This is a genomic window from Streptomyces sp. NPDC058464, assembly GCF_042721035.1.
GTDB lineage: Bacteria > Actinomycetota > Actinomycetes > Streptomycetales > Streptomycetaceae > Streptomyces.
The window spans coordinates 1-56,366 of record NZ_JBHXMA010000036.1 but is presented as its reverse complement, the minus strand read 5'-3'; the positions used below and the strand labels follow the sequence as shown (position 1 = coordinate 56,366).

Annotated in this window: 47 protein-coding genes and 1 pseudogene (1 of these 48 running past the window's edge); 23 read left to right on the top strand and 25 right to left on the bottom strand. The window is 71.7% G+C overall.

The genetic code is table 11. The features are described from left to right. The 3 genes from ACFWPQ_RS37550 to ACFWPQ_RS37540 form a co-directional block, all read right to left on the bottom strand. A protein-coding gene (locus ACFWPQ_RS37550) for an aldehyde dehydrogenase family protein (RefSeq protein ID WP_384045162.1) crosses the window boundary here: on the bottom strand, positions 1-1,217 show its 5' portion. Its footprint begins 232 nt before the window's first position; 1,217 of the gene's 1,449 nt are visible here — the first part of the coding sequence; it begins with the start codon at positions 1,215-1,217; the stop codon falls past the left edge of the window. 154 nt (positions 1,218-1,371) lie between these two features. After that, on the bottom strand, positions 1,372-2,937 hold the full coding sequence (locus ACFWPQ_RS37545; protein WP_384045159.1) for a PucR family transcriptional regulator: 1,566 nt from the start codon (positions 2,935-2,937) through the stop codon (positions 1,372-1,374). A gap of 106 nt (positions 2,938-3,043) precedes the next feature. Next, positions 3,044-5,206 (bottom strand): ATP-binding protein, encoded by a 2,163-nt coding sequence (locus ACFWPQ_RS37540; RefSeq protein ID WP_384045156.1) that lies wholly within the window; start codon positions 5,204-5,206, stop codon positions 3,044-3,046. Between the two features lie 302 nt (positions 5,207-5,508). Here ACFWPQ_RS37540 and gabT point away from each other — a divergent pair, with 302 nt between their 5' ends. Both gabT and ACFWPQ_RS37530 read left to right on the top strand, forming a co-directional pair. Continuing rightward, the gene (gabT, locus tag ACFWPQ_RS37535; RefSeq protein WP_384045153.1) at positions 5,509-6,843 is read left to right on the top strand and encodes a 4-aminobutyrate--2-oxoglutarate transaminase; all 1,335 of its coding nucleotides are present in this window, start codon (positions 5,509-5,511) and stop codon (positions 6,841-6,843) included. Between the two features lie 222 nt (positions 6,844-7,065). Beyond that, positions 7,066-7,923, top strand: coding sequence for a phosphatase PAP2 family protein (locus ACFWPQ_RS37530; RefSeq protein ID WP_384045151.1), 858 nt, complete (start codon positions 7,066-7,068; stop codon positions 7,921-7,923). On the opposite strand, the pseudogene ACFWPQ_RS37525 reads toward ACFWPQ_RS37530, so the two are convergent. The 9 genes and pseudogenes from ACFWPQ_RS37525 to ACFWPQ_RS37485 all read right to left on the bottom strand — a co-directional run. Continuing rightward, positions 7,862-8,041, bottom strand: a pseudogene (locus ACFWPQ_RS37525) (hypothetical protein); the annotation flags it as partial. The gene ACFWPQ_RS37530 and the pseudogene ACFWPQ_RS37525 overlap by 62 nt on opposite strands. Positions 8,042-8,078: 37 nt before the next feature. Further along, the gene (locus tag ACFWPQ_RS37520) at positions 8,079-9,365 is read right to left on the bottom strand and encodes an RNA-guided endonuclease InsQ/TnpB family protein (protein WP_384045149.1); all 1,287 of its coding nucleotides are present in this window, start codon (positions 9,363-9,365) and stop codon (positions 8,079-8,081) included. A gap of 79 nt (positions 9,366-9,444) precedes the next feature. Next, positions 9,445-9,888, bottom strand: coding sequence for a hypothetical protein (locus ACFWPQ_RS37515; protein WP_384045146.1), 444 nt, complete (start codon positions 9,886-9,888; stop codon positions 9,445-9,447). 156 nt (positions 9,889-10,044) lie between these two features. After that, on the bottom strand, positions 10,045-11,472 hold the full coding sequence (locus ACFWPQ_RS37510) for an NAD(P)/FAD-dependent oxidoreductase (protein WP_384045143.1): 1,428 nt from the start codon (positions 11,470-11,472) through the stop codon (positions 10,045-10,047). Between the two features lie 32 nt (positions 11,473-11,504). Next, the gene (locus ACFWPQ_RS37505; RefSeq protein ID WP_384045140.1) at positions 11,505-12,305 is read right to left on the bottom strand and encodes an ABC transporter permease; all 801 of its coding nucleotides are present in this window, start codon (positions 12,303-12,305) and stop codon (positions 11,505-11,507) included. Continuing rightward, positions 12,306-13,238 carry an ABC transporter permease gene (locus ACFWPQ_RS37500; protein ID WP_384045138.1) on the bottom strand — a complete coding sequence of 311 codons (933 nt, stop codon included), beginning with the start codon at positions 13,236-13,238 and terminating at the stop codon, positions 12,306-12,308. Continuing rightward, the gene (locus tag ACFWPQ_RS37495) at positions 13,238-14,401 is read right to left on the bottom strand and encodes an ABC transporter ATP-binding protein (RefSeq protein WP_384045135.1); all 1,164 of its coding nucleotides are present in this window, start codon (positions 14,399-14,401) and stop codon (positions 13,238-13,240) included. Before ACFWPQ_RS37495 ends, ACFWPQ_RS37500 begins: the two co-directional genes overlap by 1 nt. Before the next feature lie 7 nt (positions 14,402-14,408). Beyond that, positions 14,409-15,644, bottom strand: a complete 1,236-nt coding sequence (locus ACFWPQ_RS37490) for a PotD/PotF family extracellular solute-binding protein (protein ID WP_384045133.1) — start codon at positions 15,642-15,644, stop codon at positions 14,409-14,411. Between the two features lie 52 nt (positions 15,645-15,696). Continuing rightward, positions 15,697-17,232 carry a gamma-aminobutyraldehyde dehydrogenase gene (locus ACFWPQ_RS37485; RefSeq protein ID WP_384045130.1) on the bottom strand — a complete coding sequence of 512 codons (1,536 nt, stop codon included), beginning with the start codon at positions 17,230-17,232 and terminating at the stop codon, positions 15,697-15,699. Between the two features lie 208 nt (positions 17,233-17,440). Here ACFWPQ_RS37485 and ACFWPQ_RS37480 point away from each other — a divergent pair, with 208 nt between their 5' ends. Beyond that, complete coding sequence (locus ACFWPQ_RS37480; protein ID WP_384045127.1) at positions 17,441-18,010, top strand: NADAR family protein; 570 nt, start codon at positions 17,441-17,443, stop codon at positions 18,008-18,010. Between the two features lie 122 nt (positions 18,011-18,132). On the opposite strand, the gene ACFWPQ_RS37475 is transcribed toward ACFWPQ_RS37480, so the two are convergent. Then, a complete protein-coding gene (locus ACFWPQ_RS37475) occupies positions 18,133-18,858 on the bottom strand; it encodes a DUF4190 domain-containing protein (protein WP_384045124.1) in 726 nt (241 codons plus the stop codon). 37 nt (positions 18,859-18,895) lie between these two features. On the opposite strand from ACFWPQ_RS37475, the gene ACFWPQ_RS37470 reads away from it, so the two are divergent. Further along, entirely contained in the window at positions 18,896-20,092 is a 1,197-nt protein-coding gene (locus ACFWPQ_RS37470) for an adenosine deaminase (protein ID WP_384045122.1), read from the top strand. 55 nt (positions 20,093-20,147) lie between these two features. After that, positions 20,148-20,840 (top strand): glycerophosphodiester phosphodiesterase, encoded by a 693-nt coding sequence (locus ACFWPQ_RS37465; RefSeq protein WP_384045119.1) that lies wholly within the window; start codon positions 20,148-20,150, stop codon positions 20,838-20,840. A gap of 66 nt (positions 20,841-20,906) precedes the next feature. Here ACFWPQ_RS37465 and ACFWPQ_RS37460 read toward each other — a convergent pair whose 3' ends face one another. Together ACFWPQ_RS37460 and ACFWPQ_RS37455 are read right to left on the bottom strand one after the other, a co-directional pair. After that, positions 20,907-22,601: an RNA polymerase sigma factor gene (locus ACFWPQ_RS37460; protein WP_384045116.1), complete on the bottom strand. Its 1,695-nt coding sequence runs from the start codon at positions 22,599-22,601 to the stop codon at positions 20,907-20,909. A gap of 46 nt (positions 22,602-22,647) precedes the next feature. Further along, positions 22,648-22,830, bottom strand: coding sequence for a hypothetical protein (locus tag ACFWPQ_RS37455; protein ID WP_384045115.1), 183 nt, complete (start codon positions 22,828-22,830; stop codon positions 22,648-22,650). A gap of 319 nt (positions 22,831-23,149) precedes the next feature. Between ACFWPQ_RS37455 and ACFWPQ_RS37450 the strand changes: the two genes are divergently transcribed. The 5 genes from ACFWPQ_RS37450 to ACFWPQ_RS37430 all read left to right on the top strand — a co-directional run bounded on the left by ACFWPQ_RS37450 (position 23,150) and on the right by ACFWPQ_RS37430 (position 27,813). Then, the gene (locus ACFWPQ_RS37450; RefSeq protein WP_384045112.1) at positions 23,150-24,079 is read left to right on the top strand and encodes an ABC transporter ATP-binding protein; all 930 of its coding nucleotides are present in this window, start codon (positions 23,150-23,152) and stop codon (positions 24,077-24,079) included. Further along, positions 24,079-24,903: an ABC transporter permease gene (locus ACFWPQ_RS37445; protein ID WP_384045109.1), complete on the top strand. Its 825-nt coding sequence runs from the start codon at positions 24,079-24,081 to the stop codon at positions 24,901-24,903. The genes ACFWPQ_RS37450 and ACFWPQ_RS37445 overlap by 1 nt, the downstream gene beginning before the upstream one ends. A 49-nt stretch (positions 24,904-24,952) precedes the next feature. Beyond that, entirely contained in the window at positions 24,953-26,329 is a 1,377-nt protein-coding gene (locus ACFWPQ_RS37440; RefSeq protein WP_384045106.1) for a sensor histidine kinase, read from the top strand. Beyond that, positions 26,326-26,985, top strand: coding sequence for a response regulator (locus tag ACFWPQ_RS37435; RefSeq protein ID WP_384045104.1), 660 nt, complete (start codon positions 26,326-26,328; stop codon positions 26,983-26,985). Before ACFWPQ_RS37440 ends, ACFWPQ_RS37435 begins: the two co-directional genes overlap by 4 nt. 129 nt (positions 26,986-27,114) lie before the next feature. Next, positions 27,115-27,813, top strand: a complete 699-nt coding sequence (locus tag ACFWPQ_RS37430; RefSeq protein ID WP_384045270.1) for a LuxR C-terminal-related transcriptional regulator — start codon at positions 27,115-27,117, stop codon at positions 27,811-27,813. A 126-nt stretch (positions 27,814-27,939) separates the two neighbouring features. Here ACFWPQ_RS37430 and ACFWPQ_RS37425 read toward each other — a convergent pair whose 3' ends face one another. From ACFWPQ_RS37425 to ACFWPQ_RS37415, 3 genes are all read right to left on the bottom strand, one after another. Continuing rightward, entirely contained in the window at positions 27,940-28,356 is a 417-nt protein-coding gene (locus ACFWPQ_RS37425) for a nuclear transport factor 2 family protein (protein ID WP_384045102.1), read from the bottom strand. 100 nt (positions 28,357-28,456) lie between these two features. Continuing rightward, complete coding sequence (locus ACFWPQ_RS37420) at positions 28,457-29,158, bottom strand: SDR family NAD(P)-dependent oxidoreductase (protein ID WP_384045099.1); 702 nt, start codon at positions 29,156-29,158, stop codon at positions 28,457-28,459. 163 nt (positions 29,159-29,321) lie between these two features. Next, positions 29,322-30,422: an MBL fold metallo-hydrolase gene (locus ACFWPQ_RS37415; protein WP_384045096.1), complete on the bottom strand. Its 1,101-nt coding sequence runs from the start codon at positions 30,420-30,422 to the stop codon at positions 29,322-29,324. 291 nt (positions 30,423-30,713) lie between these two features. Here ACFWPQ_RS37415 and ACFWPQ_RS37410 point away from each other — a divergent pair, with 291 nt between their 5' ends. The 4 genes from ACFWPQ_RS37410 (at position 30,714) to ACFWPQ_RS37395 (ending at position 35,837) form a co-directional block, all read left to right on the top strand. Beyond that, positions 30,714-31,190 carry a MarR family winged helix-turn-helix transcriptional regulator gene (locus tag ACFWPQ_RS37410; protein WP_384045093.1) on the top strand — a complete coding sequence of 159 codons (477 nt, stop codon included), beginning with the start codon at positions 30,714-30,716 and terminating at the stop codon, positions 31,188-31,190. Positions 31,191-31,446: 256 nt separating this feature from the next. Then, positions 31,447-33,150 carry an NAD-dependent malic enzyme gene (locus tag ACFWPQ_RS37405; protein ID WP_384045090.1) on the top strand — a complete coding sequence of 568 codons (1,704 nt, stop codon included), beginning with the start codon at positions 31,447-31,449 and terminating at the stop codon, positions 33,148-33,150. Between the two features lie 136 nt (positions 33,151-33,286). Then, positions 33,287-34,189 carry a LysR family transcriptional regulator gene (locus ACFWPQ_RS37400; protein ID WP_384045088.1) on the top strand — a complete coding sequence of 301 codons (903 nt, stop codon included), beginning with the start codon at positions 33,287-33,289 and terminating at the stop codon, positions 34,187-34,189. Positions 34,190-34,448: 259 nt separating this feature from the next. Beyond that, the gene (locus tag ACFWPQ_RS37395) at positions 34,449-35,837 is read left to right on the top strand and encodes an MFS transporter (RefSeq protein ID WP_384045085.1); all 1,389 of its coding nucleotides are present in this window, start codon (positions 34,449-34,451) and stop codon (positions 35,835-35,837) included. Here ACFWPQ_RS37395 and ACFWPQ_RS37390 read toward each other — a convergent pair. Together ACFWPQ_RS37390 and ACFWPQ_RS37385 are read right to left on the bottom strand one after the other, a co-directional pair. After that, complete coding sequence (locus ACFWPQ_RS37390) at positions 35,832-36,380, bottom strand: DUF3291 domain-containing protein (RefSeq protein WP_384045083.1); 549 nt, start codon at positions 36,378-36,380, stop codon at positions 35,832-35,834. The two genes, ACFWPQ_RS37395 and ACFWPQ_RS37390, sit on opposite strands and share 6 nt — an antisense overlap. Positions 36,381-36,411: 31 nt before the next feature. Further along, on the bottom strand, positions 36,412-37,113 hold the full coding sequence (locus tag ACFWPQ_RS37385) for a helix-turn-helix transcriptional regulator (protein ID WP_384045081.1): 702 nt from the start codon (positions 37,111-37,113) through the stop codon (positions 36,412-36,414). A gap of 529 nt (positions 37,114-37,642) precedes the next feature. On the opposite strand from ACFWPQ_RS37385, the gene ACFWPQ_RS37380 reads away from it, so the two are divergent. Beyond that, positions 37,643-38,530 carry a sugar phosphate isomerase/epimerase family protein gene (locus ACFWPQ_RS37380; RefSeq protein WP_384045078.1) on the top strand — a complete coding sequence of 296 codons (888 nt, stop codon included), beginning with the start codon at positions 37,643-37,645 and terminating at the stop codon, positions 38,528-38,530. A gap of 206 nt (positions 38,531-38,736) precedes the next feature. Here the strand turns inward: ACFWPQ_RS37380 and ACFWPQ_RS37375 are convergent, their stop codons facing one another. From ACFWPQ_RS37375 to ACFWPQ_RS37365, 3 genes are all read right to left on the bottom strand, one after another. Continuing rightward, entirely contained in the window at positions 38,737-39,528 is a 792-nt protein-coding gene (locus tag ACFWPQ_RS37375) for an ATP-binding cassette domain-containing protein (RefSeq protein WP_384045075.1), read from the bottom strand. A gap of 2 nt (positions 39,529-39,530) precedes the next feature. Continuing rightward, complete coding sequence (locus tag ACFWPQ_RS37370; protein WP_384045072.1) at positions 39,531-40,595, bottom strand: ABC transporter permease; 1,065 nt, start codon at positions 40,593-40,595, stop codon at positions 39,531-39,533. 162 nt (positions 40,596-40,757) lie between these two features. Then, positions 40,758-41,849: a sugar ABC transporter substrate-binding protein gene (locus tag ACFWPQ_RS37365; protein ID WP_384045069.1), complete on the bottom strand. Its 1,092-nt coding sequence runs from the start codon at positions 41,847-41,849 to the stop codon at positions 40,758-40,760. An 836-nt stretch (positions 41,850-42,685) separates the two neighbouring features. Between ACFWPQ_RS37365 and ACFWPQ_RS37360 the strand changes: the two genes are divergently transcribed. The 8 genes from ACFWPQ_RS37360 to ACFWPQ_RS37325 all read left to right on the top strand — a co-directional run bounded on the left by ACFWPQ_RS37360 (position 42,686) and on the right by ACFWPQ_RS37325 (position 52,179). Beyond that, complete coding sequence (locus ACFWPQ_RS37360) at positions 42,686-43,867, top strand: Gfo/Idh/MocA family protein (protein ID WP_384045066.1); 1,182 nt, start codon at positions 42,686-42,688, stop codon at positions 43,865-43,867. 60 nt (positions 43,868-43,927) lie between these two features. Next, positions 43,928-44,941: a sugar phosphate isomerase/epimerase family protein gene (locus ACFWPQ_RS37355; protein ID WP_384045063.1), complete on the top strand. Its 1,014-nt coding sequence runs from the start codon at positions 43,928-43,930 to the stop codon at positions 44,939-44,941. Positions 44,942-45,095: 154 nt separating this feature from the next. Next, a complete protein-coding gene (locus ACFWPQ_RS37350) occupies positions 45,096-45,953 on the top strand; it encodes a sugar phosphate isomerase/epimerase family protein (RefSeq protein ID WP_384045060.1) in 858 nt (285 codons plus the stop codon). Positions 45,954-46,101: 148 nt separating this feature from the next. Next, complete coding sequence (gene iolC / locus ACFWPQ_RS37345) at positions 46,102-47,046, top strand: 5-dehydro-2-deoxygluconokinase (RefSeq protein WP_384045267.1); 945 nt, start codon at positions 46,102-46,104, stop codon at positions 47,044-47,046. Between the two features lie 4 nt (positions 47,047-47,050). Then, a complete protein-coding gene (locus ACFWPQ_RS37340; RefSeq protein ID WP_384045057.1) occupies positions 47,051-47,923 on the top strand; it encodes an aldolase in 873 nt (290 codons plus the stop codon). Then, positions 47,920-48,795 carry a 5-deoxy-glucuronate isomerase gene (gene iolB, locus ACFWPQ_RS37335; RefSeq protein ID WP_384045055.1) on the top strand — a complete coding sequence of 292 codons (876 nt, stop codon included), beginning with the start codon at positions 47,920-47,922 and terminating at the stop codon, positions 48,793-48,795. The genes ACFWPQ_RS37340 and iolB overlap by 4 nt, the downstream gene beginning before the upstream one ends. Then, positions 48,792-50,669: a 3D-(3,5/4)-trihydroxycyclohexane-1,2-dione acylhydrolase (decyclizing) gene (iolD, locus tag ACFWPQ_RS37330; protein ID WP_384045052.1), complete on the top strand. Its 1,878-nt coding sequence runs from the start codon at positions 48,792-48,794 to the stop codon at positions 50,667-50,669. Before iolB ends, iolD begins: the two co-directional genes overlap by 4 nt. Before the next feature lie 13 nt (positions 50,670-50,682). Continuing rightward, positions 50,683-52,179, top strand: a complete 1,497-nt coding sequence (locus tag ACFWPQ_RS37325) for a CoA-acylating methylmalonate-semialdehyde dehydrogenase (protein WP_384045049.1) — start codon at positions 50,683-50,685, stop codon at positions 52,177-52,179. A gap of 216 nt (positions 52,180-52,395) precedes the next feature. On the opposite strand, the gene ACFWPQ_RS37320 is transcribed toward ACFWPQ_RS37325, so the two are convergent. Together ACFWPQ_RS37320 and ACFWPQ_RS37315 are read right to left on the bottom strand one after the other, a co-directional pair. Beyond that, a complete protein-coding gene (locus ACFWPQ_RS37320; protein ID WP_384045046.1) occupies positions 52,396-55,023 on the bottom strand; it encodes a carbohydrate-binding protein in 2,628 nt (875 codons plus the stop codon). 121 nt (positions 55,024-55,144) lie between these two features. Beyond that, positions 55,145-56,218 (bottom strand): LacI family DNA-binding transcriptional regulator, encoded by a 1,074-nt coding sequence (locus ACFWPQ_RS37315; protein WP_384045043.1) that lies wholly within the window; start codon positions 56,216-56,218, stop codon positions 55,145-55,147. Positions 56,219-56,366: the final 148 nt, after the last annotated feature.

The window sequence follows — 56,366 nt, the reverse complement described above, 5'->3', positions numbered from 1 at the left end:
GAGGCGTTGACGGCGGCGAAGGCCTCGTCCTCGCCGTTCACCTTCTGCACGGTGAGGACGGGCCCGAAGACCTCCTCGCAGGAGATCGTGGCCTCGGCCGGGACGTCGGTGAGGACGGTCGGCGCGTAGCTGGCGCCGTCGCGGTCGCCGCCGGTGACCAGGGTGGCGCCGTCCTCGACGGCCTCCTTCACCCACGCCTCGACCCGCTCCGCCGCCGCCTCGCTGACCAGCGGGCCGACGTCGGTCCTGTCGTCGGCGGGATCGCCGGTGACCTGGGCCTCGACGGCGGCGACGATGCGCGGGAGCAGACGGTCGTAGACGGCGGCGTCGACGATGACCCGCTGCACGGAGATGCAGGACTGGCCGCCCTGGTAGTTGGAGAAGGTCGCGATGCGGGTCGCGGCCCAGTCCAGGTCGGCGTCGGAGGCGTAGTCGCCGAGGACGACGGCCGCGCCGTTGCCGCCGAGCTCCAGGGTGCAGTGCTTGCGGGGCACCGAGTCCATGATCGAGTAACCGACCTTCTCGGAACCGGTGAAGGAGATGACCGGGAGGCGCTCGTCCTGGACGAGGGCGGCCATCTTTTCGTTGGCGACCGGGAGGACCGACCAGGAGCCGGCCGGGAGACCGGTCGTCTCGGCGAGCAGGTCGCCGATGATCAGGCCGGAGAGCGGGGTCGCGGGCGCCGGCTTCAGGATGATCGGCACGCCGGCCGCGATCGCCGGGGCGATCTTGTGGGCGCACAGGTTGAGCGGGAAGTTGAACGGCGCGATGCCGAGGACGACGCCCTTGGGGAAGCGGCGGGTGATCGCGAGCCGGCCCTGACCGCCGAGGTCGGTGTCGAGGCGCTGGGCCTCGCCGCTGTTGAAGCGGCGGGCCTCTTCGGCGGCGAACCGGAACACGGACACGGCGCGTCCGACCTCGCCCCGGGCCCACTTGATCGGCTTGCCGTTCTCGGCGGAGATCAGCCGGGCTATCTCCTCGGTGCGCTCGGCGAGGCGGCGGCTGACGTGGTCGAGGGCGGCGGCGCGTACGTGGGCCGGGGTGGCGGCGAACTCGTCCCGTACGGCGTACGCGGCGGCGACGGCTTCCTCGACCTGGGCGTCGGTGGGCACGCTGACCTTGCCGACGAGACGGGCGTCCCACGGGTTGGTGACGTCGAAGGTGTCCTCGCCGGTGACCTGGCGGCCGGCGAGCCAGAAGGCGTGGGTGGAGGTCATGTGCGGGTCCCGGCCCTTCCGCGTTGGGGGTGGTGTGTACAGGATGTTCGCCTCCACGGTAGGTCCGAGGGGGCGGGGGTGCGTTTGTCCGGGGTGTAGTGGTGGAGGTGGGAGGTGCGCCGGTTTGGCACGGTGACGGGCGGTCGGGAAACGCTCAGTCCGTCGACGTCGCCTTCAGGGCCAGCCACAGCTCCATCCGCACGTCCGGGTCGTCCAGGGAGCGGCCCAGGATCTCTTCCACCCTACGCATCCGGTAGCGGAGGGTGTGGCGGTGGACGCCCAGGTCGGCCGCCGCCGCGTCCCACTGGCCGTGCCGGGAGAGCCACGCCCGCAGGGACGCCACCAGGTCTCCCCTGCCGGTCGCGTCGTGCTCGTACAGCGCCCGCAGCAGACCGTCGGCGAACGCCTTCACCGCGTCGTCCGCCAGCAGGGGCAGCACCGAGCCCGAGGCCAGCTGTTCGTGCTCGACCAGGATCCGGCCCCTGCGCCGGGCCACGGAGAGCGCCTGTTCGGCCTGCTTGTAGGCGGCCGCCGCCGCGATCGGGCCGGACGGGGCCGACAGCCCGATGACCGGTTCGTCCTCCTCCGCGGCCCCCTGCTCCGGCACCGCCCGCTCCGCCTCGCGCGCCGCCGCGTACTCCAGGCACGCCGCCACCGCCGCACCGCCGTCCGCGGCCAGCACCACCAGCCGCTCCCCCTCGGGCACCACCAGCACCGCCTCCCCGGAACGGGCCGCGGCCGACTCCACCGTCTCCGTGAGAGCGGCCAGCTGCTCGCCCGCCGCGTCCGCGACGATCATCCGGAACGGGGCGTCGAGCAGCCCGCCGTACAGGTCCCCGGCGACCCCGCGGGCGTGGTCCGGCTGCCCGGCGAGCAGCATGCGCAGCACCGCCGCCCCGACCCGCTGCTCGGCCGCGTGGAGGGAGCGGGAGCGTTCCGTCGTGAGGGTGAGGAGCGCGATGGCCGAGTGGACGGCGTACCGCTCCGCCGTGCCGAGCGCCGACGCCGTGCCGACCGCCAGGGCCGCGCGCGGGCGGCGGCCGGTGCCGAGCGAGTGCAGTTCCACCCGGTCCTCGTTGTCGGGGCCGCCGACCACCGAGGACGCCGGGGCCGGGCGTTCCCGGAGCCGGTCGACCTCGGCCGTCAGGCGCGCCGCCCGGCGCCCCGCCCACTCCGGTGCGGTCGCGACGACCGCGCCCGACGCGTCGTACAGCGCCGCCCAGCCGTCCACCTGCGCCGCGAGCGCGGACAGCACCCCCTCCGGGCCGGCGTTCAGCGCCTGCCTGGTCAGTTCGCGCTGGGCGGCGAAGCCCGCCGTCACCGCCCGGTACTGGTCGGCCGCGATCGCCGCCGAGACCGCCTTGCTGATGGCGAGGAAGGGGGTGCGGCGCGGCACCTCGAGCAGCGGCAGCCTCTCCCGTTCCGCCGCGTCGACGAGGGCCTTCGGGATCTCGTCGTAGTTGACCCCGACGGCGAAGCCGAGGCCCACCACACCCGCCCCCACCAGGCGTTTCACATACTTCCGCATCGCCTGGGGATCCTCCGCGTCCAGCTTCAGCGCGGTGATCAGGAGCAGCTCCCCGCCCTCCATGTACGGCACCGGGTCGGCGAGTTCGCTGACATGGGCCCAGCGCACCGGCACGTCGAGGCGGTCCTCGCCCGCGCGCACGGTCAGTTTGAGCGCGGAGTGGTGGACGAGCGAGGCAAGCGTCGGTGGCATCAGGCCGTCAGGTCTTCTCTTCAGCGAGGGAAACGGTCTTTGGCCGTCCCGTATGAACGGCCTCTCTCGATTCTGCCTCACTGTACGGTCACGCGTGCCCCCGCGTTCAGAGCCGGCCGCCGTCCCTCAGATCCACGAGGAGCGGGGGCGCGTGCTCGCTCTTGACCGTCGTGAGGGACAGGACCGCGTGCCCGGGCGGGACCCCGTGCGCCAGCTCGGACGCCGACCAGCGCTCGCGCTCCACCTGCCGGACGGTGACCGCCCGCGCGGTGGGCGCCTTGCCGGTGATCACCCGTCGCACGACGTGCAGCGCCTTGCCCGCCGGGGTCTCCGCGATGATCTGCCGGTCGGTGACGTCCCGGGCCTCGGTCCACTCCTTGCCCCAGACCTCGGCGAAGTCCTGCCCGTCCCAGGGCGTCAGTCCGGCGAAGGCCATCCGGCAGCCGGTGGCGCCGAGCAGCGGGCCGCGGAGCGGGCGGGGTACGTCGTCCAGGGTGCGCAGGGTCAGCGCCACGCCCGCGTTGGCCGAGCGCAGCCGCTGGACGGCACGGACCGCCTCCGGCGTCACCACGCCGGTCGCGTCGTCCAGGAGCAGGCAGGAGAAGAGCGAGCGGTCGTCCCGTACCGTCACGCTCGCCGTGAACTGGGCGAGCACCAGGCGGGCCAGGATGCGGGAGGCGTCCGCGTGGCCGCGCTCGGGCAGGTCGATGCGGACCCGGACCGGGTGGTCGAGGGCCTTGAGGGAGAAGGGGCGGGACTGGCCGGAGGTGTCGAAGAAGCCCGCGAAGGCCGGGCGGTCGAGGAGCGCGATGCGGTCGGCCAGGACGGCACCGACGTCTCCCGGGTGTCCCATCTGCCGTTCCCGCGCGTCGAGCTCGCGCAGCAGCGACTCGTGGCCGGTGGACGTCAGCGCATTGCGGAGCGCCGCGAGCGGACCGGGGGCGCCGTCGAGGAGCTGGCGGAGTTCGGGGACGGAGGGGAAGCGGCCGTGGACCGCCTTGAACGGGCCGAGCAGCTGGGCGAGGACGGTGGTGGAGCGGCGGCTGTCGCTGCCGGGGTGCGGGTCGGCGAGGTCGCCGACGAGGGCCTCGGCGAGTATGGCGGCGGCCTCGTCGGGGTCGGTGGTGCCGCCGTACAGGTCGAGGTCGTAGACGGACTCGGGGTGGGCGATGCGGACGACGACGTCGTAGCCGTCGGCGGGTCCCAGGCCGGCGCCGGCCGCGCCGACGACGACCACGGAGGCGCGGCCGGCGAGCGCGTGCAGGCAGAGCGACTCGGCGAGCGGGCGGACCAGGGAGCCGGTCTTGCCGGAGCCGGCCGGTCCGACGGCGAGCAGCGAGGTGCCGAGCAGTTCGGGGCCGAGGGCGAGGCCGGTGCCCCGGTACTGGTAGGGGTTGCGCGGGTCGTCGGCCGTCGTGCCGAGCCGGACCTGGCCGGTGACCAGGTCGTGGCGGGCGTGCCGGGCGGGCAGGTCGCGTTCGCCGGAGGGGTGCAGGCAGGCGGCGGCGCCGTCCTTGACCACGGCGGCGGTGAAGGTGGCCATGCTGTGCCGGCCGCTGCGGACGCCCTGCCAGGCGCGGGCGATCCGGGCGTGGTCCACGTCCCCCATCAGCCCGGTCCGCGCCTCCCCGGCAAGCCGGTCGGCGGCCGCGTCGGCGCCGGCGGCACGAAGGTGGGGCCATTGGGCGGGGTCCTCCGCCGGTGCCGGCGCCTCCTGGCGGGGCACCGCGGGCTTGAACCGAGGTGCCACGAACCTCCGCCACACCTCTCCCCACCGGCCGAGCTTGCCCACCACGAGCATGATGGTCAGGAAGACGAGGTACCCGTAGCCCTCATAGACGATCTCGACGTTCCCGCGGAGCGCGCTGTCCGAGCCCTGCCACGAGTCGGGGAGGAACAACTTGAGCGGCAGACCCCACCAGTTCCCGAGATACCCGTGCGTCAGCAGGGACCAGAGCAGCCACCCCACCAGGAAGGCGATGAGGGCGCCGCTGAGCAGTTGCCGCGCGGGCAGTTCCTCGGGTTCCTTCGCCGCCCGGGGCCGGTACCCGAACCGCCACACCCCCGGCGCCGCCTCCGGCCGGGGTGTGCGGAGCCAGCCGAGGAAGGCCGAGCCGTCCGGCAGCGGGGGTACCGTCGGTGGTGCCGTCGGCCGTGGCGGCAGTGCGGGCGCCTCGGTCGGCACCGCCTCCGCGTCCTGCGGCCCCGCCGGACGCGGCACAGGATTCGCATGCGTACGCCGCGTGTCCCACGTCCCGTCGCTGTCCATCGCTCTCGCTCCCTGACCAGCCGTTCCGTCCACCGTCAGCGGCCAATCTAATGCCCCCGCAAGGGGAGTTCACCGCTTACACGGCCGAGGGGCCGCCCGGCCGGGCACCGGCACCCCGCCCACACTATGTCCACCACGGACAACGACACCCCCCGACAACGCCCACATGGAGCATCCCCACCTCCCACACCCGGCCCTAGCCTGCGAAGAAAGAAGGAAAGCGTCCGAAAACGCACCACCGGAGCAACCGGACGGGACGCGCCCGGCACGCATCGGTTCGCACCACTCATCAGGGAGCCCTCATGACCGCACTTCCGCAGGAGCGCCGCGTCGTCACCGCCATCCCCGGCCCGAAGTCGCAGGAACTGCAGGCCCGCCGTCTCGCCGCGGTCGCGCAGGGTGTGGGCTCGGTACTGCCCGTCTTCACCGCGCGCGCGAGCGGCGGCATCATCGAGGACGTCGACGGCAACCGCCTCATCGACTTCGGTTCCGGCATCGCGGTGACCTCCGTCGGCGCCTCCGCCGAGGCCGTCGTACGGCGGGCGAGCGCCCAGCTGGCCGACTTCACCCACACCTGTTTCATGGTCACCCCGTACGAGGGCTACGTGGAGGTCGCCGAGGCCCTCGCGGAGCTCACCCCGGGTGACCACGCGAAGAAGTCCGCGCTGTTCAACTCCGGCGCCGAGGCCGTCGAGAACGCCGTGAAGATCGCGCGTGCGTACACCAAGCGCCAGGCCGTCGTCGTCTTCGACCACGGGTACCACGGCCGGACCAACCTCACCATGGCGCTCACCGCGAAGAACATGCCGTACAAGCACGGCTTCGGCCCGTTCGCCCCCGAGGTCTACCGCGTCCCGGTCGCCTACGCCTACCGCTGGCTCACCGGCCCGGAGAACGCCGGTCCGGAGGCCGCCGCGCAGGCCATCGACCAGATCAGCAAGCAGATCGGCGCCGACAACGTCGCCGCGATCATCATCGAGCCGGTGCTCGGCGAGGGCGGCTTCATCGAGCCGGCCAAGGGCTTCCTGCCGGTGATCAGCCGGTTCGCCAAGGACAACGGGATCGTCTTCGTCGCGGACGAGATCCAGTCCGGGTTCTGCCGTACGGGCCAGTGGTTCGCGTGCGAGGACGAGGGCATCGTCCCGGACCTGATCACCACCGCCAAGGGCATCGCGGGCGGTCTGCCGCTGGCCGCCGTGACCGGCCGTGCCGAGATCATGGACGCCGCGCACGCCGGTGGCCTGGGTGGCACCTACGGCGGCAACCCGGTCGCCTGCGCCGGTGCGCTCGGGGCCATCGAGACCATGAAGGAGCTCGACCTCAACGCCAGGGCGAAGAACATCGAGTCGATCATGAAGCCCCGCCTCGCCGCCATGGCCGAGAAGTTCGACGTCATCGGTGACGTCCGCGGCCGGGGCGCGATGATCGCCATCGAGCTGGTCAAGGACCGCACCACCAAGGAGCCCGACCCGGAGGCGACCGCGGCTCTCGCCAAGGCCTGCCACCAGGAGGGACTGCTGGTCCTGACCTGTGGCACCTACGGCAACGTGCTCCGTTTCCTGCCCCCGCTGGTCATCGGCGAGGACCTCCTCAACGAGGGCCTCGACATCATCGAGCAGGCCTTCGCGCGGATCTGAGCCACAGGCTTCTCCCAGCCCGCGCAAAGGGTCTCGAACCCGCGTGCCACCGCCGCCCCAACCCTCCCACCTGGCGTGATGTGGGGGGCTGGGGCGGCCCCCGTCAGGCCGTGTGAAGAAGGTGTGCGAGGTGCATGACGGGACGCGATTCCGCCTGTCGCGGCACCGGACCCTGCCGTAGGTTCTATCCAGATGAGAGATACACCCCGCCCACAGGGGACTGTGGGCGATTTCAGGCCGGGGCCTCCCCAGCTTCGACCTGGTCGTGCCCTCGCGCACACAACCGGGGCCTCCGGCTCCGGATCTCCTCACCGATCGGACGGTCGCCCGCCCCAAACCCCCCGGGGCGCGCGGCGTTCCGATCCGGACGGCCGCCCCGGAACCACCCCCCCTGTTCCGGGGCGGCCGACCTCCTTCCTTAGCTTTCCCCTCGCGGGACTCCTGGGACTTCTGGGCCTGCCGGCCCTCCTTTTCGCGCTGATCACCTGGCAGGTCGTGGCCCACGGCCCGCTGCTCCGCCTGGACAGCCGTCTGAGCAGCGCACTCGTCCACCCGGACCGGTTCTCCGAGCTCCTCTCCGACCTCGGGAACGTGCAGGTCGCGGTCCCGGTCCTGGTGCTCGTCATCGCGTACGTCGCCCGGCGCGGCCGTGCCACTGGTACAGACCGGTGGTGGCTGCCGCCCGCGGCCGCCGCCGTCCTGATGGCCCTGGTCCCGGCGGTCATCGTGCCGCTCAAGGACTGGACCGCCCGTCCGGGGACCCCGGTGGTGCCCCCGGCGGTCGGCTACTTCCCCTCCGGTCACACGGCGACGGCGGCGATCGCCTACGGCTCCGCGACCCTGCTCCTCCTCCCCTGGCTCGCGTCCGCCACCGCCCGCCGGACCGCCGTCGCCGTCTGCGCGGCGCTGGTCCTCGGCGTCTCCTACGGCCTGGTCCGCCGCGGCTACCACTGGCCGCTGGACGTGGTGGCCAGCTGGTGCCTGGCCACCGTCCTGCTGACGTCCCTGCGGCTGCTGCTCAGCCGAAGTACGCGTCGAAGTTCTTCTGGAACTCCCAGTTCGAGAACCGGTCCCAGTTGATCGACCAGGTCATCAGGCCGCGCAGGGCCGGCCAGGTGCCGTGGGTGGCGTACGACCCGCAGTTCGTCATCTTCGTCAGGCAGTCCAGGGTCTTGGTGACCTCGGACGGGGCCACGTAGCTTGCTCACCGGCTTCCCGTTGACATCCTCCTCCTCTTAAAAGAGGGGGATTCCAACCCAGGCGGGTTGAGGTTCACGGGCGCTCGAACGGCTGGTGGCCGCTGTCACCCCTCCGGCACCGGCTGTTCGCCGGGGGCGGGGGATCCCGCCCTGTCCTGCCGCGACGTTGATGCTTGCGTTCTCATCGGCGTTGCAGGTGAACCCGCAGGACACGCAGACGAAGTCGGCTTGGTTCTTGCGCGACCCCTTCTCGATCCACCCGCAGGCACTGCACCGCAGAGACGTAAAGGGCGCGGGGACGTCCTCGACCCGGCCCGGCGCCTTCTGCTCCGTGCGCCGATGCAGCAGGCCCCACCCCTGAGCGAGAATGCCCCGGTTCAGCCCGGCCTTCTGGCGGACGTTCGTGCCAGGATTCTCCGCGGTTCCCTTCGCCGAGCGCGTCATGTTCTTGATGTTCAGCTTCTCGAACCGGATCACGTCGTAAGTGCGGGCAAACATGGTGCTGGTCTTCTCGCACCAGTCCTTGCGCCGATTCGCCTCCCGTGCCTTTAACCGAGCCGCCTTCGCATGTTCGGCAGCCTTGGCCGCACTGCCCTTCGTGGCACGGGCGGCACGCCGCTGATGCTTGCGCATCTGTGCACGCTCCTTGAGCGTAAGCTGCGGGCAGTTGAGCTTCCGGCCATCGGACAGAGCTGCCGTGATGGTCACGCCCCTGTCGATGCCGATGACCCCGCCCGCAGTCGGTGCGGCGATCGGCTCAGGGACAACAGCGAATGCAATATGCCACTGCCGGTTACGGAAGGTGACCCGGAACGTCTTGGCGGCGGGCAGTTCGGCACGGGTGAGCCGGAACCGCACCCAGCCACAGCCGGGTACCTTCACCCGCGCCCACCGTCGATTCAGCCTCTGCACCACGACCGAGCGGCCCATGACCTGCTTACCCTTGGCGTTCAGCTTAGGGCTGCCACCTGGCTCGAACTCCGGGACACGATCGGTACCGATGACCCGGAAGCCTTCGTGCACGTGCTTCCTGCGCCAGGTCGGCTCACCAAAGCCGGAGGCGAACCGCGCATTCCTGGCTGCGGCGAAGTCCTTCAGCGCCTGCTGCTGCAGAACCACGTTCCCCGCGGCGAGCCACGCGTTCTCACGCCGGGCCTCGGTCAGTTGGCGGCACTGCTCCGCAAAGCCCGGGGCGGGCCTGCGACCGGGCCGCCAGTGCACGTGCTGCTCCACCGCCAGGTTCCACACGTACCGGGCGTGCGCGCAGTGCAGCAGCATCTGTTGCTCCTGCACGGGCGTCGGGTACAGCCGGAAACGTGACATGCCGCGAAACTAGCCACCCCGTTCCCCTCCTGCGCACGCCTTCGATCAACATCACCCGCGCGAGTGACCGACACGGCGCTCAGTCGTCGGCCAACCCCGCCGCCGCCTCATGCATGGCCAGCTCCAGCAACGCCGGATCCGTCAGCGTCCCCGACCCGTCCGGCACCACCAGCCACCGCACCCCCTGGGTCGACCGGCCGGGATACGGCACGACGATCCAGGTGCCGGCGCCCGCCGTGCGGATCCCGGTGCCGAGCCACCGGGCGGCCGTGCCGGGCGGCACGAAGAAGCCCACCCGGTTGTCCCCGAAGTCGACCAGGACAGGCCCCGGCTGGTCGAGGACGCGGGTGAGCACGTCGAGGGTCGGATAGCCGAGCTCGCCCGGCAGGATCAGCACGTCCCAGGCCCTGCCGGCGGGCAGCAGCGCGATCCCCAGCGGGTTGCGCTCCCATTCCCAGCGGCAGGCCTCGGGATCCGGTGCGACGGATACCAGCCATTCGACCGCCGTCTTCGCCCCAGTCATCAGAAGACCTCCCCGTCTCACTCGTCGACGCGGGCGTCGCGCCACGGGGAGAGAGGGAGGTCTTCCGGGGGCATTACGCGGGTTTCCCCGCCCCGTTGGAGTGAACTGGATCACACTCCGACGGGAGTGTGATCGGACCGGACCACTCCGCCGGGCTCAGCTGTCGAAGCCCAGCCCCAGCCGGTCCATCGCCCTGAGCCACAGGTTGCGGCGGCCGCCATGGGCGTCGGCGCGGGCCAGGGACCACTTGGTGAGGGCGATCCCCGTCCAGGCGAACGGCTCGGGCGGGAACGGCAGCGGCTTCTTGCGGACCATCTCCAGCCGGGTGCGCTCGGTCTCCTCCCCGGCCAGCAGGTCCAGCATCACGTCGGCGCCGAACCGGGAGGCACCGACACCCAGGCCGGTGTACCCGGCCGCGTACGCGACCTGCCCCTGGTGCGCGGTGCCGAAGAACGCCGAGAAGCGGGAGCAGGTGTCGATCGCGCCGCCCCACGCGTGCGTGAAACGGACGCCCTCCAGCTGCGGGAAGCAGGTGAAGAAGTGCCCCGCGAGCTTGGCGTAGGTCTCCGGACGGTCGTCGTACTCCCGGCGCACCCGGCCGCCGTAGTGGTGGATGGCGTCGTAACCGCCCCACAGGATCCGGTTGTCGGCGGACAGCCGGAAGTAGTGGAACTGGTTGGCGGAGTCGCCGAGGCCCTGCCGGTTCTTCCAGCCGATCGCGCCGAGCTGCTCGGCGGTGAGCGGCTCGGTCATCAGGGCGTAGTCGTAGACCGGCACGGTGTAGGCGCGGACCCGCTTGAGCAGGTTCGGGAAGATGTTGGTGGCGAGCGCGACCTGCCGGGCGCGGACCGCCCCGTACGGGGTGCGTACGGCCATACCGGCGCCGTAGGCCTTCAGGGCGAGGGCGGGCGTGTGCTCGTACACCCGTACCCCGAGGGCGAGGCAGGCCTGTTTGAGGCCCCAGGCGAGCTTGGCCGGGTGCAGCATGGCCACGCCGCGACGGTCGTACAGGCCCGCCTCGAAGGTGGGCGAGGCGACCTGCTCGCGGACCGCGTCGGCGTCGAGGAACTCGATGCCGTCCGCGAGGCCCCGCTGCTCCAGTTCCCTGTGCCAGTCGCGCAGTTCCCATGCCTGGTACGTCTCGGTCGCGACGTCGATCTCGCCGGTGCGCTCGAACTCGCAGTCGATGCCGTGCCGGGCGACGGCGGCCTCGATCTCGTCGAGGTTGCGCCGGCCCAGCTCCTGCAGCCGGTGGATCTCCTCGGGCCAGCGGGCGAGGCCGTTGGGCAGCCCGTGGGTGAGGGAGGCGGCGCAGAAGCCGCCGTTGCGGCCCGAGGCGGCCCAGCCCACCTCGTGGCCTTCCAGCAGGACGACCTCGCGCCCGGGGTCGCGCTCCTTGGCGTTGAGCGCGGTCCACAGTCCGCTGTAGCCGCCGCCGACGACCAGCAGGTCGCAGGTGTCGGCGCCGGTCAGCGCGGGCTCGGGGTGGGGCTTGCCGGGGTCTTCCAGCCAGTACGGGACCGGCTGTGCTTCGGAGAGAGACTTGGTCCAATCTGCCTGACGGCTCATGGCGCTTGGGGCCATGATTTTCAACTCCCTACAGAGTCAACTAAGGGTTATGCCTTTTGCCTGTTGCGGCGGTTGTTGATGAGCATGGATGCCAGGACGAACAGTACGGCGACCAGGAACATGGCCGTACCGATGACATTGATCTGGACGGGCGTGCCGCGCTGTGCCGAACCCCAGACGAACATGGGGAAGGTGACGGTGGAGCCCGCGTTGAAATTGGTGATGATGAAATCGTCGAAGGAGAGCGCGAAGGAGAGCAGCGCGCCGGCCGCGATTCCGGGGGCCGCGATGGGGAGGGTGACCCTGACGAACGTCTGCACCGGTCCGGCGTAGAGGTCGCGGGCCGCCTCCTCCAGGCGCGGGTCCATCGACATCACGCGGGCCTTGACCGCGGTGACGACGAAGCTGAGGCAGAACATGATGTGGGCGATCAGGATGGTGTAGAAGCCCAGCTGGGCGCCCATGTTGAGGAACAGGGTGAGCAGCGAGGCGGCCATGACGACCTCGGGCATCGCCATCGGCAGGAAGATCAGCGAGTTCACGGCGCCGCGGGCCCGGAACCGGTAGCGGACCAGCGCGAAGGCGATCATCGTGCCGAGGACGGTGGCGCCGATCGTCGCCAGGGCGGCGATGCGGAGGCTGATGGAGAGCGAGCCGCACATGTCGGCGACCCCGCACGGCTGCTTCCAGGCGTCCAGCGAGAACCGCTGCCATTCGTAGTTGAAGCGCCCCTTCGGTTTGTTGAAGGAGAACACCGTGACGATGACGTTCGGCAGGAGGAGATATCCGAGGGTGAGGATTCCCGCGATGACGACGAGATTCTTCTTGAGCCACTTGACGAAGGGCATTTAGACCAGATCCTCCGTCCCGGACCGGCGGATGTAGATGGTGACCATGGCGAGGATCGCGGCCATGAGGATGAAGGAGAGCGCGGCGGCCGTCGGATAGTCGAGAATCCGCAGGAACTGCGTCTGGATCACGTTTCCGATCATGCGGGTGTCGGTCGAGCCGAGGAGTTCGGCGTTGACGTAGTCACCGGCCGCCGGGATGAAGGTCAGCAGCGTGCCGGAGACAACGCCCGGCATCGACAGCGGGAAGGTGACCTTGCGGAACGTCGTCCACGGCTTGGCGTACAGGTCGCCGGCCGCCTCGTGGAGCCGTCCGTCGATCCGCTCCAGCGAGGTGTAGAGCGGCAGGATCATGAACGGCAGGAAGTTGTACGTCAGACCGCAGACCACCGCGAGCGGGGTGGCGAGGACCCGGTCCCCGGCCGTCCAGCCGAGGAAGTCGGTGAGGTCCAGGATGTGCAGCGAGTTCAGGGTGTGCACGACCACACCGTTGTCGGCGAGGATCGTCTTCCAGGCCAGGGTGCGGATCAGGAAGCTGGTGAAGAACGGCGCGATCACCAGGATCATGATCAGGTTCCGCCAGCGCCCCGCGCGGAAGGCGATGAGGTAGGCCAGCGGGTAGCCGAGCACCAGGCACAGGATCGTGGCCGCGGCGGCGTAGAACACCGACCTGAGGAACTGCGGCCAGTACTCGCTCAGCGCGTCCCAGTAGGTCGCGAAGTGCCAGGTGACCTTGTAGCCCTCTTCCAGGGAGCCCGTCTGGATCGACGTGGACCCCTGGTAGATCATCGGCAGCGCGAAGAAGACGACCAGCCACAGGATGCCGGGCAGCAGCAGCCAGTAGGGGGTCCATTTGCCGCGCCTGCGCGGGGCCTTCTTCGTCTCGGGTTCGGCGGGCGCCAGGGGCGGGGGCGCCTCGGAGAGCGTGGCCATCAGGCGGCCTCCTCCTCGGTGCCGGCGGAGCCCACTGTCCCAGCAAGCAGGGACTGGGCGGCGTCGAGGCCGAAGGTGTGGGCCGGGCTCCAGTGCAGGACGACGTCGGCGCCGGGGACGAGCCGTCCGTCGCGCTCGATGTTCTGCACGTAGACCGCGAACTCGTCGCAGACCGGGCTGTCGATGACGTACTGCGTGGAGACGCCGATGAAGCTGGCGTCGACGACCTTGCCGGTGATCCGGTTGCGGCCCTCGGGGATGGAGCCCGCGTCGTCGGCGTGGGTGAGGGAGATCTTCTCGGGCCGGATCCCGACCAGCACCTTGCCGCCGGTCGCGGTCGGCGCCGAACATCGCGCCTCGGGCAGCACCAGCTTGCCGCCGCCCGCCTTCAGGACGATGTCGTCGCCGTTCTTCGTGTCGACCTCGGCCTCGATGAGGTTCGAGGTGCCGAGGAAGTTCGCGACGAACGTGGTGTTCGGGTTCTCGTAGAGGTCGGCCGGCGAGCCGAGCTGCTCGACGCGTCCCGCGTTCATCACGGCGACCGTGTCGGCCATGGTCATGGCCTCCTCCTGGTCGTGCGTGACGTGGATGAAGGTGATGCCGACCTCGGTCTGGATCCGCTTGAGCTCCAGCTGCATCTGACGGCGCAGCTTGAGGTCGAGGGCGCCGAGCGGCTCGTCGAGGAGGAGCACCTTGGGGTGGTTGATGAGCGCACGGGCCACCGCGACGCGCTGCTGCTGGCCGCCGGAGAGCTGGTGCGGCTTCTTGCGCGCCTGCTCGCCCAGCTGGACCAGCTCCAGCATGTCCTCGACCTGCTTCTTCACGCTCTTGATGCCGCGCCGGCGCAGGCCGAAGGCGACGTTCTCGAAGATGTCGAGGTGCGGGAAGAGGGCGTACGACTGGAAGACGGTGTTCACCGGCCTCTTGTACGGCGGCAGCTGGGTGACGTCCTGGTCGCCGAGGTGCACGGTGCCGCTGGTCGGCTCCTCCAGGCCCGCGATCATGCGCAGGGTGGTGGTCTTGCCGCAGCCGGAGGCGCCGAGGAGGGCGAAGAAGGAGCCCTGCGGCACGGTCAGGTCCATCGGCTGTACGGCGGTGAAGCCGTTGTCGTAGGTCTTGCCGATGCCGGTGAGGCGGACGTCGCCGCTGTTGTCTGTCGTCATGGTGTCGTCACGCCCCTGTGAGCTTCGCGAACTTCTGCTGGTAGGCCGTCTCTTCCTTCGAACTCAGCGAGCGGAAGGCGTGGGACCTGGCCTGCATGGCCTTGTCGGGCACGATCAGCGGGTTGCTGGCCGCCGACTTGTCGATCTTGGCAAGGTACGGCTGCACGCCGGCGACCGGACTCACGTAGTTGATGTAGGCGGCGAGTTCGGCGGCCGGTTCGAGCTCGTAGTAGAAGTCCATGAGCCGCTCGGCGTTCGTCTTGTGACGCGCCTTGTTGGGGACCAGCATGTTGTCGGTCGACGTCATGTAGCCGCTGTCGGGGATGACGTAGCCGACGTCCGGGCTGTCGGCCTGGAGCTGCACGATGTCGCCGGCCCAGGCGATACAGGCGGCGAAGTCGCCCTTGCTGAGGTCGGACGTGTAGTCGTTGCCGGTGAAGCGGCGGATCTGGCCCTTGTCGACGGCCTTCTGGAGACGGGCGATGACGGCGTCGTAGTCGTCGTCGGTGAACTTCGCCGGGTCCTTGCCCATGTCGAGCATGGTCATGCCGATGCTGTCGCGCATCTCGGTCAGGAAGCCGACACGGCCCTTGAGCTTGGGGTTGTCGAGCAGGTCGGAGACCGACTTCACCTCGACGCCGTCGAGCGCCTTCTTGTTGTACGCGATGACGGTCGAGATGCCCTGCCAGGGGTACGAGTAGGCCCGGCCCGGGTCCCAGTCGGGGCTGCGGAACTGGTCCGACAGGTTGGCGAAGGCATGCGGGAGGTTCGACGCGTCCAGTTTCTGGACGTAGCCGAGCCGGATCATGCGGGCGGCCAGCCAGTCGGTGAGGACGATCAGGTCCCGGCCGGTGTCCTGGCCGGCGGCGAGCTGCGGCTGGATCTTGCCGAAGAACTCGTCGTTGTCGTTGATGTCCTCGGTGTACTTGACCGTGATCCCGGTCCGCTTGCGGAACGCGTCTAGGGTCGGATGGTTCTTCCCGCTGTCGTCGACGTCGATGTACTCGGGCCAGTTGGAGAAGTTGACGACCTTCTCCGTGGCCGAGTGGTCGTCGGCGGAGACCCCGCCCTGGGACTTGCCGGCCGCGGGGATGCCGCAGGCGCTCAGCGCCCCGGCACCGCCCACCGCGAGCGCGCCGCCCAGCAGCGACCGACGGGTCATGGCGGCCCGGCCATTACGGAGACTGCGCCGCATGGCGGTCACTTCGACCGGTGTCAGGCGGTCGGGCTCGTACTGCCTCATACGCTTGATGCCCTTTCGGGAAGATGGCCGGGGTCAGCGGCCGGAGCTGTGACTATCGGTCCCCGAAGATCGTGCGGTGCCAGTCCTTCCGCGCCACCGCCGTATTGTCGAACATAACGTGCTTGACCTGGGTGTACTCCTCGAACGAGTACGCCGACATGTCCTTGCCGAAGCCGGACGCCTTGTAGCCGCCGTGCGGCATCTCGCTGATGATCGGAATGTGGTCGTTGACCCACACGCACCCCGCCTTGATCTCGCGGGTCGCGCGGCCCGCCCGGTAGACGCTGCCGGTCCACGCGGAGGCGGCCAGACCGTACGGGGTGTCGTTGGCCAGCCGGATGCCCTCATCATCACCGTCGAACGGCAGAACGACCAGCACCGGACCGAAGATCTCGGACTGGACGATCTCGCTGTCCTGCGGCGCGTCGGCGATCAGGGTGGGCCGGTAGTACGCGCCGCTCTTGAGCTCGTCCTGCGGCGGCTCGCCGCCGGTCACCACGCGCGCGTAGCCGCGCGCCCGCTCCACGAACCCGGCGACCCGGTCCCGCTGTGCGTGCGAGATCAGCGGCCCGAGGTCGGTACCGGGAGCGAACGGGTCCCCGAGCCGCACGGTCTCCATCAGGGCGGCCGTGCGCTCGACGAAGGCCTCGTAGAGCGGCCGCTGCACGTACGCGCGCGTGGCGGCGGTGCAGTCCTGCCCGGTGTTGATGAGCGAACCGGCCACGGCCCCGTGCACGGCCGCCTCCAGATCCGCGTCGTCGAAGACCACGAAGGGCGCCTTGCCGCCGAGCTCCAGGTGCAGCCGCTTGACGGTGGCGGTGGCGACCTCGGCGACCCGCTTGCCCACGCCGGTGGACCCGGTGAAGGAGGTCATGGCCACGTCCGGATGCCCGACGAGGTGCTCGCCGGCCTCCTTGCCCGTCCCCGTGACGATGTTGACGACACCGTCGGGGATACCGGCGAGGGTCGCGGCCTCGGCGAACAGCAGTGAGGTGAGCGGGGTGAGCTCGGCCGGCTTGAGCACGATGGTGTTGCCGGCGGCGATCGCCGGAAGGATCTTCCAGGCCGCCATCTGGAGCGGATAGTTCCACGGCGCGATCGACCCGACGACACCGATGGGCTCACGGCGGATGTACGACGTGTGGTCGCCGGAGTACTCGGCGGCGGCCTGCCCCTGGAGGTGCCGGGCGGCCCCCGCGAAGAACGCGGTGTTGTCGATGGTCCCCGGCACGTCGAACTCGCGGGTGAGCTTCAGCGGCTTGCCGCACTGGAGCGACTCGGCGCGGGCGAACTCCTCGGCGCGGTCGGCGAGCACGGCGGCGAACCGGTGCAGCGCGTCCGACCGCTCGCCGGGGGTCGTCCCGGCCCACCCCGGAAAGGCGGCCCGCGCGGCGGCCACGGCCCGGTCGACGTCCTCCGTGCCGGCCAGCTCGTACGTGTACACCTCCGCGCCGGTGGCCGGGTCCACGACGGCGTGCGTACGGCCCGACGTGCCCTTGGCGAACCGTCCCGCGATGTACTGCGCGCCGTCCGCGAGCCGCTCCTGCGCGGGGAAGGTCTCCGGGGTGGCGGTGCCCGGGTTGTCCATGTCGCTTCTCCTCCGCCGTCACCCCGTCCGAGAGGCGGGTGGCGTAGCTCCAGCTCGATTTGACTGCCGATCCTGACAGAGCAGGGGGCGACCAACAAGTGATTCCGTTGTTGCCTTTTGGTTACGCGACGGAATCTGTCGACCAGGTGTCGAGTCGGCAGCGAAAAGGCGGGACGGAGTGTCAGTGGTGGCTGCCAGACTGGCGTGCATGGCGAAGATCGATTCTGTGGAGGCCCTGATCAGGGCGGTCCAGGCGGGGGCCAGGATCAGGTACCTGCACTTCTGGGGACACCGGCCACGGCCGGACGGGCAGGTCTCGGCGAGCTGCCTGAGCCAGTGGTGGCCGTCACGCTTCGTGGTCGACGGTGTGGAATACGCGACCGCCGAGCACTGGATGATGGCGGAAAAGGCCCGGCTCTTCGGGGACGCGGACGCGGAACGCGCGGTCCTGGCGGCGGGGCACCCCGCCGAGGCGAAGAAGGCGGGCCGGCTGGTGCGGGGCTTCGAAGAGGCGATATGGCAGCGGGAGCGCTTCGGCATCGTCACCGAGGGCAGCGTGCACAAGTTCGCCGCCGAGCCCGGGCTACGGGACTTCCTCCTGGGAACCGGCGACCGGGTCCTGGTGGAGGCGAGCCCGATGGACCGCGTGTGGGGGATCGGTCTGACGGCGACGGATGCGGGGGCGGAGGATCCGGGCCGGTGGAGGGGGCTGAACCTGCTGGGGTTCGCGTTGATGGAGGCGAGGGAGCGGTTGCGGGTGGCGGGGGCACAACGATGAAAGGGGCAGGGCTTCCAACCGACGGAACTGGTCCCACGTAAAGGGGCGCGGGGCCGTATCCATGTGCGGCTCCGCCGCGTGGGCGCCACCAGCCCCACCCACCCGCACCCGAACGACGACCTCTATTGGTTCGCCTGGCTCCCCGCCACCACGATCAGCGTGATGAACGCCGCGGCCAGCACCAGCCCCGCCGACCCGCAGATGATCCCGGCCAGCGCCTGCCCGCCGTTCGTCGCCACGCCCCGCTTCACCCGCCCCCGCCCGATCGACCCGAACACGATGGCCAGCACCCCCATCACCAGCGCGACCGGCGCCACGCAGAACCCGATCGCGCTGATGATCCCCGTCACCATGGCGGCCGTCCCCAGCCCGTTGTCGGGCGCCGGCTGCATCCCCGGCCAGCCGCCGTACCCTCCCGGCCCCGGCGCCGGATACGACGGCAGCGGCCCGCCGGGATAGCCGTATCCCGGCGCGGGCGGGGCGGAGGCAGGGCCGCCGGGGTAGCCGTAGGGGACCTGACCGGGCCCGTTCGGGGCGATCGGCGGTGGCGGCACCGCCGCACTCTGCGGCTGCGGCGCTGGCGGGGCGTAGGGGTTGGGTGCCGGTGCGGCGGGATCCGGCGCCGCGAAGGGGTTGGCCGGCGGAGCCGGGCGCGTGTCGGACGGCGCGGCGAAGGGGTTGGCCCAGCCCTGCGCCGGTGCGTCGGCGGAGCCGTCCGGCCCCGGTATCTCCGCGACCGTCCGCTGTTCATGGACCGACGCCGGTGTCACCGGTGCCTCCGGCCCCGCCCCGGCGTCGTCCCCCTTGTCCAGCCGTACCTTCGGAGTCTCCGGCACCTCGTCAGCCATCGTGTGATGTCCCCTCTCCTGCACGTATGCCGCCGCCATGCTACGGCCCGGCCCCCGGCCGACCTCCGGCCCGGCCTACGATGACCCCGAGTCACCGATCAGCCGATCACCGCGTCGGGCCCCACGGCCGTACCCCGCCATGGGCGGCCCGCGCCGTTCCGGGGAGGAACCCTTGTCCGACCGTCACGCCGAATCCGCCGCCCCGCGCGATGTGCACGCCTTCATCGCGGGACTGCCCAAGGCCGAACTGCACGTCCACCACGTCGGCTCCGCCTCCCCCCGCATCGTGTCGGAACTGGCCGCCCGGCACGCCGACTCCAAGGTCCCGACCGACCCCGAGGCCCTGGCCGACTACTTCACGTTCACGGACTTCGCCCACTTCATCGACGTCTACCTGTCGGTGGTCGACCTGATCCGCACGCCCGAGGACGTCCGGCTGCTCACCTACGAGGTGGCCCGTGACCTGGCCCGCCAGCAGGTGCGCTACGCCGAGCTGACGATCACCCCGTTCTCGTCCACCCGGCGCGGGATCGACGCGCGGGCCTTCATGGACGCGATCGAGGACGCGCGGAAGGCGGCGGAGGCCGAGTTCGGCACGGTGCTGCGCTGGTGCTTCGACATCCCGGGCGAGGCGGGTCTGGAGGCCGCCGAGGAGACGGCACGGCTGGCGACGGACGACCGGCTCCGCCCGGAGGGCCTGGTCTCGTTCGGTCTCGGCGGCCCCGAGGTCGGCGTGCCCCGGCCGCAGTTCAAGCCGTACTTCGACCGGGCCGTCGCGGCCGGCCTGCGCTCCGTCCCGCACGCGGGCGAGACCACCGGCCCCGAGACGGTCTGGGACGCGCTGACCCACCTGCGCGCCGAGCGCATCGGCCACGGCACCAGCTCCGCGCAGGACCCGAAGCTCCTCGCCCACCTCGCCGAGCACCGCATCGCGCTCGAGGTGTGCCCGACCTCCAACATCGCCACCCGCGCGGTCCGCACCCTCGAAGAGCACCCGATCAAGGACTTCGTGGCCGCCGGGGTCCTGGTCACGGTCAACTCCGACGACCCGCCGATGTTCGGCACCAACCTGAACAACGAGTACGCCGTCGCCGCCCGCCTCCTCGGCCTCGACGAGCGCGGCGTCGCGGACCTCGCGAAGAACGCGGTGGAGGCGTCCTTCCTGGACCTGGCGGGCAAGGCGAGGATCTCGGCCGAGATCGACGCGTACACGAAGGCGTGGCTCGCCTCCTGACGAGCCGCGGCGGAACCGCTGCGGAACCCCTGCCGAACCCTGAGACCATGGGCTCATGCAGACCGTGACCGCCGTGGCCCACCGCGGCGACCCCTACCGCTTCCGCGAGAACACGCTCGACTCCCTGCGTTCCGCGCTCCGCCGGGGCGCGGACGCGGTGGAGACGGACGTACGGCTCACCCGGGACGGCGTTCCCGTCCTCCTGCACGACGGCACGCTCAAGCGGCTGTGGGAGCACGACCGCCCGCTGGGCACCCTGTCGGCGGACGAGGTGCGCGGCCTCACCGCGGGTGGTGTCCCGACCCTCGCCGAGGCGCTGGCGGCGACGGAGGGCAGCCGGGTGATGCTCGACCTGCCCGGGGACCCGAGCGAGCGGGCGGTGGCGAGGATCGTGGCCGTGGCCCGGGAGTGCGGCGCGACGGACCGCGTCTACTACACGGGGGACGCCGTCGCGATGCTGGCGGTCCGGGCGGCCGACCCGTCCGCCGAGATCGCCCTGACCCGCAAGACCCTGGCCCCGACCCGCCCCGCGCTCCTGGCCGCGATCCGCCCCCGCTACCTGAACTACCGCTTCAGTCTGCTCGACCCCGGACTGGTCGAACACGTCCACCGCGCCGGCCACCTGGTCTCGTGCTGGACCCCGGACACCCGCCGCTCGATGCGCCGCCTGCTGGACATGAGCGTCGACTCCATCACGACGAACAGGGTCGATCTCCTCAACACCCTGCGCGAAAGTGCGCCCCTTTAGGGGCGCGGGGCCGTACCTGACATGCGGCTCCGCCGGGTGGGCGCGACAAGCCCCCACCGGCCGGCGCTAAACCCGCGACCGCTGAGCCACCGTCGCCGGATCACCCGGCACCGACCGCGTCACATACTGCGGAACCGGCGCCGCATCGGTCCCGTCGTCCCGCACCAGCCCGTACCGAGTCGCCCCCTCCGGCGGCCCGGAAAGAACGTCCTTCTCCACCGCGTCCCACGACGACGGAAACACGCTCACCCCGTAGTCGGCCCCCCGCTCGTTCACCGTGAACGTCACGCTGCCGTCGACGTAGTAGTACTCGTTCTGCCACATCTGCTGCGCCCCCGACGGGAGCACCGCGTACCCGACCGCCGAGTTCCCCATCCCCGTCGCGGACGTGTCCGTCGTACTCACCCGGTCGTCCATCCGCCGCCCGCCCCCCGACGCCACGTGGAAGATCTTCCCCTTCAGCCCGGTCCAGCTCGGCATCACCAGGCTCCCGGCCCGGTACTGCGGTGAGATCTGCCAGCGGACCAGTACATAGCCCCGTCCACTGAGGGTCACGCTGTCGCCGCGGTGATTCAGCACCGCGTGCGCCCCGCCGCTGCTGGTGATCCCACCCTCCGGCCGGTGCGGCAACGCGCCCGGCTTCGTGTCCGGGTCCGGCGCCGTGTCGACCGCGTCGACGACCGAGCCGTAGACCGCCGCGCTCGCCGAAGCCGAGGAGGACGGGGACGAGGACGGCGGGGCGGAAGAGGGCGGCGAGGGAGTGGTGGCCGGCGCCTGCGGTACCGCACGCGTGACCGCCGCCGTCGGCGACACCGCGGTCCGCGGCGCCGGGTCGTGCGGCGTCCGTACGACGACATACGCGCCGCCCGCCACGATCGTCGCCCCGGCGGTCACCGCCACCGCCGGCTTGGCCAGCGCGCCCAGCACCTTCGCCGACCAGCCGACGGACGCGGAACCGCCCGCGGCCGCGGCCGCCGTCTTGGCGCCGAGCGCCAGCGCCAGCGCGAAACCGACCGGGACCGGCACCAGGGCGATCCCGACCAGCAGCCGTTCCGCCGGTACGACGGAGTCACGGGTGTCGCCGCAGTAGCCGCAGCCCCGGATGTGCCGGGCCAGCCGCTTGCGCCAGACGGAGTCGGGCCGCCCGTCCCAGCGGGCGGTCAGCTCGCGCAGTTCGGGGCAGGCCCCGTCCAGCGCGCGCACGATGCCGCGCGAGGTCTCCAGCCGCTCCTTCATCCGCTGCACGCGGACGGCGGCGTGCTGCCGGCTGATGCCGACGGCCGACGCCAGTTCACGCCGGGTGAGTTCGCCCGACACCTCCAGCCACCACAGCGACACCAGCTGCCGGTCCTCGGCGTCCAGCCAGCGCACGGCCTCCGCGACCTCCCGCCGCTGCCCCTCCAACTGAAGCCGCAGCACGGTGAGTTCGGCGAAGTCGGCGGTACCGTCCGGAACTGCCTCGTCCAGTTTCCGGTCCTGTCTGCGGCGCGCCCGGTCCCGGATCTGCCGCATGGCGATGGCCACCAGCCAGGACCGGAAGCTGTCCGGGTCGCGCAGGGTGCCGAGGTTGTCTACGGCGCGCAGCATGGTCTCCTGGACGACGTCGTCCACGTCGGCGTGGCCGTTGAGGGCGCGGCCGACCACGTTGTAGACCAACGGCAGCCAGCCCTCGACCAGTTCGTCCAGCGCACGCCGGTCGCCCGCCTGCGCGGCCGCGACCGTCGCCCGCCACTGCCGCGACAGCTGCACGTCCGTCCTCATAACCGCACCTTCTCAGCAGGGGCGGTGGCCTTGGCAATGTCGGGGATCACAGTGTGGAGACGGAGTACGGGGTTCCGGGATAACACTTTTCTCGCCCCGGGTTCTCCCCCGCGGCGACCGTCCTGGTCCGCCGGCCCGCCGCCCGCGCCGCCGTGGGCGCGAGCAGCGCGGGGGCGGCGGTGACGCCCGCGACGACGAGCAGCGCGCGCACCCGCGCCCGCAGGGGCACCCCGCGCTCGACGCGGGCCGCTTCCCCGGTCCTCCGGTCCGCCCCTGTGAATCGGCCGCCGGGCCATGGCCATGCGAGATATGAACGATGGCCCGATCGCCGGTCGCCCGGACGCGCGGTCACCCGATCACCCGACACCCGATCACCCGCCCGCGAGGTCGCCCCTGGGGATGAGCGGCCATTGGTACCCCGGTACCAGTCCCCCGCCGAAGATTCCCCCGGGGTCCCAGGGCCCGGAGGCCGCCCGCTCCTACCTTCGACAACGGACACCGCGACGAGACCGACCGCGACCGAGTACGAGGCAGGAAGGCCCAGCTCCATGATCGAAGCGCGCGAACTGACAAAGCGCTATGGCGACAAGACCGTCGTCGACCGTCTCAGCTTCACCGTGAAGCCCGGCGAGGTGACCGGCTTCCTCGGCCCCAACGGCGCGGGCAAGTCCACGACGATGCGGATGATCGTCGGCCTGGACGCGCCCACCCACGGCTCGGTCACCGTCAACGGCCGTTCCTACGCCGGGCACTCCGCGCCCCTGCACGAGATCGGCAGCCTCCTGGAGGCCAAGTCCGTCCACCCGGGGCGCAGCGCGCTCAACCACCTCATGGCGCTCGCGTACACGCACGGCATTCCGCGCAGCCGCGTCGACGAGGTCATCGAGCTGGCCGGGCTCACCAGCGTGGCCGGCAAGCGGGTCGGCGCCTTCTCGCTCGGCATGGGCCAGCGGCTCGGCATCGCCTCGGCGCTGCTCGGCGACCCGGCGATCGTGATGCTCGACGAACCGGTCAACGGCCTCGACCCCGAGGGCGTGCTCTGGGTCCGCAACCTGCTGCGTCAACTGGCCGACGAGGGGCGGGCCGTGATGCTCTCCTCGCACCTGATGAGCGAGACCGCGCTGATCGCCGACCACCTGGTGATCATCGGCCGGGGCAGGCTGCTCGCGGACACCACGGTCGAGGACTTCACCCGGGAGGCGGGCGGCGGTGGCGTGAAGGTCGTCACCGGCGAGCCCGCGAGGCTGCGCTCGCTGCTGGCCGGACCCGACGTCACGATCACCTCCTCGTCCGCCGAGGAGCTGCTGGTCGCGGGCCGGGACGCCCGGGAGATCGGGACGATCGCCGCCCTGCACGGCGTAACGCTGTACGAGCTGACCCCGCAGGCCGTCTCTCTGGAGACGGCGTTCATGGACCTCACCCGGGACGTGGTCGAGTACCAGAGCGCTCCGGTCGGTACCGCACGAAAGGCCGCCTGATGACCGTCACCAGCATCGCCCCCGCCCGTCCGACGACCTACAAGGTGACCGGCGGCCGGGTGCTGCGCTCGGAGTGGGCCAAGTTCTGGTCGCTGCGCTCCAGTTGGATCACCCTCGCGGTCGCCGTGTTCCTGCTGGTCCTGTTCGGGACGATCGCCAGCTACACCTACAGCGCCGGCACCACGGCGGGCGGCCCGCCCGGCGGGGACACCGGCGCGAGCGACGCGGTCAGCCTGGCCCTGACCGGCGTGACCTTCGCGTCGCTGGCCGTGGGTGTGCTCGGGGTGCTGCTGTCGGCGGGCGAGTACAGCACCGGCATGATCCGCTCCACGCTCACCGCCGTCCCGCGCCGGCTCCCGGTGCTGTGGGCGAAGGCCGCCGTGCTCGGCCCGATCGCGCTGGTCCTCGCCACGCTCGGCACGCTGGCCGCGTTCGGTCTGGGCTCGCCCGGTCTGGACGGCGAGAAGATCTCCCTGTCCCTCGGCGACGACGGGGTGCTGCGCAGCCTGGCCGGGGCCGGTCTCTATCTCGGTCTGGTCGCCGTCTTCGGCGTGGCGCTGGGCGTGCTGCTGCGCAACTCCGCCGGGGCCATCGCCTCCCTGGTCGGCATCCTGCTGATCCTCCCCGGCCTGGCCTCGCTGCTGCCGGACTCCTGGTACGACACCCTCAGCCCCTACTTCCCGAGCAACGCCGGCCAGGCGGTGTACGCCCTGCACCAGTCCTCCGACGCCCTGTCGCCCGGGGCGGGCATCGCGGTCTTCGCCGGCTGGGTGGCCCTGACCCTGGCCGGGGCGGCATACCGGCTGGTCAGGACCGACGTCTGAGCCGGGTCCGACACACCCGATACCCCTGGACCCGAGGACAATGGTCGACATGAGTCCGCCGCACCGCGCGGCAGCCGCCGGGGACACCGCCCGGGGGACGGCGAGCACGCCGCCCCCCGGGTTCGACGCGGCCTGGGCGCATCCGCTGCTGGGCCGGATGCTGCGCGACCGCAGCCGCCGCCGGCAGCTGGACCGGCGGCATCCGTGGCTGCTCGACACCGCCACGGTGCTGTTCGTGCTGATGGTCAGCCTGCCCGACCTGCTGATGGTCGACCACGGATCCCCTTTCGGGGACGAGACCGCCCGGGACGCGCTGCGCCCCGCTGTCCTGTACGTCTTCGTCGCCGCGCTGGTCGTTCCGCTGTGGTGGCGCCGCCGGGCCCCGGCCACCGTGTACTTCACGATCCTCGCGGTGAACCTGGTCGAGTGGTCGGCGGGGGTCTGGCTGCGGGCGGGCACCGCCACGCTCATCGCCCTGTACACCCTGGCCCGCAACGGCTCCCTGCGTGTACTGGGCTGGGCGGTCGGGCTGAGCGTCGGCTCCCTGGCCCTGGCCGTCTACGCCCTGGCGCCGATCGAGCATCCGCTGCTCGGCTCCTTCTTCCTGCTCGGCACCATGACCGCGGCGATCGCCGTCGGCCTGACGGTCCGGATCCGGGGGCTGTACCTGGCGGCCCTGGAGGACCGCGCCCGGCAGCTGGAGGTCGAACAGGAGCAGCGGGTGCGGCTGACCGCGGCCGCCGAGCGGTCCCGGGTCGCGCGGGAGATGCACGACATCGTCGGCCACAACCTCTCCGTGATGGTCAGCGTCGCCGACGGCGCCGCGGTCCTCGCCGGCAACCGGGGCGAGCGGTCCGCGGAGTCCCTGCGGATCCTGGGCGACACCGGCCGGCAGGCGATGAGCGAACTGCGCCGGGTCCTCGGCGTGCTGCGCGAGGGCGCCGACGAGGAGCGGCCGCTCGCGCCGCAGCCGGGCATCGGGGACCTGGACCCGCTGCTGGCCCGGGTCCGGGCGGCCGGGCTGCCGGTGACGTACCGGACGGTGGGCGACCCCGACGCGCTGGGCGACGGCGTCCAGCTCACCGTCTACCGGATCGTCCAGGAGTCGCTGACCAACACCCTCAGGCACGCCGGGCCGAGCGCGTCCGCCGAGGTGACGGTGGCCGTCGCGCCGGGCGAGGTGCGGGTCCGGGTCGCGGACACCGGCACGGCGCCGGAGCCGGAGCCGTCCGACGACACCGCCGGTCACGGCCTGGTCGGCATCCGGCAGCGGGCCGCGATGTACGGCGGCACGGTCGTCGCCGGGCCGCGCGAGGGCGGCTCCGGCTGGCTGGTCGACGTCGTCCTCGACGTGCCCTCCGCGCCACCCGGATCGCCCGCATCGCCCGCACCACCCGCCCCGCCGGCTCCGGGAGAGCAGTTGTGACGACCGTACTGATCGCCGACGACCAGCCGCTGCAGCGGATGGGCGTGCGGATGCTGCTGGAGGGCACGCCCGGTCTCGAGCCGGTCGGTGAGGCGGAGCACGGCGCGGAGGCCGTGCGGCTCGCCGCCGAACTGCGGCCGGACGTCGTCCTCATGGACATCCGGATGCCCGGCATGGACGGCCTGGAGGCGACCCGGCGGATCGTCGCCACCGGCGGCCGCACCCGCGTCCTCATCGTGACCACCTTCGACCTCGACGAGTACGCGTACGACGGGCTGCGCGCGGGGGCCAGCGGCTTCCTGCTCAAGGACGCCCGCCCGGAGGAACTGGTCGCGGGCATCCACGCGGTGGCCAGCGGCGAGGCCGTGGTGGCGCCCTCGCTGACCCGGCGCCTCCTGGACGCCTACGCCCACCGGGTGCTGGCGCCCACCGCCGCCGTCGAGGACCCCCGGCTGCGCTCGCTGTCCGACCGCGAGCGCGAGGTCCTGGTCGCCATCGGCCTGGGCTGGAACAACACCGAGATCGCCGAGCGTCTCGTGCTCACCGAGTCGACCGTCAAGAAGCATGTCGGCCGGGTCCTCGCCAAGATCGGGGCGCGGGACCGGATCCAGGCCGTGATCACGGCGTACGACGCCGGACTGGTCCGCGCCAAGTAGCCGGACCGCCGCTCCTGGCACCGGCCGCCGGGCGGTGGGACCCCCCTCTCCCGATGCGCTGGTTCCAGGCGTAGCATGTGAACGAAACTGTTTCGTTCACGGAACGGACCTCGCATGGAGAAGACAGGCATGGTCTCCGTACTCGTCGTCAACGACCAATCCCTCCAGCGCCTCGCCCTGCGTATGCTCCTCGCCGCCGAGCCCGGCCTGACGGTGGTCGGGGAGGCGGCGGACGGGGACGAGGCGATCCGTGCGAGCGCCGCCCTCCACCCCGACGTCGTCCTGATGGACAGCCACCTCGCCCGCGCGGACGCGATCGACACCATCCGGCGCATCGCCCGCCCGGCCGCCCGGACCCGCGCCCCCGGCTTCGCCGGCGAGGCGGCGGCCCTCTCCCGGGTCCTGGTGCTGACCGCGGCCGAGCAGGAGGCGGATGCCTGGGCGGCCCTGCGGGCGGGCGCCGGCGGCTTCCTGCTCGACGACGCCGACCCGGCCGAACTGACCGCGGCCATCCGGGTGGTGGCCGCCGGCGACGCCGTCATCACGCCCGGTCTGACCCGTGCGCTCATCGACGCCGTCCGCCAGCAGCACACCGTCCGCCCCCTCCCCCGCACCTCAGGACTCGGCACCCTCACCGAGCGCGAGCGCGACGTCCTGATCGCCGTGGCCGCCGGCTGGACCAACGCCGAGATCGCACAGTGGCTGTCCATCGCCCCGACCACCGTGAAGACCCACGTCAGCAACGTCCTCGCGAAGATCGGCGCCCGCGCCCGGGTGCAGGCGGTGACCTTCGCCTACGAGTCGGGGCTGATCCGGCCGGCGGCGTGAGCGCTCCGCTGCACTGGCCGCGATGCGCCGTCGTTCGTCCGCGGCGCCGTCGTGGCTGGTCGCGCCCACGCGGCGGTAGCCGCATATCGGATAGGGTCCCGCGCCCCTTACGGGGCACAGGTCCGCTTAAAAGCTCTCGCCGCCCAGTGCCTTGAGGAACGCCAGCGGGTTCCAGTACTCGCGGTACTTGACGATCCTGCCGTCCTTGAACGTCACGAACGTCGCGTAACTCATGTCGTACGGGTTCCCGTTGGCCAGCACCCGGCCGGTGACGCTCCAGTCGGCGACGGCCGTGTCCGGGTCGTCGGTGGCGTGGACGGTCGCCGACGTGATCCGGTGCACGTCGATGAGGTCGGGGTAGCCCTTCAGGTACTCGTAGACGGCCGCCCGGCCCTCCAGCCGGGCGGGGCTGCCCTCGGGGGCGAAGGGGAACTCGACGACGACGTTCTCGTCGCACTGGTCCGCCCAGGCCTTCATGTCCTTGGAGAGGAAGATGTCGAGGCTGCGCCGCACCAGGTCGGCAGCGGAAAGGGTCTCGCCCATGGTTCGTTTCCCATCGTGATGCGAAGTGGGCCACGCATTAATGTGGCTAGCCACATAATTACTTGGCTAGCCACATAAGTCAAGCGGTCCGGTCCACGGTTCACGTGAACAGGCCCCCGCCGTCCACGGTCAGGATCTGGCCGGTCAACGCCTCGGCCGCGTCGCCCGCCAGGAAGCCGACCGTGGCCGACACGTCCTCGGGCGTCAGCGCGCGGGGCAGCGCCTGCCCGGCCTGCGAGGCCTCGAAGGCGGCGTCCGCCTGGTACGCCGTGGACGCGGTCCGGGTCAGCCCGGGCGCCACACCGGTCACCGCGATCCCGTACCGCCCGAGCGATGCGGCGAGCGACCGGGTGAGGCCGATCAGCGCGCCCTTGCTGGTCACGTACGCCAGCAGATCCGGGCTCGGCGGCTTCCAGAAGGTGTCGGAGACGATGTGCACGATCCGGCCGAAGCCGCGCTCCCGCATCCCGGGCACGAACGCCTGGGCGAGCAGCACCGCGGACTCGACGTTGACCGCCTGGACCCGGCGCCAGGCATCCAGGTCGAGGGTCTCCACCTCCATCAGGTCGGTGGCGGCGGCCGCGTGCACCAGCACGTCGCACCGCCCGTGCTCGGCCAGCACGCGGCGCGCGCCCGCCCGTACGCCCTCGGCGTCGGCCAGGTCGCAGACGATGTCGCCGGCGCGGTCCAGGACCCGTACGACATGGCCGCGCGCGGTCAGCTCGCGCACGATGGCGCCGCCGATGGCCCCGGCCCCGCCCACGACGACGGCGACCCTGGGGGTGGTGGGGGTTTCGGACATCAAGTGCTCCAGACGACGGTGAGGGTGGGGCGGGGGTGGGTGCGGGCGGCGACGCATGCGCCGGTGCGGCACGTCGGCGGCTGCCCCGGCCGTCGACGTACCGCACCGGCCGTCTTTGTTGCTCGCGTAAGCAATTATCTGGGGATGGGGAGACGAAACCCGGTCAGTCGTGGATGGCGCTGCCCAGGCCCAGGTCCAGCCGGAGGGACTCCACCAGCGAGAAGGCGCTGCTCTCGGTGAAGACGTCGGCCGCGGCGAGCGTGCCGGTGTACTTGGCCGCGACCGGGGCCGCCGCCTGCCGGCAGACCTCGTCGAGCCAGGTCTTGACGACGGCCCAGATGTTGTTGCCGTACTTCGCCGCGTAGACGCCGTAGTCGACGGTCCCGAGGGCCTGTTCGATCGACGTGGTCAGGTCGTCGATGTACTGCTGGTGCACGGTGACGTCGCCCCGGGTGCCGAGCCGCCCCATGTGACCGGCGATGTGGTGCTTCCAGGGGTACGACAGCGCCTTGGCCGGGGCGGCGAGGTAACCCTGGATGTCCTCGCTGTAGTTGAGCGCGCCGAACGGGGCCCAGCCCGGGATGGTGATGTCGACCAGCATCAGCGTGTCGTGGTGCGGGAACCGGATGTAGATGTTGTCCGGCGCGTGGTTGCTGCCGTGGTGGGCGAGTTCGACCCGCTCGCCGCCGACGTGCAGGGTGTAGCGGTCGGCGAAGGTGACGTCGGGCGCGGGCTTGTTCGGGTTGTTGTCGCGCAGCAGCAGCCGGCGGTTCTCCTCGTGCCCGATCCGCACCACGTGCTTGCCGAAGAGCCCGGACGCGCCGACGTGGTCGGAGTGGTGGTGCGAGTGGACGATGTGGGTGACCTTGTTGCTGGTGCCGTTGGCGGCGGCGATCTCGTCTATCGCGCGCTGCAGGTTGTGGCCGATGGTCGGCGGGGCGTCGAAGAGCACGACCCCGTCCCGGGTGGTGAGGAAGGCGGCCTGGTAGTCGCCGTCGGTCACCCAGTAGAGATTGCGCTGGACGCGGCCCACGTAGTAGCCCTGGCTGTTCACCGCCGGTCCGAGGGAGCCCGCGGGCACCGGCGCGTAGTCCGGCAGGCCGGCACCGGGGGATCCGGCGGCCGAGGCGCGCGCGCCGGCCGCCGAGGCCGTCGTCGCGGTGCCGCCGGCGGCCAGGGCCGCGGCAGCCGGTACGGCGGTGGCCGCGGCGACTCTGGCGAGGAACGAACGGCGGTCGGTTCCGGATGCGGAGCTGGATGACATGTCGATTCCTTTCGGAACGGTTCCGGGCAGGCCAGGGCGATCCGCCCCATCGGCTCCCGCCCGGCGCAACGCGTTCACCGTAGCCCCGAATAGCTTGCCTAAGCAAGCAACTTGTTCGCGGCCGCGGTGCGACTCCGGACATGCGCAGACCCTCGGGAGTCCGCCGGAGAACCGGCTCCCAACACCCGCTCCGACTAAGGTATTCCCAGCCCCGGAAGCGGCGAGTTTCCGCCCGCCGCCTCCCACCGTCTCCCACCACCGCCCGCCATCGCCCGTCAGACGAGGAGCGCCATGCCAGCCGCGAAGCCCGACCCGGTGATGCCTCGGCCCAGCCTCGTCGAGCGCGCCCCGGTCAGCTTCGGGCTCTTCGCGCTCTCCCGCGAGTTGCACGGCTACGGCGCCGAACTCCTCCTGAAGCTCGGCCTGCACCCCGGTCAGGAACTGATCCTGATGCGGCTCTTCGACCGGGACGGCCAGACCCAGGCCGAGCTGCAGCAGGCGGTCGGGCTCGACCACTCCACGGTCTCGCGGTCGATCCGCCGCATGGAGGACGCCGGCCTGGTCGCCCGGGCCCGCGCCGAGCACGACCGCCGGGCCTTCATCGTCTCGCTCACCGCCGACGGCGAGGCGCTCCGCGAGCCGCTCGCCGATCTCTGGCGCACGCTCGACCGCCTCGCCACCGAGACCCTGCACCGGCTGCGGGGCGCCGACTTCCTCAGCACGGTCGCGGAACTCGAACGCGCCTACGCCACCGCGCGCCGCGGCTGACCACCGGGGAGCCCCGCCACCCGGTCTCCACTGCGATGCGCACCACAAACGGGTCGTGGGCCGCCGTCCGGAGTCCGTGAAACACGCAGGTGACGCACCACCCATGCGCGAGGTTCATGGATCATCCGTGTCCCAGGCATTGGACGCATGCATGCCCGACGGCCGAGGCTTGCCGGCATCACCAGTTCCCCGGAAGCGACCCGGAGCGTCCCGGACGCGATCCTGGAAGCGATACGGAAACGGCAAGGAGCCGATCATGACGACCCAGTGGAATGCCGAAGAGGGGCGCATCGAGACCACCGACCGCGGTCGTGCCGTGCTCTCCCAGCCGCGTCTCAACCGGGGCACCGCCTTCACCTCGGAGGAACGCCGGTCGCTGGGCCTGGTGGGCCTGGTGCCGCCGGCGGTGCTGACCCTGGAGCAGCAGGCCGAGCGGGCATACCGGCAGTACGCGGCGCAGCCGACCGATCTGGCCAAGAACGTCAACCTCACCGGGCTGCACGACCGCAACCAGGTGCTCTTCTACCGCCTGCTCGGCGACCACCTCGACGAGATGCTGCCCATCGTCTACACCCCCACCGTCGGCAAGGCGATCCAGCACTACAGCAACGAGTACCGGCGCCCGGCCGGCGTGTACCTGTCGGTGCACGCCCCGGAGGAGATCGAGGGCGCGCTGACGGCCGCCGGCCTGGGCCCCGACGACGTCGACCTGATCGTCGCCACGGACGGCGAGGCGATCCTCGGCATCGGCGACTGGGGAGTCGGGGGCATCGACATCTCGGTGGGCAAGCTCGCCGTCTACACCGCCGCGGCGGGCATCGACCCGAACCGCACCCTGGCGGTGATGCTGGACGTCGGCACCAACCGGCAGGAACTCCTCGACAACCCGCTCTACCTCGGCAACCGGCACCCGCGCGTGGACCGGGAGACGTACGACGCCTTCATCGACGCCTACGTCACCACCGCCCGCCGGCTCTTCCCGAACGCCCTGCTGCACTGGGAGGACTTCGGTGCCGCCAACGCCCGCCGGATCCTGGAGCGTTACCGCCCGACCGAGTTCACCTTCAACGACGACGTCCAGGGCACCGGTGCCGTCAACCTCGCCGCCGTGCTCTCCGGGGTGAAGGCCAGCGGGACTCCGCTGCGCGACCACCGGGTGGTGATCTTCGGTGCGGGCACCGCCGGCATCGGCATCGCCGACCAGCTGCGGGACGCCATGGTCGCCGACGGGCTGAGCGCCGAGGAGGCCACCGCCCGCATCTTCGGCGTCGACCGCCACGGCCTGCTCACCGCGGACCAGGAGGACCTGCGCGACTTCCAGGTCCGTTACGCCCGCCCGGCCGCCGAGGTCGCCGACTGGCGGCGGGACGAGAAGGTCGGCGGCATCGCGCTGGCCGAGGTGGTCGGGCGGGTCCGGCCGACGGTCCTGATCGGCACCTCCGGCCAGGGCGGCTCCTTCACCGAGGAGATCGTCCGTACGATGGCCGCCCACACCGAGCGCCCCATCGTCCTGCCGATGTCCAACCCGACGGACCTGGCCGAGGCGGTCCCCGCCGACCTGCTGGCCTGGACCGACGGCCGCGCCCTGATCGCCACCGGCAGCCCGTTCCGCCCGGTCGAGCAGGACGGGGTCGTGTACCGGATCGGGCAGGCCAACAACGCGCTGGTCTTCCCCGGCCTCGGCCTCGGCGCGATCGTCGCCCGGGCCACCCGGGTCACCGACGGCATGCTGGTCGCGGCCGCGCACGCCGTCGCCGGCCAGACGGACACCGACGGCCCGGGCGCGCCGATCCTGCCCCTCACCGACCAGCTGCGCGAGACCTCGGTGGCGGTCGCGGTGGCGGTGGCCCGGGCCGCGGCCGCCGACGGGGTGGCCGGCACGACCGTCGACGACTCCGTGGAGAAGCGGGTCAGGGCCGCCATGTGGCAGCCGGTGTACCCGCCGATCAGGGCCGTCTGACCGGCCGGGACGTCATTCGGGTCCGAAGGTTCCCGAGTTCCCGGGGTGGCCGGCCGCACCCCGGGAGGCGCCCCGGAGTCGTCCATGCGCCCGGCGCCTCGATACGGCCCGTCCGATGCGGCACGAGAATGGGAGCATGGATCTCCAGGTACTCCGCTCCTTCCAGGCCGTGGCCGAGGGCATGACGGTCACGGAGGCCGCGGCCGCCGCCCACATCACCCAGCCTGCCCTGTCCCGGGCCCTGAACCGGCTGGAGAGCGAGGTCGGCGCGGAACTCCTCCAGCGGGTCGGCCGGGTGCTGCGACTCACCCCGGCGGGGCGGGTGTTCAAGGAGTACGTCGACACCGTGCTCGACAGTTACGACCGGGGGCGGCGGGCCGTGGCCGAGGTCGTCGACCCGGACGCGGGCGTGGTCTCGCTGGCCTTCCTGCACACCCTGGGCACCTGGCTGGTACCGAGGCTGGTCACCGGGTTCCGGCAGCGCTTCGCCGCCGTCCGGTTCGAACTGCACCAGGCCGACGAGAACGGCCTCGCCCAGCACCTCCTGGACGCCACCGCGGACCTGATCATCACCGGCCGGGACCCCGGCCATCCGCTGATCACCTGGCGCCGGCTGCTGGTCGAGCCCCTCTGGCTCGCCGTCCCGGCCCGCCACCGCCTCGCACAGCGCCGGCGCGTCCGGCTGGCCGAGGTCGCGGACGAGCAGTTCATCGTGCTCAAGCCCGGCTACGGCCTGCGCAGCGTCACCGAGACCCTGTGCCGCCAGGCCGGGTTCAGCCCCCTCGTCGGTTTCGAGGGCGAGGAGGTGGAGACCCTGCGCGGCCTGGTGGCGTCCGGTCTCGGTGTCTCCCTGATCCCGGCCGCGCCGGACACCGTCACGGATCCGGAGGCCAACCCGGACCTCCCCGTCCGCTACCTCGCACTCACCGACGTGCAGGCCGTCCGCGACATCGGCATCGCCCGGCCCGCCTCCCGCACCCTGCCCCCGGCCTCCCGCCGCTTCCTGGACCACGCCCTGAGCACCGCGGCCCGGCCCTGACGGAACACGGCCGCGAACGCCTCGTCGTCTTGGAACGTCGTGCCCGGAGGGTAGACGAGTCGAGCAATGTTGGTCAGAATCTCGACGCGGGCAAAAAAGATGCCCCACATTCCGGGGTCGGCCGTCAGGACGCCGACGCCAGTCCCTCGCCGCTCAGCGCTGCGAGCCCCCGCGTACGACGGGTACTCCCGTCACCCGCCACCGATGTCACATCCGCTTCGGGCTGACCCACCTCAGCGCCGGCAAGGGAGCTCACGACATGCAGGCCGCTTCTCCCCACCAGACAGCACACGCACCCCGGCAACTGCGCCGGGCGGTGACCTCCAGCTTCCTGGGCAGCGTCATCGAGTACTACGACTTCCTGCTGTACTCCACCGCCGCGGCGGTGGTCTTCCCGCACGTCTTCTTCTCCGACCTCAGTCCCACGGCCGCCACCCTCGCCAGCTTCACCACCTTCGCCACCGGCTACCTGGCCAGGCCGCTGGGCGGAATCGTCTTCGGGCACTTCGGGGACCGGCTCGGCCGCAAGCGGATGCTCGTGGTGACGATGTCCCTCATGGGTGTCGCCAGCTTCCTCATCGGCGCCCTGCCCACCTACGGCCAGGCCGGCACCCTGGCCCCGGTCTGCCTGCTGCTCCTGCGCATCGTCCAGGGCGTGGCGGTGGGCGGCGAGTGGGGCGGTGCCGTGCTCCTGTCCGCCGAGCACGCGACCGGCCGGCGCGGGCTGTGGGCGAGCTTCACCAACGCCGGGGCCCCCTTCGGCATGGCGGTCTCCACGGTGGCCATGTCGGTGACGTCCGCCGCGGTCGGCGAGGACGCCTTCCTCTCCTGGGGCTGGCGCATCCCCTTCCTGCTCAGCGTGGTGCTGCTGGCGATCGGCCTGTTCATCCGGGTGCGGGTCACTGAGACACCGGTGTTCGCCCGGGCGGAGCGGGAGCAGAAGACGCTGGCGTCGGCGCCGCGCCGGTCCCTGCCCCTGTGGGACGTGCTGCGCCATCACCCCCGGGTGCTGCTGCTGGGCATCGGGGTCGGCCTGTCCGCGTTCGTCTTCCAGGGCACGGTGACCACGTTCCTCATCTCCTACGCGGTGCAGGGCGGCTTCCCCCGGCAGACGGTGCTCAACAGCCTCGCGGTGTCCTCCACGCTGGCGGTGGCCGGCATCATCGGCTGGTCGGCGCTCTCCGACCGGCGGGGCCGGCGGCCGGTGGTCATGGCGGGCGCGGTGGCCGTGGGCGCCTACGCCTTCGCGCTGTTCCCGCTGGTCGACACCGGCAGCACCGGGCTGCTCGTGCTGGCGCTGGTGCTCGGGCAGTCGCTGGTCCACCCGATGATGTACGGCCCGCTCGCCGCGCTGTACACGGAGCTGTTCTCCACCCGGAGCCGCTACACCGGCGCTTCCCTCGGGTACCAGATCGCGGGGCTGGGGGCCGGCTTCGCCCCGCTGCTCTTCACCGAGGTGCAGGCCGACGCCGGTTCCGGGGCCATGCTGCTCATCTCCGCGATCATCGCCGGGTTCTGCCTGCTGACGGTGGTGTGCCTGGCCCTGCTCGGCGAGACCAGCCGCACCGATCTCACCACCGGCACCGGCGCGGACGCCCCGGCCCGCCTGCCCGTCGACGGCCGGCCGGAGACCGCCCAGGCGTCATGACCCGTGCGCGGCGGCTTCCGCGACGGGGTGCGGCCCCAGGGCGGCCCCGTCGGCGGCGGCCTCGGAGACGGCCTCGGAGACGGCCTCCGCGGCGGAGTAGGCGGAGGTGAAGGTGAACGCGCGCGCCGACGGCCCGTGCGTGCGCAGCTCCGCGAGCCGTTCCAGGGCCTCGCCGGTGGTCGGGAGATGACCGGCGGGGACCCACCAGAGCACCAGATGCGCCTCGGCGGGCCGCTGGAACCAGTCGCGCCGCCGCCGCATCACGTCGAGGTGCTCACTGCGGTAGGTGAAGCCCCACAGCGCCTCCTGCGTCTCCCACACCGTGAGGTTGACGATGACGTCCTCCCCCGCCGGGCGCAGGGCGGTGGCGTCGTCCGACCCCTCCTCGACGAGCCGCCACACGAAGCCGGGCGCGTCGTCGGCGGCGGCGTTGACCGTGTCGAGCATCTCGACGAACGGCGCCATGCGCGGGTCGTCCAGGGGGAAACGGAGCGTGGCGACGTTCAGCTGGGCGAGGTGGGCGTCGTACCCGGATGCGGTCATGGCCTCATACCAGCACGCACACCCTTCTATGTCAATCGTCGTTGTTTTTAGAAGACTCCAACACCACGCAGCACTCACCCGGCCGGGCGTCCATGCGGGCCCGGACGGGACCGTCGGCGCCGAGCAGTCCCTCCAGCAGCGCGAGGTTCATGCCGCAGACGAGCGGCGGGAAGCGTTCGGCGACGGCATGGAAGGGGCAGTTGCGCATACGGACGACGGGCGCGGCGGCTCCGGTCTCCCCGTCGTCGGCGTCGGTGCCGTCCCCGGCGTCCTCCAGGTGCGGTTCGTAACCGCGGGCCGCGACCATCTCCATGGCCTCGTCGAGGCTGCCGCAGGGCGCCGCCGAGCCGCGCAGGGTCTCGCCGCGGCGGCGCGCGGCCGCACAGAGCCCGGCGTCCAGCCCGGCCTGCTCGGCGGCCTCGGCGAGCAGTTCGGCGGCGGTGCGGTAGTCGCGGGCGGGCAGGGACACGATCCGCTCGTCCCGCGCCCGCGTGTACACCTTGGCGGGCCGGCCCGCCCCCGGCCCCGAGCGCCCGGTCAGGCGGCGGCTGCCGGTGTCGAGCAGTCCGGCCTCGGCCAGCCGGTCCAGGTGGTGCGCGGCGAGCGTGCGCGCCACCCCGGTCGCCTCGGCGGCCTCGTTGCGGCCGACCTCGCGGCCCTGCGCCGCCACGTACTCGTACAGCCTGCGGCGCACCGGATCGTGCAACGCCGCGATCGCGTCGATGTCGTTCACCCGCCCATTCTAGGAACAACACAGGTTGGAGATAGAAGGCCCGGTCCGCCGCCGTGGCCGCCGTGGCGGACGGTGCCGCCGTGGCGGACGGTGCTGCCGGGACCCGCTCGCCCCACGGGAAAATGACGGCCCCGATGACGGGAATTTGATGGATTCGAGGGCTTCACCAAATCCCCTCGCGAACCTAGCGTTGCGAGCACGCGAACGGCCTGGCCGTTGGCCGTGGGAGGCCGGTCGGCGTTCGCCACGGCCGCGCGCCGACGGTTTCCCGAACGGAGAGGGCGATGACGCCCGTGGACTTGCTGATCGGCGGTCGGTGGCAGCCGGCCCGGGAGCCGGGCAGACCCGAGAGGTCACGTCCCGGTTCGGCGGTCCCGCGATTCGACGACGGGCACGGTCGCGCTCGCCGGAGCCGCGGTGCGGCGCCGTACCGCGGCAGGGGCGGCCCGTTCCTCCCCGATGTCCCTCTCCCCCGCCGCCCGACGGCCGCGGTCGCCGACCCCCACTGGAACCACCGAAAGGCCACGGCATGACCACCCCACAGCTGAACCGGATCGCCGGCGCGCCCATCTCCTGGGGCGTGTGCGAAGTGCCCGGCTGGGGCTACCAGTTGACGCCCGAGCGGGTGCTGAAGGAGATGCGCGAGGTCGGCCTGGCCGCCACCGAGTTCGGCCCCGACGGCTTCCTGCCCGCCGCCCCCGACGCGATGGCCCGCGTCCTCGCCGACCACGACCTGCACGCCGTCGGCGGCTTCACCCCCCTGCTCCTGCACGTCCCCGGCCACGACCCGCTGCCCGAGGCGGAACAGCTCCTGGCGAACTACGCCGCCTCCGACGCGGAAGTCCTCGTCCTGTCCGCCATCACCGGCCAGGACGGCTACGACTCCCGCCCCGAACTCGACGCAGACGGCTGGAAACTGCTCCTGTCCAACCTCGACCGGCTCACCGCGCTGGCCGCCGAACGCGGGGTACGGGCCGTCCTGCACCCGCACGTCGGCACGATGATCGAGAACGGCGACGAGGTCCGCCGCGTCCTGGAGCACTCCTCGATCTCCCTCTGCCTCGACACCGGCCACCTGCTCATCGGCGGCACCGACCCCGCCGAACTGACCCGCCAGGCACCCGAGCGGATCGCCCACACCCACATGAAGGACGTGGACGCCTCCCTCGCCGCCAAGGTCCAGTCCGGCCGCCTCACCTACACCGACGCCGTCCGCGCGGGCATGTACCGTCCGCTGGGCGCGGGCGACGTCGACGTCGAGGCGATCGTCACCCACCTCGCCGCCCGCGGCTACGACGGCTGGTACGTCCTGGAGCAGGACACCATCCTCACCGCGGAACCCAAGGAGAAGGGCCCGGTCGAGGACGTGTGGGCCAGCGCCGAACACCTCCGCTCGGTTCTGCGAGGCGTCGCGTAGCCGCCTGCCGTGTACGGACGTGGTCCGCGGAGCGCCGACCGCGGAGCGCGGACCGCGGAGCGCGGACCGGCCGGCGTGGGTGGGGCTCCGGTGGGGCGCCGGTGAGCCGTGCTCCGGCCGGTGCGGGAGAGCCGTGTGCCGGCCGGCACCGGTGAGCCGTGTGCCGGCCGGCGGCCGACCCAAGAAGGTGAGCGGCCCCGTGCCGGTCAGGCGCCGGCTTCCAGTTGGGCGAGTTCGGCCTCCAGGTCGGCCATCGCCTCGCCGCCGGCCATCAGGTCGGTGATCTCCTCGCGGGTGCGTTCGCCCTTGCGGAAGTCGTCGGCCTTCCGGCCGCGGATGAGGACGGCGAAGTGGTCGCCGACCATCATGGCGTGGCGGACGTTGTGGGTGACGAGGATGACCGCGACGCCCTTGGCGCGGGCCTGCATGACGATCCGCAGGACGTGGGCGGCTTCCTTGACGCCGAGGGCGGCGGTGGGCTCGTCGAGGATGAGGACGTTGGCGCCGAAGTAGACGGCGCGGGCGATGGCGAGGGCCTGGCGTTCGCCGCCGGAGAGGCTGCCGACCAGGCGGTTGCCGTCGGTGACCCGGGTGATGCCGAGCGACTGCATCTCGCGGACCGCGATCTCACCGGCCAGTTTCTTGTCGAAGAGCCTGAACGGTCCGAAGCCCTTCGTGGGTTCGGCTCCCACGAAGAAGCACCGGCCGACGCCCATCAGCGGGAAGGTCCCGCCGAACTGGTGGACGGTGGCGATGCCCCGGGCACTGGCGTCGCGCGGGCTGTCGAACTCCACCGGCTCGCCGTCGACCTCGATGGTGCCGGAGGTGGGCTTGTGGAAACCGGACATGATCTTGATGAGGGTGGACTTGCCGGCGCCGTTGTCGCCGAGCAGGCACAGCACCTGTCCGGCGTGCACCTCCAGGGAGATGTCCTGCAGCGCGTCGGTGCCGAGGAACGACTTGCCGATGCCGTCCAGGCGCAGCACGGGTGCGGTCATGGTCAGGCCTTCCTCGCGGTGCGGGGCTTGTAGGACAGGGCGAGCCGGCGGAACGTGTTGTTCATCAGGACCGCGGCGAGGATGAGGATGCCGAGGATCAGGCTGGCCCAGTCGGAGTTCCAGCCGGTGTAGTAGATGCCCTGGTTGACGATGGCGAAGGTGAGCGTGCCCAGGACGACGCCGACCACGGAGCCGTAGCCGCCGGTGAGCAGCACACCGCCGACGACCACGGCGATGATGGAGTTGAAGACGAAGGACTGGCCGTTGGCGACCTGCGCGCCGTTGTAGAGGATCGTCTGGATCACGCCGACCAGGGCGGCCCCGAAGCCGCTGGCCATGTAGAGGGCGATCTTCACCCTGTTCACGGGGATGCCGGTGGCGCGGGCGCTCTCCGCGTCACCGCCGATCGCGAAGATCCAGTTGCCGTACTTCATGAGCTGCAGCACCACGGCCACCAGGACCGCGATGCCCAGCCACCAGAAGATCGCGACCTCGAACTGGCCGGCGACCAGCTGGCCGAAGACCGCTTTGGAGAACGGGTCGGGGTTGAGCGGGACGCTGGTGGTGCCGGTCGTGACGCGGGACAGGCCGAGGGTGAGACCGGCCAGGCCGGAGAGCGTGGCCAGGGTGATGACCAGCGAGGGGACGTTGGTGCGGGTGACGAGGAAGCCGTTGAGCAGGCCGGTCAGCAGCCCGAGCCCGAGGGCGCACAGGATGCCGACGATCATGGGGGCGCCCCAGTGGCCGGAGACGATGGCCAGGGTCATCGAGCTGCCGGCGAGCACCGATCCCACGGACACGTCGAGCTCACCGGCGATCATCAGCAGGCCGACCGGGATGGCGATGATGCCGAGCTCGGAGGCGATGTTCAGCCAGCTGGCCGCGCCCGCCGGGGCGAGGAACTTCTCGCCTCCGAAGATCGCGAAGAAGACGAACACCCCGAGCGTTCCGATGAGCGCACCGACCTCGGGACGGTGCCGCAACTGCGCCAGCGGGCTCTCGGACTGCTTCGTTGGTGCGACGGCGGCCTCTTTCTCGGCCGTCGTGTCGGGAAGTGAGGTTGTCATCGGCTCGGGGTCACCTTCATGGCTCGGACGGGGTGTGCGGTGCGTGGTGCGCGGTGAGCGGTTTTCGCTGGGCGGTGCGCCGTGTGGCGGTGCGCGGTGCGCCGTGTGGGGGAAAGGAGTGCCGGGTCCTGAGGGGAGGCGGGCCCGGCACCCGCGGGTGGATCAGCGGACGCCGGCCTTGGTGCCGGAGAGCGCCGCGTCGACGTTGTCCTTGGTGACCAGGAGCGGGCCGGTCAGCAGCGGGTTCTGCGGCGGGAGCACGCCGTAGGACAGGTACTGGTCGGCGATGGACACCGCGTAGAAGCCCTGCAGGTAGGGCTGCTGGTCGATGGCGAACAGCTGCTTGCCGGCCTTGATCCGGTCGAGCTGGCTCTGCGAGAGGTCGAAGGTGCCCAGCCGGACCTTGCCGGCGGCCTTGGCCTGGTCGATCGCCGAGGCGGCGCTGTCCGCGTCCTGGACGCCGATCGTCACCAGGGCGTCGACGCTGCTGTCCTTGAGCAGCGCGCCCTTGATCGCCTGGGTGACGGCGGAGGGGTTGCCGAAGTTGGAGGACGGCAGGGGCAGTTGCTTCGATTTGGCGCCCTTGCTCTTGGCGCCGTCCGCGATGCCCTTGCAGCGCGCCTCCGAATTGGCCGCGCCGGGAACGGTGTTCACGCACAGGATGTTCTTGGCGCCGGCCTCGGCGAACTTCACTCCACCCGCCTTGCCGGCCTGGTAGTCGTCCGAGCCGATGTACTTGATGCCGCCGGTCCGGTCGGCGGCCTCGACACCGCCCGAGTTGTAGACGAACACCTTGACGCCCTTGGCCACGGCCTGCTTGATCGCCGCGTCCTGGCTGTCGGGCACCCAGTCCGGCACCAGGATGGCCGAGGGATTCTGGGAGAGCGCGGTCTGGGTCAGCTTGGCCGCGTCCGGGCCGAGGTTGTCGTAGTTCTGCGGGCCCAGGAAGGTCACCGTGCCGCCGTTCGCCTTCACCAGCTTCGCCGCGTCCTCGCCGCCGCGCTTGATGGTGGACCAGAACGGGTCGTCGGCCTTGCCGCCGATGACGACGATGGAGACCTTGCCGCCGGTCGTCGTACCGGCTGTCGATCCGCTGCCGGCCGTCGCCGTCGCCTGACCCGTGTCGTCGCCGGTGGCCTTGCCGCTGGCACACCCGGTCAACGTGGCCGCCGCCATGGCGAGCAGGCTCACCAGGGTCGGGCCGCTTCTGGCGAGGCGACGGCCGGAGGGCCGCCGGGTCTGGGTGCGTTCCATGTGCTGTGGTGCTCCTTCTGGTGATGCCGGGCGGGGGCGTGAGGGGTACCAGGCATGTCTCGGGGTGTGGTGGTGCGGCGGCGGGGGCGCGTGTTCGCTCGGGCCGGCCCGGAGGCGTCGGGATCAGCGGAACGGCTCGTCCCGGGGTGTCCCGGAAGTGATCACGGCGACGCCGGAGTTGCGGGGTGGTTGGGTGGTTATTCCGCGATCTCTTAAATCGCTTTAAGCGGTGGCCAGAGCATGCTTGTGTTTCGGAAACGTGTCAAGGGTCCTCTCACGAATGCACGCGGTGCCGTGACCCGCCGACAAAAAGCTGCAACAGCCACGTGTTTTCGCCGGGGCGGCGGACGCGGGGAGGCCGCAACCGCCGACCCCCTCCGGCGCCGTGACCCGCCCGCCGCAACCGCCGACCAGGGAACCGGCGGCACGGCGCCGTCGACACCCGCGGGAACGGCGGAGCCGAGATCGCCCGCCCGACCTCCCGTCGTTTGCGGTAACACCCTTGACACGGAGCCGTGACGCCACTGAGAGTACGAGCACCAAGAACGCGCGAGACGGAAGATCTAAAGCGTTCTAAACCGATCATTTAAAGCGCTCTAACTCGCGAATCAAGGACCAGGCCGGATCTCGGGTGGTCGAGATCGCGCACCCGAGTCGTTCAGCACCCGAGCCCGTCCGGGCCCGAGACGGCCCCGCCCGGGGCCGGAGGGCCCGCACCCGAGCCCCGGTCCCGCGGCTCACCCCCCGGGTGTCCGCGCCGACGGGCGAAGAGCGTTTCCGGTCGGTTCCATTCCCCCCTGACCCACGGCACAGCGACGCGCCGGAGAGGAAGCATGATGAGTACGAGGCCGATCGGTGTGGCGGTCATCGGCGCCGGGATGGCGGGCCGGGCCCACCTCAACGGGTACCGGCAGGCCGCGACGCTGTACGGTGCCGGGCTGCCCGAGGTGCGCCTGGTCGCCGTCGCCGACGCGCACGAGCCGTTCGCACAGGACGCGGCCCGCCGTTACGGTTACGAGCGGGCCGTCACCGACTGGCGGGCGATCGCCGAGGCCGACGACATCGACGCGGTCAGTGTCGTGGTCGCCAACCACCTGCACCGCGAGATCGTCGAGGCCCTGCTGGCGGCCGGCAAGCACGTGCTGTGCGAGAAGCCGCTCGCCCCGTCCGTGGCCGACGCCCAGGCCATGGTGGACGCGGCCGAGGGCACCGGCCTGGTCGCGGCCACCGGCTTCACCTTCCGCCGCTCCCCCGCGATCAACGCCGTACGGGAGCAGGTGCTGGCGGGCTCGCTGGGGCCGGTCCAGCACTTCAACGGGCACTACTGGTGCGACTACGGGCACAACCCCGACGCCCCCATCAGCTGGCGCTACCGGGGGCCGCTCGGCTCGGGCGCGCTGTCGGACATCGGCAGCCACCTCATCGACCTCGGCGAGTACTTCTGCGGCCCGGTGCAGAGCGTGCAGGGCGCCGTGCTCTCCACCCAGGTGCCCGACCGCCCCGTGCCGCTGGGCACCGCGGTGGGGCACTCGGCCGACGTCGAGGTGAGCGGGGAACGGGCCCGGGTCGAGAACGACGACATCGCCACGTTCACCGCGACGTTCGGCTCCGGCGCCGTCGGCACCTTCTCGGTGTCGCGCATCGCCCGGGGCCTGGCCAACTCCCTGGGCTTCGAGGTGTTCGCGAAGGGCGGCGCGGCGGCCTTCGAGCTGTCGCGTCCGGCGGAGTTCACCATCGCCGACCAGGTCACCGCCGACCCGCTGGACGGCTACCGGCGGGTGGTGGTCGGCCCCGGCCACCCCTATATCGCCGGCGGCCTGCCGATGGACTTCCCCAGTGTCGGGCACGGCCAGCACGAGTTCTTCGTCTGGCAGGCCCGCGCCTTCCTGGAGCAGATCGCCGGCCTTGACCGGCTGCCGCCCTGCCCCACCCTCGCCGACGGGCTGCACAACCTGCGCGTGATCGACGCGATCGTCGCCTCCGCCGACGCCGGCGGCAAGGCGGTCACCGTCCAGTGACCCGGCCCGGCCCGCACCGCACCACCGCCACCCCCCGGAAGGACTGAGGAGAGACACGCCATGAAGCTGGGCCTCTACAACGCGATCCTGCACGACCGGCCACTGCCCGAGGCGATCAAGGTCGTCGCCGAACTCGGCCTGACCGGCATCGAGCTCAACACCGGCGGCTTCCTCCCCGCCGTACACGTGCCGACCTTCGACGACATCCTGGTCAGCGACACCGCCCGGGACGACTTCCTCGGCCTCTTCGAGGGCACCGGCGTCACCGTCGCCGGCCTCAACGCCAACGGCAACCCGCTGCACCCGAACGCCGCCATCGGCGAGAAGCACGCCGAGGACATCCGGCGCTCCATCCGGCTGGCCGAACGGCTCGGCCAGCACCGCCTGGTGACCATGTCCGGCCTGCCCGGCGGCGAACCGGGCGCCACCCGCCCCAACTGGATCGTCAACGCCTGGAACTCCGCGGCCCTGGACGTCCTGGACCACCAGTGGAAGATCGCCGCGGACTTCTGGCGCGAGACCGACCGCCTCGCCCGCGACCACGACGTCAAGGTCGCCCTCGAACTGCACCCGCAGAACGTCGTCTTCAACTCCGCGGACATCCACAAGCTCATCGACCTCACCGGCGCCACCCACGTGGGCGTCGAGCTGGATGCCTCGCACCTGTTCTGGCAGCAGATGGACCCGGTCGCGGTCGTCCGCCACCTCGGCGAACTCGTCTTCCACGCCGCCGCCAAGGACGTCCGCATCAACCCCGAGCACGCCGCCCTCAACGGCGTCCTCGACAACAGCTTCCGCCGCCTCTCGCCCGACGAGCCGCGCACCAACCTCGGCGGCGACGAGTGGGCCAACGAGTGGCCCAAGGACTCCGCCTGGGACTTCGTCGCGCTCGGCAAGGGCCACGACGTCGCCTACTGGACCGAGTTCCTGCGCGCCCTGCACGAGGTCGACCCGGACATGCTGGTCAACATCGAGCACGAGGACACCGAACTCGGCCCCGTCGAGGGCGTCGCCGTCGCCGCCGAGGTCCTCAAGGCCGCGGACGCGGCGCTCCGGGAGTCCCTGCGGCCGTGACCTCCCCGGGCCCCGGCCGCCCCCGGCACCGGCCGCCCCGGCCGTGACCGCCGGGGCCCGGCGCCCTCTCTCGCCCCCGTCGGAACGGGGAGTGGCTCCGGCGGTCCCGCACCGCCGGAGCCGATGACCTGACGCCAAGAAGCAGGAGACCACCATGAGGATCGCCCTCGACCCGTACATGATCCGTGACGTGCCACTACTCGAACTCCCATCCGTGGTGGCCGAGTTGGGCTACGAGTGGATCGAGCTCTCGCCCCGGGAGGACTTCATCCCCTTCTTCCGCCACCCCCGCGTCGACGACGCCACCGTGCGGAAGTTCCGCAAGTCGCTGGACTCGGCGGGCGTCGGTGTCTCCTCCCTGCTCCCGCTGTTCCGCTGGGCAGGTCCGGACGAGGACGCCCGCCAGGCCGCCGTACGGTACTGGAAGCGCGCCATCCAGATCTGCGCGGACCTCGGCGTCGACAGCATGATCTCCGAGTTCAACGGCCGCCCCGAGGAACCGGACCGCAGCGAGGCCCAGTTCTGGAGGACGCTGGACGAACTGCTCCCGCTCTTCGAGCGCGAGGGCATCAGGCTCACCCTGGAGCCCCACCCGGACGACTTCATCGAGAACGGCCACGACGCGGTCAACCTGATCCGGGGCATCAACCACCCCAACGTCACCTTCCTCTACTGCGCCCCGCACACCTTCCACATCGGCGACGACGCCCCCGGCATCATCGGGCACGCGGGCGACCTCCTCACCCACGTGCACCTCGCCGACGCCCTCGACCACACCGCGTCCTCCGGCAACCGCTACATCCTCAACCCGCCCGGCACCGCGGCCCGCGTCCACCAGCACCTGAACATGGGCGAGGGCGAGGTCGACTTCGACGAGCTCTTCCGCGAGCTGCGCGCGAACGGCTTCGACGGCACCCTCACCGCCTGCGTGTTCGCCTGGGAGGAGAAGGCGAGGGAGTCCTCCCTCTTCATGCGGGAGCGGATCGGCGAGTACGTGGCCGCCTGGGCGTGACGCGTCACACCCTCAACATCATCACGACATCCTATTGACATGACATTTGTGAGGGCGGCATCGTACTCTCGCAGAGGACGCTGCTAAAGCGCTCTAAAACCACCGCGGGGCGAAGGGAACCAGTGTGAAGCCGTACGACGTGCTGACCATGGGCCGGGTCGGAGTGGACGTGTATCCGCTCCAGACGGGCGTGGGGCTGGCGGAGGTCACCTCGTTCGGCAAGTACCTGGGCGGCAGCCCGACCAACGTCGCGGTCGCGGCGGCCCGGTACGGCCGCCGCGCCTCGGTGATCACCAAGACCGGCCGGGACCCCTTCGGCGACTTCGTCCGCACGGCGCTCGACGGCTATGGCGTGGACAGCCGCTTCGTGGGGACGTCGGAGATCGCGCCGACACCGGTGACGTTCTGCGAGATCTTCCCCCCGGACGACTTCCCGCTCTACTTCTACCGCCTGCCCAAGGCCCCCGACCTGGACATCCGGCCCGACGAGCTGGACCTGGACGCGGTCCGCGAGGCGGCCGTGTTCTGGATCACCGGGACCGGGCTGAGCGAGGAGCCGAGCCGCTCGGCGACCCTGACCGCCCTGGAGCACCGGGCCAAGGCGGGCACGACGGTGTTCGACCTGGACTGGCGGCCGATGTTCTGGACCGATCCGGCCGAGGCGCGGTCGTGCTACCGGGAGGCCCTGCGGCACACCACCGTCGCGGTCGGCAACATCGACGAGTGCGAGGTCGCCACCGGCGAACGCGACCCGCTCGCCGCGGCCGAGGCGCTGCTGGCGGCCGGGGTGGAACTGGCCGTCGTCAAGCAGGGCCCCAAGGGCGTCCTGGCCATGGACCGGGACGGCTCGGTCGCCGAGATCCCGCCGGTGCCCGTGGACGTGGTCAACGGGCTCGGGGCCGGTGACGCCTTCGGCGGGGCCCTGTGCCACGGCCTGCTCGCCGGCTGGGACACCGCGCGCACGGTGGCCTTCGCCAACGCGGCCGGCGCCCTGGTGGCGGGCCGCCTGTCCTGCTCCGACGCCATGCCGACCGAGGCCGAGGTCGAGGCGAAGCTGCGCGGGACGACCGATGCCTTCGAGCGAGAGGTGTGACGACGTGCTGTCCGACAACGTGAGCCGGATCGTGGCCGCCCGGGTGCACGATCCCGGCGCCGTGGCCGCCGCGGCGGCCCGCCGGGTGAAGGCGACCTCGCTGCTCGGCGAGCACGGCAAGGCGATGATCATCGCCGCCGACCACCCCGCCCGCGGTGCCAACGGCGTCGGCGCGGACCCCCTTGCCATGGCGGACCGCTTCGAACTCCTCGACCGCCTCTGCACCGCCCTGGAGCGCCCCGGCGTGACCGGGGTCCTCGGCACCGCCGACATCCTGGAGGACCTGCTCCTGCTCGGCGTCCTCGACGGCAAGAGCGTCTTCGGCTCCATGAACCGGGCGGGGCTGGCGGGCTCGGTCTTCGAGATCGACGACCGCTTCACCGGGTACGACGCCGAGACGATCGCCGCGATGGGCTTCGACGGCGGCAAGATGCTCACCCGTATCGCCCTCTCCGACCCCGCCACCCCGTCGGTCCTGCAGGACACCGCCCGCGCGGTCGACGAACTCAGCGACCGCGAACTCATCGCCATGGTCGAGCCGTTCGTCTCCGAGTGGCGGGACGGCAGGATCCGCAACGACCTCACCACCGACGCCGTGATCAAGTCGGTCACCATCGCGTCGGGTCTCGGCCGCCGCAGCGCCTACACCTGGCTGAAGCTGCCGGTGGTCCAGGACATGGAGCGCGTCCTCGCCGCCTCCACCCTGCCCGCGCTGCTGCTGGGCGGCGAGGTCACCGACCCCGCGGCCGCCTTCGCCTCCTGGGGCCGGGCCCTCAAACAGCCGACCGCGCAGGGCCTGGTCGTCGGCCGCTCCCTGCTCTACCCGGCGGGCGGCGACGTCGCCGGCGCCGTCGACAAGGCGGTGAGCCTGCTGTGAGCGAGACGGGCAAGTACCACCTCCCGGCCGGTACTTCGGCCGACGGCCCCTACGACGTCCGGGTCACGCCCGAGTCGGCGGGCTGGGGATACTCCGGCCTCAGGATCCTGACCCTGCGGCCGGGCGAGACGCACGCCCTGTCCACCGGGGACTCCGAGTTCCTGGTGCTGCCGCTGACGGGCTCGTGCACCGTCACCACGGACGGCAGCACCTTCGAACTCGCCGGCCGGACGGGCGTGTTCGCTTCGGTCACCGACTTCGCCTACCTCCCGCGCGAGTCGGCGGCCGTGATCGGCAGCGCGGCGGGAGGACGGTTCGCGCTGCCCTCCGCCCGCACCGGACGAGGCGGCCTGCCCGCCCGGTACGGGCGCAAGGAGGACGTGCCCGTCGAACTGCGCGGCGCCGGGGCCTGCTCCCGCCAGGTCAACAACTACTGCCTGCCCGGCACCTTCGACGCCGAGCAGCTCCTGGTGTGCGAGGTCCTCACCCCCGGCGGCAACTGGTCCTCCTACCCGCCGCACAAGCACGACGAGGCCCGGCCCGGCGAGGAGTCGGAGCTGGAGGAGATCTACTACTTCGAGGTCTGCGGCGACGGGAACGGCTTCGGCTACCAGCGGGTCTACGGCACGGCCGAGCGGCCGATCGACGTGCTCGCCGAGGTCCGCTCCGGCGACACCGTGCTGATCCCGCACGGCTGGCACGGCCCCTCGATCGCCGCGCCCGGCTACGACCTCTACTACCTCAACGTCATGGCCGGACCCGGCCAGGACCGCGCCTGGCTGATCTGCGACGACCCCGCCCACGGCTGGGTCCGCGCCACCTGGGACACCCAGGACGTGGACGACCGGCTGCCCTTCGGAGAGAACCGATGAAGACCGTACGACTGACCACCGCGCAGGCCCTGGTCCGCTTCCTGGCCGCCCAGTACAGCGAGCGCGACGGCCAGGAACAGCGCCTGATCCCCGGTGTGTGGGGCATCTTCGGGCACGGCAACGTCGCCGGCATCGGCCAGGCGCTGCTGCAGGCCGCGACCACCGGCGAGGCCGACCTGCCGTACTACCTGGCGCGCAACGAGCAGGGCATGGTGCACGCCTCCGTCGCCTACGCGAAGATGCGCGACCGGCTGGCCGCGTTCGCCTGCACGGCGTCGACCGGTCCGGGCTCCACGAACATGATCACGGGTGCGGCCCTGGCCACCACCAACCGCCTGCCCGTCCTCCTGCTGCCCTCCGACATGTTCGCCACCCGCGCCGCCGACCCCGTCCTGCAGCAGCTGGAGGACACCCGCGGCGGCGACGTCACCGTCAACGACGCCTTCCGTGCCGTCTCCAAGTACTTCGACCGCGTCTCCCGCCCCGAGCAGCTGATCCCGGCCGCGCTGGCGGCGATGCGGGTGCTGACCGACCCGGTCGAGACGGGTGCGGTGACGCTGGCGCTGCCGCAGGACGTGCAGGCCGAGGCGTACGACTGGCCGGTCGAGTTCTTCCGGCGGCGGGTGTGGCACGTGGGCCGCCCGGTCCCGGAACCCGCCGCCGTCGAGCGCGCCGCCCGCCTGCTGCGGGGCGCGAAGAGGCCGCTGATCGTGGCCGGCGGCGGCGCGGTCTACTCCGGTGCGGAGACCGCACTGCGTGCCTTCGCCGAGGCCACCGGCATCCCGGTCGCCGACACCCACGCCGGCAAGGGCGCGGTGGCGTGGGACCACCCGTACGCGGTGGGCGGGATCGGCTCGACGGGCTCGTACGCGGCCAACGAGCTGGCGAAGGACGCGGACGTGGTGCTCGGCATCGGCACCCGCTACTCCGACTTCACCACCGCCAGCCACACCGTCTTCGGCAACCCGGACGTCGCCTTCGTCAACCTCAACGTGGCCCGCCTCGACGCCGTCAAGCACTCGGCGGAGCCGCTGGTGGCCGACGCCCGCCTGGGCATCCAGGCCCTCGCCGGAGCCCTCGACGGCTGGGAGGTCGCCGAGTCCTACCGCCGCCGCACCCGGGAACTCGTCGCCCGCACCCGGGAGATCGAGGACGCGTGCTTCCACGTCGGGCACGGCCCGCTGCCCGCCCAGACCGAGATCCTCGGCGCGCTCAACGAGGTCCTGGACGACCGTGCCGTGGTCATCAACGCGGCCGGCTCGATGCCGGGTGACCTCCAGCAGCTGTGGCGGGCCCGCGACCCGAAGGCCTACCACGTGGAGTACGCGTACTCCTGCATGGGCTACGAGGTCGCCGCCGGCGTCGGCGCCAAGATGGCCGACCCGAGCCGCGAGGTGGTCGTACTCGTCGGTGACGGCTCCTACCTGATGATGGCCCAGGAGATCGTCACCATGGTCTCCGAGGGCCTCAAGGTCGTCATCGTCCTCGTCCAGAACCACGGCTTCGCGTCGATCGGTTCGCTGTCGGAGTCGCTCGGCTCGCAGCGCTTCGGCACCAAGTACCGCTACCGCAACGGCGATTCGGGCCGACTGGACGGCGACGTCCTCCCCGTCGACCTGGCCGCCAACGCGTCCTCGCTCGGCGCGGACGTCCTGCACGCCGCCTCCGTCGAGGAGTTCCGCTCCGCGATGGCGAAGGCGAAGGCCGCCACCCGCACCACCGTCGTGCACGTCGAGACCGACCTGTACGGCCCCAACCCGCCCGGCCACGCCTGGTGGGACGTCCCCGTCAGCCAGACCTCCGCCCTCGACTCCACCCGCACGGCGTACGAGACCTACGCCGCCCGCAAGCAGGCCCAGCGCCACTACCTGTAAGGACGTGCCCTCCGTGACCACCATCCCGCACTGGATCAACGGCTCGCCCGCCCATGGCGCCGCCACCGCCACCCAGCCGGTGTTCAACCCGGCCACCGGCGCGGAGCAGGCCCGGGTCGTCCTCGGCGGCGCCGCCGAGGTCGACGCCGCCGTGCAGGCCGCGGCCGCCGCCTTCGAGACCTGGCAGGACTCCTCGCTGTCCCAGCGCGTCCAGGTCATGTTCGCCTTCCGCCAGCTGCTCGTCGAGCACGAGGAGGAACTCGGCCGGATCATCTCCGCCGAGCACGGCAAGACCGTCGACGACGCCCGCGGCGAGATCACCCGCGGCCGCGAGGTCGTCGAGTACGTCTGCGGCCTCGGCGACGTCCTCAAGGGCTCCTTCTCCGACCAGGTCTCCCGCGGCATCGACGTCCACAACTTCCGCCAGCCGCTCGGTGTCGTCGCCGGCATCACCCCGTTCAACTTCCCGGCGATGGTCCCCCTGTGGATGCACCCGGTCGCGATCGCCACCGGCAACACGTTCATCCTCAAGCCGTCCGAACGCGACCCCTCCGCCGCCAACTTCGTCGCCGACCTGTACAAGAAGGCCGGGCTGCCCGACGGCGTCTTCAACGTCGTGCACGGCGGCAAGGAAGCCGTCGACGCGATCCTCACCCACCCCGGTATCGAGGCCGTCTCCTTCGTCGGCTCCACCCCCATCGCCAAGTACGTCCACGAACAGGCCACTTCGCACGGCAAGCGGGTACAGGCCCTCGGCGGCGCGAAGAACCACGCCGTCGTCCTCCCCGACGCCGACCTGGAGTTCGCCGCCGACCACATCACCGCCGGCGCCTACGGCTCCGCGGGCGAACGCTGCATGGCCGTGTCGGTGGCCGTCGCCGTCGGCGACGCCGCCGACTCCCTCGTCGAAATCCTCACCCGCAAGGCAGGCGAGGTGAAGGTCGGCCCCGGCAACCAGCCCGGCACCGACATGGGCCCCCTGGTCACCAAGGCGGCCCAGGAGCGGGTGGAGAACGCGGTCGGCACCGCGGCCGCGCAGGGCGCCACCGTCGTCGTCGACGGCCGCGGCCTGAAGGTCGACGGCCACGAGGACGGCTTCTTCACCGGCCCCTCCCTCCTCGACCACGTCACCACCGAGATGACGGCCTACCAGGAGGAACTCTTCGGCCCGGTCCTCGCCGTCGTCCGCGTCGACACCCTCGACCAGGCCATCGACGTGATCAACGCCAACCCCTACGGCAACGGCACCGCCCTCTTCACCGGCTCCGGCGAGGCCGCCCGCCGCTTCCAGCGCCGCATCAAGGTCGGCATGATCGGCATCAACGTCCCCGTGCCGGTCCCCATGTCGTACTACTCCTTCGGCGGCTGGAAGGACTCCCTCATCGGCGACTCCCCCATCCACGGCCCCGAAGGCGTCCGCTTCTACACCCGCCCCAAGGTCGTCACCACCCGCTGGCCCCAGCCCAAGCAGCAGGTCACCGCCGGCTTCACCTTCCCCACCTCCAGCTGACCGGACCGAGGGATCCTCGCCGCTTCCATGGCCGGCGGCGTCGCCGCGGGTCCGGCGCCGGGCAAGGCCATCGAACGGTCCGGCACCCGTGCGGTCCCCTCCTGCGCGGCGGCATCTCCCTGCTCTGCCTGACGGCGACCCGCTGGCCGATCCGCGCCACGGGCCGCGCCGGGACAGGGGTGCCGTCCCGGCGCGGCGTTCACCGGGATGCAACGGTCAGCCGTTGACGGGGGCGACCTCGACGTAGTCGAAGTCGGGCGCCCAGGAGGAGGAGTTGGAGAACTTCAGCGTGTTGGTGCCGGCGCTGAGACCGACGGTGATCGGCAGTGTCCAGTAGTCGTTCCAGCTGTAGGTGTTGCGGAACGTCAGCGTGGTGGCGGTACCGCCGTTGACCGACAACTGGGCGGTGCGGGACTCGACGTTGGTGTTGTAGCTGTCCGAACCCGCCCGGTCGTTCTGCGCGTAGTGGACGACGACCGTGTAGCGCCCGGCTGCGGCCGCGCTCACGCTCCCGAAGGTGAGCGTGTTGGCGCTGCTGCCGCCGACGTAGCCGACGTTCTTGCCGCCCGAGGCCCAGCTGTCGGACTGCGCCTTGGCCGCCCCGGCCAGAGTAGCGTTCTCCGCCTCGTACTTGGTGACGCCGGTGGTGTCACCGGCACCGTCCACCTTCAGATCGCGGAGGGTGAGTGTGGTGCCGCTGTTCGGGGCGACGGCGATCCGGTTGATGCCCGCCGTCAGGTACAGCCTGCTGCCGGAGGTGGTGGCCGAGCCGCCGGACGAGCCGTAGGTGGCGACGGTGGTGCCGTTCAGGGCGAGGGCGGTGCTGCCGCCGGCCGAGGAGTAGTCCGTCTTGACGGTGTAGTAGCCGTCGGTGGGCGCGTAGGCGTCGAAGGTGGCCTTGTCCCCGGAGACCATGACCAGCCGGCCGGTACCGGTCTCGCCGACGTCGCTGTACGAGTACGCCGGGCTGCCGCCGACGTCGGCGAGCGTGGCCTCGTACACCGTCTCCGGTGTGCTCGGTACGGCGGTCAGGTCGATCTTGTCCAGGGTGACCTGCCCGGCCGAGGTGCCGAGCGTCGAGTCGGCCACGGCGAGCGAGACGGTGTGGCTGCCGGCGCTCAGGGTGACCGGGACGGTGACGTGGGAGCGGTACTGCCAGTTCAGCGTGGAGGGGTAGGCCACGAACTGCGGGTTGGCGCCGTCGATCCGCAGCACCTGCTGGGACGGGGAGCCGTTCTCGTTGCCGTAGAAGATCCGCAGGTTGTAGGTGCCGGCGGAGGGGACGCTCACCGTGAAGACGACCTTGCTGTCGCTGTTGACCAGGTAGCCGACGTCCTTGGTGCCGGAGGTGGCGTACAGCTGGGCGGTGGCGTAGCTGTCACCGGTGGCCTGGGTGACGACGGTGCCGTCGGTGACGGCCGCGTTCTCGGCCTCGTAGGAGGAGTACGACGGGACGCCGGGCGCGGTGGCGGTGCCGCCGCCGTTCGGGGTGACCGTGATCCGGTACGCGGACATGGAGTTCAGGCCGGTCAGCGGCACCGTGATGGAGCCGCCGGAGGGCGTGTAGGCGGCGCGGGACACGGTCTGCGGTGGCGCGGAGGCGCCTTCGTAGCCGCTCCAGTCCAGGGCCTGCACGGTGACCTCGACCTTGCTCCCGAAGGTGGCGCTAGGGATGTTGTTGATCACCACGTTGGTGTCGGTGGCGGAGCCGCCCACGATCACCTGGGCCTGCTTGCGGCCGGTGTCGAGGGATGCGATGCCCTGCAGCGTGTCCTGGACGTTCAGCTGCGGCGGTGTGGTCTTCACCGTCTGCCCGGTCATCCCGGCGTACCAGTGCCAGAACCACCAGGACCCGTTGGGGACGTTGGTGTGCACGGTGTTGCCGGACATGTTGCCGGCGATGTCCCAGTACGGCTGCTGGGCGTAGACCTTGGTGTCCTCGAACATCGAGGCCCACTGGATCATCTGCCCGGGCACCGACAGGTCGCGCCGGTTGGCGTACTCGTCGATGTTGATCGGGATGGCGCTGATACCGCGGGCCGTCTCCAGCGCGCGGTACGCGGTGTAGTGGGAGCGGTAGTCGGCCAGCGAGCTCGGGCCCAGCTCGTGCCAGGTGAACACGTCGGGGAGCTGGCCGTTGGCCTTGGCGTAGGTGAGGAAGTCACCGAAGAACTTGCTGTTGAAGTTGGCGGTGTTGGGTCCGGCTATCTTCGCGGCCGGGTAGTCGGCCTTGATGCGTGCGTAGACCGTGCTCCAGTCGGACTCGAAGTTGCTGAGCGCCGAGGCGTAGGTACTGGAGGTGGAACTCCCCAGCCCAGTGTACCAGTTGCCGTCCGGTTCGTTGAACGGGACGAAGACCACGTCGGCCGCGTACGAGGTCGCCTTCACCGCGTTCACGGCGGTGTCGACCTGGGTGAGGTAGTCGTCGATGCCGTTGTTCTGGTACGGCCAGTCCGAGTACTCGTCCTGGATGTTGGTGTACATCGTCCCGCCGCCGTTGCGGAAGAACGAGGGGGCGACCTGGAGGATGTCGCCGCCCGGGTGCTGGGCGCCGTTCGGGGGCTTCTGCGAGCCGGTGGTCAGCTTCAGGGGCGCCAGCAGGTTGTCACCGGGGACTCCGTCGTCGCTCTGGCCGTAGAGCGCGCCGTTCGAGCCGCGCAGGACGGCGCCGGTGGTGGTGCCGAGGTCCACGGTGAAGGTCTGGGAGGCCGCCGCGGCCGGCGGCGGTACGGCGAGACCGGCGCCGACGAGCGCGGCGGCGGCCAGCAGGGTCGCGGACAGGCGCGATCTCGTACGACGGCGGGACGGCGGGGCCGCCTGCGGTGTGCGGGTACGGAAGGACATGGGTACCTGGCTTTCCCCTCCCGCCACGCTGCGGGAGGACGAGGTCGGGGCCGGAACCGAGCAGTGTGAGCGCCCACATCCCCCGCGAATGGAGCAGTGTGCCGTAGGCGACGCCGGTGTGTCAGCGGCCGGGTGCCGGGCCGGTGCTCTCCCGGACGATCAGCTCGGGCTCCCGCCACGGGGGCGGCGGCGGGGCGTTCTCCGGGTCGAGCAGCCGGTGCAGCATCCCGAAGGCGCCACGGCCGAGCCCCTCGAAGTCCAGCCGCACGGTGGTGAGGGCAGGGTGGGTGTAGGCCGCGTACGGCGCGTCGTCGAAGCCGGCCACGCTCAGGTCGCCCGGCACGTCCCGGCCGGCCTCGCGCGCCGCGCGCAGCACGCCGAGCGCCAGTTCGTCGTTGCCGCACAGCACGGCGGTCACCTGCGGGTCGGCGACCAGGGCGCGGGCGGCCAGATACCCGGATCGCGGGCTCCAGCCGCCTTCCAGCAGCTCGGGGACCGGACGCCCGGCGTCGGCGAGTGCCTCCCGCCAGCCCTCCGCCCGCTGGCCGACCCTGGTGGTGGACGAGGGGATCGCCACGTGGTGGACGGTGCGATGGCCCAGGCCGAGCAGATACCGGGTGGCCTGGGCCGCCGCGGCGCGGTCGTCCAGCCAGGCCTCGGGCCGGTCGCGGGCGTGCCCGTCCCGGGGCCGTTCCACGACCGCGGCCGCCGGGAACTCCGCGGGCAGCGCGTGCCAGGCGCGCTCCCCCGGCGCGTTGAAGGCGATGACGAGCACCGGCTCACCCGGCCTGGCGAGCCGGCTCGCCACGTCCTCCGGCGTCAGCGGCGCCCGTTCGTCCAGGACGCTGATCGCCACCGCGAACTCGGCCGCCCGCGCGGCCTCCTCGATGCCGCGCAGCGCCAGGGACGCCCCGTACAGGGTGGTGTCCGAGGTGAGGACGGTCACCGAGCGCACCAGCCCGCCGGCCAGTGCGCGGGCGAGCCGGTTGGGCTTGTAGCCCAGCTCGTCGATGACCTCCAGCACCCGGTCCCGGGTGGCCTTCCGCACCTTGGGGCTGTCGTTGACCACACGGGAGACGGTCTGGTGGGAGACCCCGGCCGCCCTGGCCACGTCGAAGATGCTGACCGAGCGGTGCCGGTCGGCACCGTGCCCGGGGGGTTCCGCGCCGTGCGGGGCAGGGGCGGGCTGCTGCATGCTGGGGGCTCCTGGCGGACGGTGGGACGAGTTCCTGCAGGCGTGTCGTGTTAGCGCTAACACTATCGGGTGCGGTACCTGAGGGCGATGGGGCGGACGAGGTTACACCGGAACGGCGCCGGCGCGGGACCCGGCGGGAGCAGGCCAC

Excerpts from the sequence above, each read along its gene's own strand:
- ACFWPQ_RS37545 (WP_384045159.1), bottom strand. The coding sequence starts at position 2,937 with ATGCCACCGACGCTTGCCTCGCTCGTCCACCACTCCGCGCTCAAACTG.
- ACFWPQ_RS37540 (WP_384045156.1), bottom strand. The coding sequence starts at position 5,206 with ATGGACAGCGACGGGACGTGGGACACGCGGCGTACGCATGCGAATCCT.
- gabT (WP_384045153.1), top strand. The coding sequence starts at position 5,509 with ATGACCGCACTTCCGCAGGAGCGCCGCGTCGTCACCGCCATCCCCGGC.
- ACFWPQ_RS37520 (WP_384045149.1), bottom strand. The coding sequence starts at position 9,365 with ATGTCACGTTTCCGGCTGTACCCGACGCCCGTGCAGGAGCAACAGATG.
- ACFWPQ_RS37515 (WP_384045146.1), bottom strand. The coding sequence starts at position 9,888 with ATGACTGGGGCGAAGACGGCGGTCGAATGGCTGGTATCCGTCGCACCG.
- ACFWPQ_RS37510 (WP_384045143.1), bottom strand. The coding sequence starts at position 11,472 with ATGGCCCCAAGCGCCATGAGCCGTCAGGCAGATTGGACCAAGTCTCTC.
- ACFWPQ_RS37505 (WP_384045140.1), bottom strand. The coding sequence starts at position 12,305 with ATGCCCTTCGTCAAGTGGCTCAAGAAGAATCTCGTCGTCATCGCGGGA.
- ACFWPQ_RS37500 (WP_384045138.1), bottom strand. The coding sequence starts at position 13,238 with ATGGCCACGCTCTCCGAGGCGCCCCCGCCCCTGGCGCCCGCCGAACCC.
- ACFWPQ_RS37495 (WP_384045135.1), bottom strand. The coding sequence starts at position 14,401 with ATGACGACAGACAACAGCGGCGACGTCCGCCTCACCGGCATCGGCAAG.
- ACFWPQ_RS37490 (WP_384045133.1), bottom strand. The coding sequence starts at position 15,644 with ATGAGGCAGTACGAGCCCGACCGCCTGACACCGGTCGAAGTGACCGCC.
- ACFWPQ_RS37485 (WP_384045130.1), bottom strand. The coding sequence starts at position 17,232 with ATGGACAACCCGGGCACCGCCACCCCGGAGACCTTCCCCGCGCAGGAG.
- ACFWPQ_RS37480 (WP_384045127.1), top strand. The coding sequence starts at position 17,441 with ATGGCGAAGATCGATTCTGTGGAGGCCCTGATCAGGGCGGTCCAGGCG.
- ACFWPQ_RS37475 (WP_384045124.1), bottom strand. The coding sequence starts at position 18,858 with ATGGCTGACGAGGTGCCGGAGACTCCGAAGGTACGGCTGGACAAGGGG.
- ACFWPQ_RS37470 (WP_384045122.1), top strand. The coding sequence starts at position 18,896 with ATGCTACGGCCCGGCCCCCGGCCGACCTCCGGCCCGGCCTACGATGAC.
- ACFWPQ_RS37465 (WP_384045119.1), top strand. The coding sequence starts at position 20,148 with ATGCAGACCGTGACCGCCGTGGCCCACCGCGGCGACCCCTACCGCTTC.
- ACFWPQ_RS37460 (WP_384045116.1), bottom strand. The coding sequence starts at position 22,601 with ATGAGGACGGACGTGCAGCTGTCGCGGCAGTGGCGGGCGACGGTCGCG.
- ACFWPQ_RS37450 (WP_384045112.1), top strand. The coding sequence starts at position 23,150 with ATGATCGAAGCGCGCGAACTGACAAAGCGCTATGGCGACAAGACCGTC.
- ACFWPQ_RS37445 (WP_384045109.1), top strand. The coding sequence starts at position 24,079 with ATGACCGTCACCAGCATCGCCCCCGCCCGTCCGACGACCTACAAGGTG.
- ACFWPQ_RS37440 (WP_384045106.1), top strand. The coding sequence starts at position 24,953 with ATGAGTCCGCCGCACCGCGCGGCAGCCGCCGGGGACACCGCCCGGGGG.
- ACFWPQ_RS37430 (WP_384045270.1), top strand. The coding sequence starts at position 27,115 with ATGGTCTCCGTACTCGTCGTCAACGACCAATCCCTCCAGCGCCTCGCC.
- ACFWPQ_RS37425 (WP_384045102.1), bottom strand. The coding sequence starts at position 28,356 with ATGGGCGAGACCCTTTCCGCTGCCGACCTGGTGCGGCGCAGCCTCGAC.
- ACFWPQ_RS37420 (WP_384045099.1), bottom strand. The coding sequence starts at position 29,158 with ATGTCCGAAACCCCCACCACCCCCAGGGTCGCCGTCGTCGTGGGCGGG.
- ACFWPQ_RS37415 (WP_384045096.1), bottom strand. The coding sequence starts at position 30,422 with ATGTCATCCAGCTCCGCATCCGGAACCGACCGCCGTTCGTTCCTCGCC.
- ACFWPQ_RS37410 (WP_384045093.1), top strand. The coding sequence starts at position 30,714 with ATGCCAGCCGCGAAGCCCGACCCGGTGATGCCTCGGCCCAGCCTCGTC.
- ACFWPQ_RS37405 (WP_384045090.1), top strand. The coding sequence starts at position 31,447 with ATGACGACCCAGTGGAATGCCGAAGAGGGGCGCATCGAGACCACCGAC.
- ACFWPQ_RS37400 (WP_384045088.1), top strand. The coding sequence starts at position 33,287 with ATGGATCTCCAGGTACTCCGCTCCTTCCAGGCCGTGGCCGAGGGCATG.
- ACFWPQ_RS37395 (WP_384045085.1), top strand. The coding sequence starts at position 34,449 with ATGCAGGCCGCTTCTCCCCACCAGACAGCACACGCACCCCGGCAACTG.
- ACFWPQ_RS37390 (WP_384045083.1), bottom strand. The coding sequence starts at position 36,380 with ATGACCGCATCCGGGTACGACGCCCACCTCGCCCAGCTGAACGTCGCC.
- ACFWPQ_RS37380 (WP_384045078.1), top strand. The coding sequence starts at position 37,643 with ATGACCACCCCACAGCTGAACCGGATCGCCGGCGCGCCCATCTCCTGG.
- ACFWPQ_RS37375 (WP_384045075.1), bottom strand. The coding sequence starts at position 39,528 with ATGACCGCACCCGTGCTGCGCCTGGACGGCATCGGCAAGTCGTTCCTC.
- ACFWPQ_RS37370 (WP_384045072.1), bottom strand. The coding sequence starts at position 40,595 with ATGACAACCTCACTTCCCGACACGACGGCCGAGAAAGAGGCCGCCGTC.
- ACFWPQ_RS37365 (WP_384045069.1), bottom strand. The coding sequence starts at position 41,849 with ATGGAACGCACCCAGACCCGGCGGCCCTCCGGCCGTCGCCTCGCCAGA.
- ACFWPQ_RS37360 (WP_384045066.1), top strand. The coding sequence starts at position 42,686 with ATGAGTACGAGGCCGATCGGTGTGGCGGTCATCGGCGCCGGGATGGCG.
- ACFWPQ_RS37355 (WP_384045063.1), top strand. The coding sequence starts at position 43,928 with ATGAAGCTGGGCCTCTACAACGCGATCCTGCACGACCGGCCACTGCCC.
- ACFWPQ_RS37350 (WP_384045060.1), top strand. The coding sequence starts at position 45,096 with ATGAGGATCGCCCTCGACCCGTACATGATCCGTGACGTGCCACTACTC.
- iolC (WP_384045267.1), top strand. The coding sequence starts at position 46,102 with ATGGGCCGGGTCGGAGTGGACGTGTATCCGCTCCAGACGGGCGTGGGG.
- iolD (WP_384045052.1), top strand. The coding sequence starts at position 48,792 with ATGAAGACCGTACGACTGACCACCGCGCAGGCCCTGGTCCGCTTCCTG.
- ACFWPQ_RS37320 (WP_384045046.1), bottom strand. The coding sequence starts at position 55,023 with ATGTCCTTCCGTACCCGCACACCGCAGGCGGCCCCGCCGTCCCGCCGT.
- ACFWPQ_RS37315 (WP_384045043.1), bottom strand. The coding sequence starts at position 56,218 with ATGCAGCAGCCCGCCCCTGCCCCGCACGGCGCGGAACCCCCCGGGCAC.